Raw genomic sequence first — 57671 nt, 5'->3', positions numbered from 1 at the left:
ATTCCCGAGCTTAAACTTGGAGACAAAGGCCTGTTTGATGTGACAAAATTCGAATTTGTCGAGCTTTTTGCAGAGGAATAAGACAAAAAAACAGTCAGTAGAGATTTCCTCTGCACTTTTTTGATTTTTATCTAATCATCGTTTTAATATTAAACTGATTTTTCTATTGACTGTTTGATTATATTAATAAATGATGAGGTGCAATAATAAATTGGAGTGAATTATTATGTCTAAAAGCATTAAAGTAGCGGGTTTACTCTTAGCAATAGCAGGACTTGCTTATGCTGTGAAACAGATCAGGGAGAAAAAGATACAGCGTTCTGGTTGGCACAAAATAAAAGTCGAAGAAAAAGAAGAACGAGGAGAAGGAGAAGAAAGAACTGGTTCAAGATATGGTTCCAATCCGGTCAAATATTAAATCGAATTTATTTCTGTCCAGCCATTTCCATAAGCCTGGGTATGGTTCATAATGCATTTGATCTATGATTTTAGTTTTATCACTATGTTCTATGCATTAAGAACTTATCCGAGAAGTCAATAATGACATGCTGTAAGACTACAATTATTTATTCCTTGTGCACATGTCTATTGTAAAGACTGCATTCGGTCACAATATTTTTCGGATAACTCTAAGTTATAGAACAACAGAAACCAAAAACATCAGAAACACGATTTTCTTTCCTCTTTTTTTCTATCTTTTTCAGTCTTGTCTATCTTTTTCAGTCTTGTCTATCCTTTTCATTCTTGCTATCTTTTTCAGCCTCATCTATCCTTTTCTACGAGTTTCAAAACATCAAAATTCGATGCGGTTTGTACGATAACAAACTGCTTGCTCACGGAAGCTGTTTTCCTTGCTACGGTTTCCATACAGAGCATGAGGATTTTTACTGCATCCTGAAGTTTGCTCTTTTTTGTCCAGTTGTCCTTAAAACATTTGTTAGCTACCTGTTTTGTAAACTCGTTCCCGAAAGCTATGAAATTGCTGCCCTTTCCCTGTGAGGTGAGGGTAAGTTCCGAGTCCCTGAGTTCGGCAATTGCATAGGCGCCTGCTGAAGCGTACAGCCTTCTTTTCTTTACGACCCCTCCTTCAACTGAGGAGACTTCCCCTACCAGAATACCGTTTCTCTCCGAGACTTTGTTCTTGCAGTCCGTGACCGTTATTTTGACCCCTGCCTCTCTTGCTTTTTTTTCCAGTTCCTCGTCCGTAACTATTGCGCCGCTGTAAAGCTCTTTTTCGAGTTTTTCCCTGTCGGACTTCTCCCCTTCAAAAGTGATTTCCCTCATGTCTCCGACCATTACTGCACCGTTTTTTCCGATAAAAGCTATAACCAAGGTCATTTTGCTTGCTCCAGAACACGTTTTAAAGAAATCATCTGTCTTTAAAGTACCTATTTCTTATTGTTCAGGTATAGAGGGGCTTCAAGTGATGTAAATTTGTTTTTTCCGCAAATCTGTGTTCGAGTGATCATCTATTAATCAGATGCTCTCATCCAGCACTTCGGAAATTTTTTTCTGATTTTTTTCCTTTGCTGTACAGGGCTGTACCGACCCCAGGAAGGTAAAATATGACTGAAATAACCTGTTTTCCCGAAAAATACTGCCCTTTGTCCCCGATAATCGGCTTCGAATCCATTCATTGTGGGACGTTTTCGCCAGATCGTCTTGTGCCCCTGTAAAGGGGCAGAAAGGAAGTAAAAGAAGCTGCGCCCCTGTAAAGAAACAGAAAGGAAGTAAAAGAAGCGGCAAGTCAGCTTTTTACCCGGTAACTATTACAGGTTGGTTTCTTGAATGTGTCGTCAGTCGTTTTTACTTTCCGGCTTTTATTCTCTTTATTCTCTCTTTTTCTTTTATTTCTTTTAGTGGGAAAGACCGCTCTTCTGCGTCTCTCTACTTTATCATTGTTTTTAAGTCAGTCCTCTTGAGCGGACCTCACTACTACAATTATAAATTTGCCTTCTTGAGCGAAGCGAAAAGGGCAGCGTACTGCAGAGCCGCAACTCTGCCGAAACAGACCGCGTACTCCCGAGGCGCAATTCGGGCTGCAGAGCCGCAACTCTGCCGAAACGGACCTCGTACTGATGAGATTACATCGCAACTCCCATGAAATCTCCGATTTCCTGCAATCCCGAGGTGCAATTCGGGCTGCAGAACCTCAACTTTGCCGGGATAGGAACGACCCGGTATAGTGAATAAGATTGCACGGATCAGAAAAGTTGTAATTTAATCCACTTGAGTAAACTTCACTGCTAACCCGTAAATTTGCACGCTTGAGCGGTCAGCTTTTTAACTTTTACTCAAAAATAGCAACTGTGGGGAATTGACTCGACCAACCTGAATTCCATAAATCCTGAATAAATTGAAAAAAATAGATAAAAAAGGAATCATTTCGGACGTAGAAATTTCATCTTATAAGCCTGTAGGTATGGACAAAGTCTCCCCCGGCTTTTCCGTCGTTATCTCCATCCAGAGCAATTCCCCTTTCATCTATTATGAATCCGGATCCGGTTTCGTTTCCAAGTAAGGTAATTGTTATTTCAGCCCCTGCCTCGTCCATAGGATAGTCGCCATACGGACGGAACATCAGAATTCTGGACCCCGAATCCAGCAAACCCTCTACAGGCTCGTCTGATGCGGAACTTTTGACTATTACGGTCTCTTTCGTGATGCTTGCAGTATTCATGGGCATGTCGAATTCGATCCAGATCGGGGAATCATGCCTGAACGCAAATGTCTGCCTGTCAGGATAAATTGATTTTACCTTTGGAGGGACCTGTTCCTGTTTGAAGTGAAAAGGCAGAGATTTGAAAGCCTCTGGAAGGGACCTGTTACACATATACTTTTTTACGGTATATACAATTGCAGCTCCTGCAATTACCCCCAGCAGAAATTTACTCCAGCCATTCATTTTATGCAATATCGTTCCCCTCCATTCATTTCATTGGACTTCTATTTTATGACCACTCTTTTTAGCAGTGTATTTTTTAAGAGCGTAAATAGCTGTAGCTCCGACAATAACACCCATGATTACTTTACCAATTTTCATCGTTGAAGATCCCCCACCTGTTTCTTTTAATTGTACTTCTTTCAGTTCCATTTTAGGAATTTCTTCTTTTTCAGATTTTTCTGACTTAAGTTTTTCAAGCAGATATGCCCCAAGAAGTAATTTTCCATATTTATTTATTCCCTTACTCTTTTGAGACCCCCCCGGCTTAATTTTCTTCATGATATATGCGCTGAGCAATAGCTTACCATATCTTTTCATATTTAACAATCTTGCACCCCCTTGATTTTTTTCCTTGCCGGAAAGCCTCTTATTTTAATACCATCCGGAAAGGAGAGAAATTGAGTTTAATACTCCTATATTTATCCTATATCGCACCTAATATATAACGCCAACTATGTGATATATTAAAATTTTTATACTGAGTGGGAATTTATAGCGATTTATTTTCCCGGTGCTATGTAGAAAAGATCAGGTATAAGCCGAAGAATGAAAAGTGAACTGGAAAGAAAACTCAAAAAAGAAATGAAAAGGAAACTCAAAAAGGAAATGAGAAGAGAAATGAGAAGAGAAATGAGAAGAGAAATGAAAAGGAAATGAAGAGAGGAACTAAAAGAATTTCGAAGAATGTAAGAAAAAATTTAAAAGAATTTTTCAGAGAAAGAATTTTTCAGAGAAAGTTCCGTCACTTCATAATACTGAACTTGTATTCAAAATCACCACCGGCTTTTCCATCCATGTCCCCGTCAAGAGGAGCACCTTTTACGTCCGTGATAGCTCCCGAACCGGTATCGGTTCCTATCAAAGTAATGGAAACTTTCGCTCTGCCATTTTCTGCAGGATATTTTCCATGAGGTCGGAACATCAGAATTCTGCTGCCTGCATCAAGAAAACCATCCAGAGGCTCATCAGATACCGAGCTTTTGACTATGACAGTATCTTTAGTGACAGTAGAACTGTCTATAGGTGCATCGAATTCGACCCAGATAGGGGATTTCAGGTTATGGGAAAAAGTTTGGCGATCCGGATAAACGGCCTTCACTGTAGCAGGGGCCGGACCACGTCTAAGCACCCTCCTGGGAATGGATTTAAGTTTTTTGTGCATCTGCTGTTCCTGAATATATTTATCATAAGTGTACTTCAGCGTAACTCCGGCAACAAGACCACCTGCAATTCCAACGGCTGTCCCTGCGGCTGTCCCCATTAACAGTCCACCAAGTATATGTTTCTTTGTCAGTTCTATACCCCCTATATTTTCAGATTTAACCTCAATCGGATTAACCTAATTTCATACTATTTAGAGAACTATTTATAACTGTATTTCCTGGATGAAAAATCAATGTTTATTGAAGAATCGGTGTTACCAACTCCTGGAAGGACAGGAAATTCCCGATTGATTTCAAATTTAAACATCTGTTTTTCTTAGCGCGTCCTCTTCAGGCGTATGCCTTCGGTCATATTATGAGGCACTTATGTCTTTTAAAAGTCTTCATGGAAATTGACTTCGTAGAAATTGACTTGAGTTTTTTGTGCATTTGTTTCTCGTGAATAAGTTTATCATAAGCATACTTCAGTGTAATTCCGGCAATCAGACCCGCAAGAACTCCACTGGCCGACCCCACCAAAAGACCGCCAAATAGATGCTTTGTTGTCAGTTTCGTACCCCCTCAAATAGTTTTATTGATTCAGTAAATAGCCTGTTCTTTCAGCTATGTACCTCAGATTATATTATCAACAATATATATAATAATCGCCAAATAAACAGTTAAAATTAACTGGCTGTTACTTTTGGCTTTTATGGATAACAAAAAAGATCGAAAAATGCTACGGGAGAAAAGCAAATAGGAAGCCTGCCAGTCCGGCTCGAAAAACCTTTTTGTATTATCGAAAAGAAGATTAAGCCATGAAACAATCGATCGGAGCAAAACCTCTCTCGTTTCCGACACCTGCCTGGGTTGTCGGCACCTACGACATGAACGGAAAACCAAATGCGATGACTGTAGCCTGGGCCGGGATCTGCTGTTCGAACCCGCCATGTGTCAGCGTATCCTTAAGAAAGGCTACTTACAGCTATGCCGGGATCATGGAGAATAAGGCATTTACTGTAAATATCCCTTCTGAAGCTTATGTGAAAGAAACCGACTATTTCGGCATAGCAAGCGGAAAGGACGAAGATAAGTTTGAGGCAGCCTGCCTTACCCCGGTTAGAAGCGAACTTGTGCCTGCTCCTTATATAGCGGAATTTCCGATTGTCCTTGAGTGCAAACTTCTCCACAGCCTTGAGATAGGGCTTCATACCCTGTTTGTAGGAGAGATCATGGACATCAAGGCCGAAGAAGCCGTGCTCGATGAAAACGGAAATCCCGATATTGAGAAAATCCGACCTGTTGTATACGGGACGGGAAATAGAAGCTACTACGGCATCGGGTGTAGACTTGGAAAAGCCTTTTCGATAGGAAAGCAGACCTGAGAAAATCCATCCTGTGCTTAATTTGCCTGGTTGAGGGGTATGGTGAAAATGAATTTGCTGCCTTCTCCAAATTCGCTTTCAACCCAGATTTTGCCTGCATGCATCTCCACAAATTTCTTGACAAGAGAAAGGCCAAGGCCTGTCCCTTTCTGCTTTCCGTATTCGGAGTTCTCAAGCTGAGTAAAAGGTTGAAAGATTTTCCGGGTTTCGGCTTCGGAGATTCCGATCCCCGTATCTTTGACCATAATTTTTGCTCGATCTCCCTCGACCCCGGCATCAACAATAACGTATCCGTCTTCCGGGGTGAATTTAATAGCGTTATCCACCAGATTGTATAAGATCTGCTTGAATTTCGTTCTATCCGCCCTTATGGTCGTCAGTTCCTTATCAACCATGCTCAGGACCTGGATATCTTTCTTTGATGCCAGGGGGGTCAGTAAAGCCTTAACTTCAGAGATCGAATCGGATACGGAAAACTCCTCTGCCTTAAGTTCCATCTTCCCGGCTTCGACTTTGGATATGTCAAGAATATCATTTATCAGCTTCAGGAGATGATTTCCGCTTACGGAAATATTGCTGATATACCTCAGTTGCTTATCATTAAGCGTACCAAAATTCTGGGTAAGCAGCATATCCGAAAAACCTATGATCGAATTAAGGGGTGTCCTCAGTTCATGGCTCATGCTTGCCAGAAACTCGCTTTTTGCTTTATTGGCAATTTCAGCTTCCATTTTCGCCCTGACAAGCTCACTCTGCATTTTTCGATTATCCGTTATATCCGAAACAATCGCATACAGGAGTTTTCTTCCACCCATCAAAATGGGATAGCTGTATCTCTCAACATCCCTCAGCACTCCGTTTGATAAGCGGTGAGTAAAATAGAAATGGTTTATGTCCCTGGACTTTTCCTGTTCCAGTTCTTCCATGATCTGTTCTTTTGGAAGGATATTGATATCGGCAATGTTCAGGCTGAGCATTTTCTCTCTGGAGTACCCATAGTAATCACAAGCAGCCGAATTCGCATCAAGTATACTTCCGGTATCCGGATCAAGCAGCATTATTACCGCGCTGTTATTTTGAAACAGAGAGCGGTACCTGCCTTCACTCTCTTTTATCAGCTTTTCTGCTTTTTTGCGTTCGGTAATGTCTTCTACTATGTAAATTGTCTGGACATGGTACCCATTTTCGTCCATTAAACCCGAAGAATTGACATTGACATCTACAGGTCTCCCGTCTTTTCGAACCATCCTGTACTCTTTGTTGAAGGAAAAACCCCTGTACCCGACCTCTTCGGAAGACTCATTAATTTTTTTAAGGTAATCTGAGAAAATGAGGTTTTTTATGGGTTGCCCTAAGAGTTCGACCCGCCTGTAGCCGAGGAGCTCTCCTACGCGGGAATTGCAGTCAACGATAGTCCCTTTTTTGTCAACCAGCAGAATCAGGTTGGCAGCATTCTTAAACATGGACCTGTAGATTTCTTCCCCTTCGTGTATTGCTTTTTCAGCCCTTTTGCGCTGTATTCCCATCCCCATCAGATTAACAGCTATTCGAAGTATGGAAACGTCGTCTTTTCCCCAGCTCCCGGTATTGACCACATTGTCCAGTCCCATGAAGCCTGCAAGCTTTCCACTTACATACAGAGGTAACACAATCAGGGATTTGATCCCCTGTTTTCCGAGCACTTCTTTCTCTACTGCTGCTTCCGGAGGCAGGGCAAGAACATTTGGGATGTGGATGACTTCATCATTGGCAAGTTTTTCCATCCACCAGGGGCATTCGTCGCAGGAAACATTTTGAAGGTTGTTTTTCTGAGGCTCCACCCCTTCAGCACACCATTCATGCGTGTTGTCGAAGATGGTTCCGTTTTCTCGAAACAGGAAAATGTAACTCCTGCCAGCCCCGCAGAGCATACCAATCTTTTCGAGGGCAACGTTGATATCCCTCTCAAGGCTGGCAGGAGCTATAAACATGTTGGAAATTTCGAGCAATACCTCTTCGATTTCCAGTTTGCGCCTTATTGCGTCCTTTGAATTTATTCTTCTATTAATATCAAAAACTGCACCTGAATAGCTCATAATAGCCCCCTTATTTTCAGGCAGTATCGGAATTCCCTTTTTGATCCAGCGGATGTTCCCGGACTTTTTTAGCATCCCGTACTCAGAAGTAAGGTTTATATCTCCTTTTTTAAAAATTGGTAAAATTCAGATTATGTGCTTCCCGAATCCTCTTTGCATACAAGTTTGTTTTGTGAACCTTCTCCAACTTCCAGATATAATATATGAAATTTAAAGGATAAAATTTTATCTATAGATACATTTTCTATATTTTTTTATCATCATCAGCTGAAACTGTTATTTAAATTTAAAACTGATATATTAGCACAAAACGGAATTTAAAAACCGGAGATAACCAGGTGGCAAAGCAGCTTGAACAAAATAAAATCTTTGAATTTTAGCACCCAATTCAGGTGATTCAGGTGGAAAAAGGTCGTCAACGGAGAAGTCGTCGGCGAAGAAAAGTTGGCAGAGGAGAAGTCGTCGGCGAAGAAAAGTTGGCAGACCAGGAAGATCAGGGTTATGATCCCCGACCTTTACTCTTTCCCAAAAGCCTTTTTCGCCATAACTCGCCAGCCTTTGAAGTCTTTTCCCTCAAATTCTTTTTCAACGGCTTCAAGCAGCGCGGGTATATCCAGATGCTGCGGGCATTTTTCAACGCATTCTCCACACTGCACGCACTGGGAGGCATAACCCGGAACATCTCCTCTTATTATCCCTCCGGGTTTTGCCGCATACATGAGTTTTGCTTCTTTTTCATTTCCTGAGAGGTAAAAGTTATCGTAGATTTCAAAACAACTCGGGATGTCAACTCCTGACGGGCAGGGGGTGCAGTACCTGCAGCCTGTGCAGCCTGTTTTCATTAGTTCCCTGTACTTCTGTTCCACTTTCGTCACTAGCTGCAGTTCAGCTTCGGTCAGGGAATTCGGATAAGCTTCCCCGGCAATTTTCAGGTTCTCTTCGATATGGGACTCCTCGTTCATGCCTGAAAGCACAACCGTAACCTCGGGATGGTTCCAGATCCAGCGAAGCGCCCATTCTGCAGGCGTTCTTTTTACCGGGGCTTCATCCCAGATTTCCCGGACTGCAGACGGGATTGGATGCGTTAGCTTCCCCCCGCGCAGGGGTTCCATTATGATCACACCCAGCCCCTTTGAAACTGCGTATTTCAGCCCTTCGGTTCCTGCCTGGTTCTTTTCATCCAGAAAATTGTACTGGATCTGGCAGAAAACCCAGGGATAGGCATCCACGATTCGCTTAAAATCGTCAACTGACCCGTGGAAAGAAAAACCTGCATTTACAATTCGGCCGTCAGCTTTGGCTTTATCAAGAAAACCCAAAACATCGAGCTTTTCCATTTTGTCCCACAAAGCCCCCACAAGCCCGTGCACAAGGTAATAATCCATATGGTCCGTCCTGAGCCTCTCAAGCTGGGTATTCAGAATCCTGTCCATATCTTCAGGGCTTTTCACGGTCCAGGAAGGAAGCTTTGTTGCGAGCTTGACCTTTTCCCTGTACCCGTCAGCAAGAGCTCTCCCCACGAAAGGCTCACTTTCTCCCAGGTGGTACGGCCAGGCCGTGTCGACATAATTCACACCGTGATCGATTGCATAGCGCAGCTGTTCTCTGGCCCTTTCTTCGTCTATCTTTCCTTCTTTAAGAGGAAGGCGCATGCATCCGAACCCGAGTATCGAAAGCTGATCTCCGTTCCCTGGTATTTTTCTGTACAGCATTTCCATAACCTTCTGTCTTAAGTTGTTTCCTTTGATTATTTTTAAGGGTTTCCACCCTGAATTCCGGAAAAAGATTTCGTGGATTCAAAAATATTTGAAAGTTTAATACACAATACAGAAGCAGGAGAGTCAAAAAGTTAAACGTTGAGTAAATTCCAGCTATATTTTGAGACTGTAGAATTATATGTAAAATGAAACAAATTAGAAGTTGAAGCAAAATAGTGGGTCACTTGTATACGATATATAACTGTAATAAAATAAATTTAAAAAGTTAAACGATTTTGGAATGAAACAGATATGCTAACGTATCCCCCACCTGATCTATTACAACAAAAACGGCAAGTATATCTGTAAGAATGTTGTGATATTTTTAGACTTTTGAGTGATTTTTTTGCAAAGGGGTGTTTAGATATGGATTTCATAGACCAAATAAAAGTGTTAGCCACTAAAATTCCAAAGTTGTCTGAAAGTATAAAAACTGAGGAGGCAACAAAAAATGCTCTTGTTATGCCTCTTTTAAACATATTGGGATACAATGTTTTTGATCCTACTGAGGTTGTTCCTGAGTTTACAACTGATTATGGCACGAAAAAGGGTGAGAAGGTCGATTATGCTATAATGCAAGACGGCAAACCGATCATATTAATCGAGTGCAAAAATATTGATGCTGATTTGGATAAAGAGCAAGCATCTCAGCTATTTCGATACTTCAGTGTTAGTGCAGCAAAAATTGGAATCCTGACAAATGGAATTATATATCGTTTTTATACAGATATCGATGCTCCAAATAAAATGGATGAGAAATCTTTCTTGGAAATTAATTTACTGGATATTAAAGAGCCTTTGATAAACGAATTAAAACGATTCAAGAAAGAATCTTTCAACATCGATGATCTGGCGAATGTGGCATGTGAGTTAAAATACACTAAAGAAATAAAGTTAATTCTCGCTAACGAAATAAATTCTCCTTCTGAAGAATTTGTGAAATTTTTCGCTAAAAGAGTTAACGATGCACCATTTACCCAAAGTGTCCGTGAAAAGTTTACCGTGATTACAAAAAACGCCCTCAACCAGTTCATAAATGATAAAATCAATGAAAGATTGAAATTTGCCATGACTGAGGATACAATCCCTGCTACTTCAAACACAAATGAGAGTAATGAAAATTCATCCTCAGACATCGGTAATAACAATTCTGAGGAAATAATAACAACAGAAGAGGAAATCGAAGGATACCATATCGTAAAGGCAATTCTTCGAGAAAATGTTGACCTGACAAGAGTTGTTATGAGGGACAAAAAATCTTACTGTGGTATTCTCTTAGATAACAATAACAGAAAGCCAATTTGCCGCATGTATTTCAATACCAAACAGAAATATCTGGGGTTATTCACTGAAGGTAAAAATGAAGAAAAAGTTCCCATACAAAGCCTAAATGATATCTATAGTTATGCGGAGAAGCTAAAATGTACAATAAGCAACTATGACAACACTGAAAAATCTAAAGGCGTAGTTAGCGATTATGGAAGTGGAAAACAGAATCCAGAAGGTGTGATTTAAATAAACTTATAGAGCTTTATTTTTTAAACACAGCTCTTTAATCCTCTTATTTAATCAAAACCCAATTCTCTTTTTTCTAGGGCTACTTGCGAAGCCCTTCAAAGCCTATCACCAATAGATAGGCGGAGTACTAAAATAGAGAGCTTATTTAAACTCACTAGCAATGAGTCATCCATATTCTATCTGGTCTTTGATTTATTCTTTGCAATATTGGTCAAACTTTCCATGAGCAGCGTAATTGCCAACACATATCTCCGGAAATTCAAAGAACCTCTTTTAAGGGCTGGGATTCCGCAGCAGCAAGATGCAAAATCCCTGCCTTTCCAGCCACCGGATTATTTCTTCCATTAACCTTTCTTGAAGAGTTTTTTAGCCATAGCTATCCTCTGCTCCAGATCAGGCCCTTCCAGCTCCTCTGCCACGTCTTTGAGCAGCTCAGGTATTTTCAAACCCTGAGGGCACTTTTCCATACATTGACCGCATTCAATACATTGGGAAGCAAACCCGCCGGGCTCGGTGTTTGTGAATACCCCGCTCATATTAACCGCATACTTGAATCTGGCCCCCTCCACATTCCTGAACATATGCAGATCATTGTAAATGCTAAAGCATTCCGGGATGTCAACTCCTGACGGACAGGGCATGCAGTACTCACAGCCGGTACAGCCGACCTTCATGAGTTCACGGTATTTTTTCTCAACTCTGCTGACAAGCTGAAGCTCGGTTTCAGAAAGGGAATTCGGATAAGCTTCCCCGGCAATTTTCAGGTTCTCTTCGACCTGTGACTCTTCGTTCATGCCTGAGAGTGCAACCGTGACTTCGGGATGATTCCACACCCAGCGGAGGGCCCATTCTGGAGGAGTCCTTTCTACCGGTGATTCATCCCAGATCTCTTTTACTTCATCAGGCACAGGACCGGCCAGATTCCCTCCGAGGAGAGGTTCCATGACAATAATCCCCAGCCCCTTTGATGCGGCATATTTCAGCCCTTCGGTTCCTGCCTGGTGCTGCTCGTCCATGAAATTGTACTGGATCTGGCAGAAAATCCAGGGATAAGCGTCCACAATCCGTTTGAAATCCTCAATTGACCCGTGGAAGGAGAAACCTGCATTTACAATACGGCCATCAGCCTTTGCTTTGTTGAGGAAATCGACCACACCGAGAGCTTCCAGTTTGTCCCATATTTTTCCTGCAAGGCCGTGAACCAGATAATAATCAATGTGATCCGTTTTAAGCTTCTCCAGCTGGGCATTCAGGAATTTGTCCATATCCTCCCGGCTTTCAACAAGCCAGGATGGGAGTTTTGTAGCAAGTTTAACTTTTTCCCGGTACCCGTCGGCAAGTGTGCGTCCTAAAAACGGCTCACTCTCTCCCATATGATAAGGCCAGGCTGTGTCAACATAGTTTACACCGTGGTCGATTGCGTACCTGACCAGGCTCATTGCCCTTTTCTCATCTATTGCGCCGCTATCTGTCACCGGGAGGCGCATGCACCCAAATCCCAGTATTGAAAGTTCGTCTCCATTTTTAGGCATTTTTCTGTACATCATTCCTTTTTCTCCCGCTAATTTCTTCTATATTTTTATCCTTTGAGTTTCCAGTAAAGTCCTGCCTTTGTCGGATTGACTGATCACTCTTTTTTTCGAGATATTGTCTATTATCAGTATATTAACCGGTTAATCACTCATGCTTAATCACCCGATGGAAGGTGAAAATACATTATATCATTTTTTAGTTAGCCCGTTCCGGAGAATCCGGAATCCCCTGTTCGATGAAGTCGTCCATATACAGAACCACATTTATGTCCGGAATCAGACTCAAAACAGCTTTCGTGCCCTGAAAAAAACACCTTCATGGCCAATTCCGGGGAGTAATCCCTCAAAACCCCGCTATGACTCCTTCCCGAACGAGCTCATAAAGGAAAAATGTACTCCTTCATCACTTCTTCCCGGGTGACCTTTTTAATGTAAGGGGAAGAACAGAATTGCTCGACAAAAAGGTATTCTTCGGGATTATGCACACCCCAGAAAATGAAGTTTGACCACATCCTTCTGATTTTGTCCCGGATGGAAACTTCCTCATCAATGTCTGCTTTTTATACTGCAGCTAAACCTGCCCTTGACCTCAAAATAAAGGTCGTTTATAAGGGCCCCCTTGGTTGGGAAGTAGTTAAGAAGGGGACCTGTAGCCACACCGACATCTTTTAAGATCTGAGCTGTGGAAGTACCGTGGAAGCCTCTTTCCGTAAAGAGCTTCAGGGCTATTTTCATTATTGCTACTCTCTTTTATGGCTGCTCTCTTTATCACTGACCTGCTTTTCCGTGTTTAAGCCCACAAGATTGACTAATCAGTCAATAAGATGTTTCGATATTTAGAGTTACCGCTGAAGCTTAAAATTTCCGGAGACTTTACTTAATAGAAAATTAAATGAAAGCTTGAGGTAGTGCTGTCGACTTTATGTAAAAAGAAGAAGTCTTAGGGAGAATAGGGCATCTGGTTTTTCAGGTTGGGGATGGATGGAGTAGATTTTCTGGAGAAACATAGAGGAAGAAATTATCCAGATGCCCTATGTAATAATAATACTTTATAACATATAAAATTATGTTACTCTCGAAGAATTTCTGTTAACTCTTGCAGTACTGTGAATAAACAGGTATACACATTTTTATGACAGGAATACGGCCGGAGAATGACGTTAATAATGATATTTATATAATCAGCTTATGCAGTAATTTAACCGGATTATGTTAATATTATAACAGGATACTTCATGAAAATCAGTTACTTAACTCAGCTAGCGGAGCTTGAAGAAAGGAAAAATGCCTGTTTATATGATGAGCCTGTCCCAAAACCCAGTTTTAATCACGAGCTTGTTTTAAAACTAACTACACTCCGTCTGGATCAATATTTTTGAGTAGAGAAAACAGGGTCAATAGAACTAAATAGAATTATTGCTTTCGGGATTGGCTCGATAATTGTAATCTAAGTTATGAATCATGAGCTTTACGCCAGTTATGTCGATAAAATTCCCGAGATCGTAAAAAAGCATGGCGGCAGGTATCTGATTAGAGGAGGAGAAGTGATACCTATGTTTGAGGACTGGGACCCCGAGAGAATAATCCTGATCGAGTTCGATACTCTGGAAAAGTTAAGAAATTGTTTCAATTCTGATGAATATCTTGAGATTGCGCCCTTTAGAGAGAATTCGACCATCAAAAATCGATAGTAGTGAATGGATATCTTCCCCCAGAATAACTGTTACCGATAGGGTTTACCAATCGAAAAGCATAAGCTCAGGGAGTATTCTCTACCTGAGATCTGCCTGAAAATAGGATATTATAAGACGTCATTCAGGGCTCTTGCAGCCGTGTAAACGCTTCCAACTCCGAAAATATACTGGGCTATCCTTACTGCTTCCATAACCTCTTCTTTTGTAGCCCCGGCTTCCATTGCCTGGATCGCAAGGACTTTCACTCCGTCGACTGCACCGTTAGCTGCATCAAGAGCCATTGCAATAAGGAATTTGTATTTAAGAGGAATTCCTCCTGCTGAAAAAGAAAGTTCTCGCATGTCTTCAAGCAGGGAAAATAATTCAGGGTCCTTATCCATTATAACTTTAAGAGGGTGTTCTGGCATGTTGTAATCTCCATTTCACTTTATGTTTACAGGAATTTGAACTTAACAGGACTTTTACATTTAAGAAGTCTCACTTATAAAAACTTACTTAAGAGACCTTCCTGAGGAGATCCTGATAAAGGTATGTTACCTGTAAAACCTTATTTGATGCTTATTTTGTTTTGGTACTGATAAATTTTAAAACATTCGACGTTGAAGCCAGAAAACCTCCTGTACCCCAACTTAAGCAACCACTGGATTAAGACCTGAAGTACCTCAATGAAAATTCCACAATCTCTTTTGCTCCTTTTATTGACCAATAGCCAGGAAGGGAAAACGGGTGCGAGTGATCTCTCTTGACCCCGATTTTCATCATAACTGGTTCTAACTACGAGCCCTAAAATTTACAATGATGTCATAAGCTATTTTTAATTTTATAAATTTGTATATTCCAAAGATGCATTTTCGGTCATAAGTATTTTTTTACGTCCTTTAGAAATTACAATGTTGTCACTCGAAGTTTATGATTTTTTGAAAATTTGGAGCTAATTTTCTTCAAAGTTGGGTTGCTTTCATACAAAATAATTTTTCCAGCACATTTATTAGAAGCCTAAGTACTGTTTTGTTTCAAGGTTGCAGTCCCTTTGTATCAGATTTTTCCAGTCTCGTTCTATAGAGGCTGTAGTAGGGCTACGGTAGGTTTTGTCAGGATGGCAGGTTTTGTCAGGATGGCTGAGGACATCTACGGACAACCCTGGAAAACAAGCAGATAGATTGGTTAAATATGTTTGTTTTTTGATCTGGCGTTCTTATAGTATTGGTCTCAAATATTTACAATTAATTCCTATAAAGAGTCAAAAAAATAACGTCAAAAAGTGTTGGATAGATCCTCTCAATAGCGTTTTAAATATTGCTCTGGCAAACTGAATAAAAACATAACTCTTTGCTAATTTTGAAATTTTTAATCTGTGCATACTTTTTGATTTGAGACAATTTTTCATTTAAGTAATTTAATATAGTTAGAAAAAATATTAAATTTCAGTATCAGCTACATACTTATGAATTCAATTTCCGAATTGATGCTGGTAAACATTGAGTATCGATTTTTAACCGCAAGGAGAATACCCCCATGAAAGTATTGATTGTAGATGACGATCCCTTATTTTTAGAACTATCAAAGACATTCTTAGAAGTCTTTCACAATATACCCTCCGATACTGTGGATTCTGCAAGAGAAGCTCTCAAGATATTAGAGAAAGTTTCCTATGATGTGATAGTCTCGGACTATGATATGCCTGTTATGAATGGTATTACGTTCCTAAGGACTATCCGTGATAAGAGAATCAACATTCCTTTCATTCTATTTACGGGAGTCGGAGAAGAACTTATGCACCAAGCAATACAAAACGGTGCAAATTCTTTCATTCTCAAAACTAGTGACCCGAAAACCCAGTATTTAGAGTTATCAAAACAAATCTGGCAGGTTGTAAATCAGTACAACCATTGATCCAAATTCCTAAAATATTTTTCTTAACTTTTGTACATGTTTTAAGAATCAATATTCTTCTCTTTATACTGACTCATGCAAGTGGGGAGGGATATTCCGGACATTGTCACAAGGAACTAAACGAGGTCACCTTAAGACATTTCGAGTCATTTAGGGCTTTTGGCAAGTATTTAACTTTATATCAATTTAACTTCAAATCTAACAGGTTTTCAAACAGGGCACAAAATTCATATCGTGATAGGTGACCAAGGCGAAGCCGAGGGAGGCAGTCACCGTATGTTAATTCTGTGAATTTTGCGACCGTGTCCGAGACGATATTCTTGACAAGCTATCAAGTGCTGTGTCTATATACAGAAGACTTTGAAAATATGCAAGAAAAAGATTAGAGTAATACATCATTTAATGCAAGCTTAGAAATTTGAGTAGTATCTTTTCTGTAGTTATTTACCCATAATGCCCACTGTTCTCTTGTCTCTCCAAGCAACTTCAACTGGCAATCTTTTGATTTTACCTATTTTCAACATCATTTCTACGATATAATTTAATCCGGAATCCGAATAAGTTCCAGAATTAAGATACAATAAGCAATATAATTGGAATAAGTTCCGAAATTAACATTTTATTCAATCAAAACTTATCCGCTTATAGGAATAAAAAAAGAATAAGCCTGTGACTTTCCGTAGATGGAAAGCTTGAGGTAACAGTTGAAGGGATAAGGGCATCTGTTTTTCGATGAGGTGGGAATTGGGGATAGGAAAATGGGGAGTTTTAAAAAAGTTTCAGATGCCCAATATGAATTTAATACTTTCAAATAGATAAAATTCTATTTATATTGCTGTTTTCCAGCCTTTTCTGGAAGTACTCAAATTATTTCAATAATTTAACAGAACTTAACTTAACAGGGCTTAACTTAACAGGGCTTAACTTAACAGGACTTAACTTAACAGGACTTTTACACTTAAAAGGTCTCACTTATAAAAACTCACATAAGGGATCTTCATGAGGTGATCCTGATTAAAAGATTCTGATTAAGAGATTCTGATTAAGAGATTCTGATTAAGAGATTCTGATTAAGGGCATTACCTGTTAGATCTTACTGTGATGCTTATTTTGTTTTGGTACTGATTAATTTTAAAACATTCAACATTGAAGCCGGAAAGCCTCTTGTTTTGGACTTATCTGATGCCGTATCTCTTTTTTTATTCACATTAATTTATATTACTGCCTATGAGAATCTTTATTTATCATTAGCTAGTACATAGGATTCCTGTGTATTACTGAGTTTATTAGAAACTTATGTTCAAACTAGAGCAGGAAATTACGGTAATACATCTCCGGTAAGACATCTGAAAGGTGAATAGAAATGAACAAAACATGGGAAAAAGTTTTTGAATATGCCTCGTCCCCTCTGGAAGGAACGATGTCGAGGAAGCTGAGAGAAGGAGTCAGTATTCAGATCAACGAAGGAAAGATCTACAAAAAGGCTGTGCTTTTCATGGGGGAAGAATTCGTACGTATAACAGAAGAAGAGGAAGGACAAAAACTCAATACTTATTATGATTGGGCTTTGATCGGTTCAATCAGGACGTACAGTAAGAGTAAATAAGAACAGTTGTCTATGTTTGTATTCGGTTAAAGATGAAGAGGTAAAGTTTGCGCCATATGTTACCCTTCGTTCAAAGACAGACCTACAAAAAGTGTATTTTATACACGCTAATTAGCAGTGAAATCCTGCAAGAATTAACCGAATACAAACCGAATACAAAACAATAAGCGGTAGAATTACATTAAGTTTCGAAATTCAAATACGATAGAAGCAGAATTACATTAAGTTTCGAAATTCAGATACGGTAAGCGATGGAATAACAATAATTTCCGGAATTAATTTCTTATTCGATCAGAATTCATTCTCAGATGGAACCGGAGTAGAACAAGCCTTTGATTTTCCACAAATGGGAAGTTTAAGTAAGCATTTGAAGGGGTAGGGCATCTGTTTTTTCGGTGAGGTGGGAATGGGGGGATAGGAAAGTGGGAGGTTTGAAAAAAGTATTCAGATGCCCAATATGTATATAATACTTTTAAATATATAAAATTTAGTTGGTACTGCTATTTTTCAGCCTTTTCTGGAAGTACTCAAATTACTTTGATGACTTAACCTCAAACATGAATCGGAGAATTTCGCTTTCTCTTCGAAGTTCATAAGTTATTGTCCCTTCTTCGGGCCCCGTCCCTTTTAAAAGAAACCCATTCTTTTCCAGCACACGGATCGAAGCCTGCAAATGAGGATACGTATGGGCAATGATGCAGTCCTGTTTGAGGTTGGAAAAAGCCCACTTCAATATTGACCGGACAGCTTCGGTTGCATATCCCCGGTTCTGGTAATCGGAAAGCAGGGAGTAACCCAGCTCAAGGTTTCCGTTCTCATGAACAAGAAATCCCCCGCTTCCTATCAGGACCGGCAGTTCTGACCCCTTCTGACGCAGGACCCAATAGAAGGTCCAGATTTTTCGGTCTTTTGACTGCATCCGCCCTATAAACTCTTCGATGACTTCAGGAGTGATCTGGTCAGGAGGCCATTCCTGCGGGACATACGCCTTGAGGGCGGAGGCAAAGCCCGGGCGGTCATGCAGCTCCAGAAGATATAGTTTCAGAGTCGCAGGAACCAGGACCATCCTATCGGTATTAATAGGAAAAAGAATCAGGGGCATGTAAGGGATATTTGTGTTTTTTTGGAGATAATCTTTCTGGTAAGTTACCTGCAGGGTATGCAAGTAAGAAAAAGATGAAGGACGGCATCTGAGAGTTTGGAGTGGTCTGGGAATTGGAGAGTGTAAAAACTGTGGGTGTATGAAAAGAGTTTTTTCGGACGCTCTGAACACACATTAATCCCACAATTAAGAATTATATGTGTATTGATTTTTCCTTAAGCTCTCAGTATTTTCCTTAAACTCTTTATAAGTACTGTGAATCTTCCTCAGGAATCCTCAGTTCAGGTGAAACTTCATAATACTTTCCAGCCTGACAGGGGCATAATATTCAAAAACTGAAAAACACATTATCTTATAGATTGTAAATATTTCAAAGAGGATCTTTATGTTTTGCAAGCATGATCAAGAAGGCTACAGGGAGCTCCTTCCGGGCATCAGGATGAAGAGCGTTGTTTACGGGGAAAAGACTCTCATGACCGAGTTCCTTCTGGAAGAAGGAAGCTTCCTTCCTGCACACGACCATATCCACGAGCAGACCGGGTATCTGGTTTCAGGGAAAATCTTTCTGACAATAGAAGGAGAAAAGCTTGAAGTAAACCCGGGAGATTCCTGGAATATTCCTGATGGGGTTTCCCATAGTGCGGAAGCCGTGTTAGATTCCGTGGCAGTTGAGGTATTTTCCCCGAGAAGAGAAGAATACATTTCATAACTCCAAATCTTTTTTTTCATTTTCTCAATTAAACGTTCCAGAGTTAATAGCGGAATTGATTTTTCAACCGGCCTGACAGGATGATCAACCAGCCCCTGTACAGCCACCTTCCCTCCCTCAATGGACTCTTGCCTGCCTGTGGGTCTACAGAATGGAATTTTTCGGAGGCATGTAAGCAGGGAATTTAACATAACCGGTTGTACTTTTTTACCATGCCTCTGAACCGGTCCCAAACATAGAATTCTAAACCTCGTTTTTGCATGAAATTACCTTCAAGCCTAAGCGTCAGTTTTATGCCCTTTTCCTGTAATCTCTGTTATGGGGTATAGATTGTATGAGCAGGGATACAGGTAAAGAAAATCTTCCACCAGGTTTTGAAGATGTTCTTGGTTTTAAATTCACGGATGCACTTTTCGGAAGAAGAGCCCGCCGCTTCTTCCTGGGGGCTTCTATTCCGGATGGTTATTTCAAGTACACATCAAAGCATGCTCCCCTGCCTCTTACAGAATGGGAGCAGATGGCAGTCCTTTCGGCAGCTGCCGGAAACACTGGCTGGCACAACCTGATAATGCGCGGGGAAAGGTACGCGCCTGACCTGTCCAACTATGCTTGCAGTGCAGGAGGACGCACTTTTCCCTCGGCAGCTGGTTTCCATACAAGTGAGCTCTTTTTTACCGATGATACGGGAGTTTACTTTTTCGAGACCCGGGACGCGCCGGAACTCTCAGCCCGTTCGGAAAGCGGAACTTTTGATCCCGAGGAACTGATTAAAGCCCACAGGGCAAGAGTCCGTAAAATCTCAGAGGGCAGGCTGAAACTTCCTTCTGAGACGCCTTACGTCGAAGCCCACAATACCTGGGTGGTCAACCATCCCGGAACAACCCTGATTATTCCCGTAGCAGACCTTGCCCAGCATGTGCTTGCCGGGATCTGCTACTATACACAGAACGGGGTCTGTTTTTATGACGACGTACACGGGAAAAAGATAGAAGGGCTTGGGAAGTTCAGCAGGCTCGTTGATACGGAAAATCCTTTGCCCATAAGTTTTCTGGAGATGTGGTCTTTATCCGAAGTGACCGCAGAGCTGTCTATTGCCTGCTATGCCGGGATGCTCATGTTGCAGGCAATGGGGCTTGGCGGCTGGATGTTCAACGGGATTGACCCTTTTTCAATCCTGGGGGCAAGCGGAAATCCTGATGTTCCCGGGCTTGGCTTCCGGTACGATACGGACGCTCGCTGGGCTCTTCCCAACCCAACCGGGCTTCCGGGAGTGCTCGAAGGCCATACCCCGCCCCACTACAGGGATATGCGCCAGGCAGTTGATGCCCTCACTGAAAGAAAGTTCGGAAAAGGAGGACCTTTTAATCCTGATACCCCGGGTTATTATAAGGATACGAGGGCAGTCCGGAGCAGCGCCGTACCCCATAACGAGGAGTTCAGGGAATGTGTCGCCCTGCAGGCGCAGTATATTTATGACAGTTTTGGGAAGTTTCCCGGTACAGTCCCTAGCATTTTTGTCATGCCTTATCTTCAGGCCCATCACCTGGACCTCGAGTTCTATGACCATTTTTACGAAAAAGGAGCCTACTTGAAAACCCATTCGAAGCATATGGAACGCTGGCACCCTGAAGAGTAAAAACTTTGGGCAAACCCAGGTTTTCTATTATAAACTATGCGTCTGAATCAAGCCACCAGAGTTGCGATTCAGCAGCCCTAATTTCGCTTCGGGATCGCAGGAAATCGGAGATTTCCCGGGAATTGTGATGTAATCGCAACAGCACGAGGTCTGTTTTGCTTCGATCAAGCAGACTAATTTGGAGGTTAAAATCGGAAGCTTCGCTCAGGAGGGCTACAACTTTTAAAATTAATTTTAATGCATCGGGAACGTTTTTCTGTATCTTTTAACATTTTTTTAGTTATATGAACTAAAACGTATCGAATTCGGATAGTTACAGTTAAAAGATAAACATAACTAAGTAAACAAAAGTGTATCTAACTTCGCAACATATATAAATAATAATATTTATTCACAGTTGAAGTATTTACACCCATATAAATTAAGATTAATTAGAATTATCTTTTAATATCCAACTGCTTTTTAGAAGGTGGGTTGATGGATTCCCTGAAAAATGATTCGGATTGTTCCACTGGAGGGGGAGGGCTTTCTGAAAAGAACAATCTTTCTTTCAACCGTTTATGCGAAAATATGCTTGTTGGCGTAGCAATTGTAGATAATGACGGAAACTGCCTTCAAGTGAATTCAAAGCTGCGTGAGATGCTGGGTTATTCCGGACCAGAATTACTTGGTACCGGGTTTAGGAAATTGATTTGGCCTGGAGGAACCTGGGCAGATCCCCGGTTCCGGAATAAAAATTCTCTGGAAAATTTGAGAATCCAGGATGAAGAGAAGTGCTGCTTCAAAAAAGACGGGAGTGAAATAAGGGTTAGAATCTCAACCTTTTTCAGGATAGATCCTGAAAACAGGCCTATTTATATCGTTTTCTATATTGAGGATATAAACAGGCAAAAAGAGGCTGAGAATTCTTTCGCAGCCTCCGGAAGAGAATTCTTTCGCAGCCTCCGGAAGAGATTTTGATTCGGTTTTTGAAAACACAGGTGACGGTATAACTATCAGTGAGCAGGTAGGGAAATTTCTGGAAGTAAATCGGATAGTCTGTGAAAAGGTGGGATACAGCAAAGAGGAGCTGCTGGAAAAAACTGCAAGCGAATTTGTTACTTCTGAGGCTTCAAAACTTTTTGCCTGGCAGATCCGGGAGTTATACAGGAATGGGCAGGCTGCAGCACAGACTACGGTTGCCTGTAAAGCTGGGACTCTTTTGCCTGTAGAGCTAAGTATGCGGCTCATCGAGTACAGGGGTAAACATGCCGTATTTTCGATAATAAGAGAGATAAAGTGAAGAGAGACTCTTAAAATACGGAAGTCCTATAATCAAATTAAGAAGTGAATTGAAACTGACAGTGTGCAGCATAAACAAACAGGTTGCAGAAATAATCCGGATTCGATCGGTAATTTAATCTTGATTCGACTGTGATTTAATCTTGATTCGAATGGAGATTTAATCCGGATTAAATTCAGGATATCTCCATGATCGATTTTTTCTTTCGGTTAATTCCGGAATTTACTTCCACCTCTGATATCAAAATCCTTTATACAGATTTGGTTTTCAATTTACAGGTTTAATCTGTCCTTTCCTTTATCAGCCTGCCGGAGTATTTTCTGTATGACCATTCGGCAGCAAAGCAACAAAAAATCGTAAATCCGAGAAGTCCGAGTGTCGTCCTCGAATGCATGAATTCGTAGTACACAAGCACGCCAAAGAATGTCAGGCTGCTTAACAGTGAAGCCCATATCAGGTAGGATTTTGCTCCGGTTTCCTTTAACAGGCGGAGGTGGGAAACGTTAACTGCCACATAAACCATGAGAATGGAAGTACTGGCAAGCATACCTATTCCTTCAAGCTGAAGAAAGTTTGCGCAGAGGATAACCAGGCCTGAGGTGATAAAGAGCCCTTCGGGGCTTCGGTGCCAGACTTTCCTCTCAAAAATTTCGGGCAATTCTCCGTCTTTTGCCAGAATGTAGCTTACATTTGCGCCTCCGTAAAGGGAGGCATTGATTGCGGAAGAGGTCGAAAAAAGGGCAGCAAAAGCCATTATTTTAAAGCCTATATCTCCGAGGAAAGGCTTTGCAGCAGCTGCAAGGGCGTAATCCTGTGCATTTTGGATCTCAGGTATGGAAAGGTTTCCTATCACAGCAAGGCTGACGGATACATAGATGATAATGACGAGTACGACACTCAGATAAAGGGCTTCTGGAAGGTTTTTTTCCGGATCTTTCATGTCTTCTGCAGCATTGGTTATCAGCCCGAAGCCCTGGTATGCGAGGAAAACCATTCCAGCCCCGAAAAAGAGATTTTTGGGAGCCGGCCAGGCTGAAATTGAAAGGTTTCCTGGAGTAATATAAAAAATCCCGGCAGCAGCAAAAAGCAGGAGGATCCCAACTTTTATGGAAACAATAAAGAGCTCCGATTTACCCACGGTTTTTGCCCCTCTGAAATTGATAGCTGTAAAGGCAAGGATAATAGCCGTGGCAAAGAAACTGGTCCACACAGGAGCCGAACCTGCCGGGAGGAAGGTTACCGCATAGTACGAAAAACCTTTTGCATAAAGGGCAAGCCCGAAAACATAACCCACCCAGAGCAGGAGGTTCAGTCCTCCGCTTAAAATTCCGTCTCCGAATCCTTTCAGCAGGAACTCTACAGGTCCGCCTGCCGAAGGGTACCTGACCCCCATCTTTGCATAGGAATATGTATTTAAAAGTGCGATCAACCCTGCAATAATAAAAGAAACGTAGACCGCGTTTCCGGAAATCTGGACAGCCGTTCCGAAGATTGAAAAGATCCCGGCTCCAACCATTGCCCCAACTCCTATGGAAGCTGCAGCCCATAAACCCATTGATTTTGTCTCTGCCATCAAAAATCACAATTTTTATTTTTCTCGTCTCTCTTCTTTTTCTCCCTTCTCTCTTAATAATTAACCGAAAAGAAGGCAGTAAATTCGGTTTCACAATATATCTTATTCTGAGATAATGTTTTCTTAAAGAATCTCAGGAAATACTTTTTTTCCCTGAAAACCAGGCAGATTTTTCTAACCTTTTGTTCTGATTTTAACCGTGATGTTAGCTTTATTTCTGGTTTCTAAATCTGCTACTGATCTTCAACTTTTTGTTCTGATCAATGTTTCATATTTTGTTAAGAACCTATCCTGACAATTTATTTTATTTCATTTATAAGGAGGGAAAATATGGGCCTTTTTAGTGAATTCAAGGAATTCCTTTACGAATACAAGGTGATTCCCCTGGCAATTGCCTTTATCATGGGTATCGCATCCACAGCTTTAATAAAGTCATTTGTGGACAACATCGTCATGCCGATTATCACACCTTTTGTTCCCGGAGGGGGCTGGGAGACGGCAACGGTTGAACTGGGGCCGATAGTAATAAGCTGGGGAGCTTTTCTCGGGGAACTGGTAAACTTCATTATAATTGCATTTGCAGTTTTTATCGTTGCAAAAAAGGTGCTGAAGGAAGAAAAAGTTGAAAAGAAATAATTCCCGGAAGATATTCGGTAAAATAGGGGGTAAGGAGTGACTCGTAGATAGTCAATTTGTAATCGCTTGATAAGTTATCGTTGCCTGCCCGAACAAAGCCTGCGGGCTCTATGGGCTTACTGGTCAAGGGAATGTTGTCAGAAATGGAACTTATATAAGAATCCCAAGAATGAAAGATTATGAAGATGGTGTGCGTGGATATGGGCAGCTTTTGTATCGGGCTGCGGGCTAATACTTGACTTTGTAATAGGTCCAAAAAAAACAGAAAGTTGCAGACGAGTCGGTTGAGTTAGTTAACAAACATCTCTCTGATAAAAATAAGTAAAATGTATGAGTACCAGTATTTATTAAATGTAGGCAAGAAGATAACAGTAAAACAATGAGCCAACACAGCATAGCCGGGGCTTAGCTTATTATGAGATAAGCATCGGGGAGGTAAATTGATTGGATGAGGAATTATTATTTGGTCTAATAGTTGTACTATTTTTACTACTGATATCTATCAGCATCTCGTTTGTTATTTTATACGCGATCTTAAAAAATAAAAAACTGAGTATTGCAGGGTTGATCACCGGACTGCCAGCTGCTTTCGTGGTTGCATATGCTATCCCTATTAATGGCGGAGAAGGCATTATGTCGCACCTTGTGAATATGGATATAGTTGCGAAGTCAGCTTTTGATTCTTCTATAATAATGGTTACCTTTTTTGGCACGCTTACGGCGTTTATGGGACTGGTTGTCATTAAGATTAAGAATTATGTTTCAAACAAACGGATGCGAGCTTAACAGCAGAACCAGAAAAACATTCAGCCGATCATCCTGAAGTTTATTGCTCAGTAGTTCATATCGCTTATGCGATATGAATTTGAGATCCTGATATGTCACTATAGTTATTTATATAGACTGCTTATACAGAATGTCGCTGTCCTGATTATACTTAAAATGCCACCACTTTACTCATATCCATTTTGACCAGGCATAAATCCCCTGTATTCAGGTTCAGGGCATCGGCAAATTGTGCAGGCAGTTCCGCAGTCAGGAATTTTTCGTGCCTGGCAAGTTTAAGCACAATTCTTTTCTTTGGACCCTTGGTTGCGATGCTTTGTACATATGCGGAATAAGTATTTTCGTCCTTATCCTCGGAGCCGGAGTTCGGCTGGAGAAGTGTTATGTTCTCAGGATGGATCCCCCAGGAAACTTTATCCCCTTCTTTCAGGTTCAGGGGATTTACCGCAATCTGCATGCCCCCGCTCTTTAAAATTGTGCGTTTTGGGCTCGCATTATTCCCCTCAACCAGCTCCTCAACCCGTGAATCATCAAAAATATTTGACAAACCCGTGAGTTCTGCAACATGCAGGTTTTTGGGATGATAGAAGATCTCTTCAGGGGGCCCGAACTGCTGGACTTCCCCTCTATATAAAATGATAATCCTGTCAGCCAAAAGGAAAGCTTCGTCCAGGCTGTGCGTGATAAACAGCAGGGGTATTCCGATTTTTTTTTGCAAATTTTTTATTTTTTCTGCAAGTTCGGTCCTTATTACCCTATCAAGTGCAGAAAAAGGCTCGTCGAGCAGCAGCAGTTCGGGTTTGGGAGCAAGAGCCCTTGCGAGAGCTACTCTCTGCTTCTGCCCGCCTGAAAGCTGAGAGGGATAGCGGGTTTCCAGCTCTTCGATATGCAGGAGGTCAAGCATTTCCCGGACTCTTTTTTCCTTCTCACCTTTTTCCCATCCTTTAAGCCCGCACTCTATGTTTTTCCTGACACTCATGTGGGGAAAGAGGGTATAGTTCTGAAAAACATATCCGAGTTTGCGCTTCTGGATAGTCAGGTTAATTTTCCGGTTACTGTCAAAGTAGATTCTTTCGTCCACAGCGATATTTCCAGTATCAGGCTGCGTGATTCCTGAAATGCATTTCAAAAGCGTGGTCTTTCCTGACCCCGAAGGTCCGAAAAGCACCACAAGTTCGTTTTCCATTTCAAAATTGACATCAAGAGAAAAAACGTTTCTTTTTCCTTTCGTTTCACCACTTTCAGCTTCATAATAGCGTTTTTTGAGCTCTACTTTGATATTCAAGCCTATACCTCTAACTTATGCCTCAAATTTTTCTCGATCGATGAATTTCCCGGTCAGAGAAATGGACAGCAGGGACAAAATCACCAGAATCAGGACCAACACCTGGGCAAGTTCGTTATTTCCTGCCTGAAATGCGCTGTAAATTGAAATCGACATTGTGTTTGTTTTACCGGGGATATTTCCTGCCAGCATGAGAGTCGCTCCAAATTCTCCAACCGCCCTTGCAAAACTCAGCACAAGCCCTGCCACTATCCCTTTCTTTGCAAGGGGGAGGGTTATTAACAGAGCAGTCTCCAGTTCGCTTCTTCCAAGGATATAGGCAGCATATTCTATCTCTCTGTCCACCGCTTCTATGGATGCTTTTGCGGTTCTTACCATGAGAGGAAGGGAAACCGTATAAGCCGCAATAACTCCCGCCTGCCAAGTAAACATGATCCCGGTCCCCAGAATATTGAAAATCAATTGTCCGAGAAATCCGTTTTTTCCCACCAGGACGACAAGAAGATAACCAATTACGGTAGGAGGAAGGACAAGGGGCAGAGTCACTAATAACTCCGCAAGTCCTTTTCCCCGAAAATCACGCCTTGCAAACACATAAGCCAGGATTACACCACTGCACAATACGAAAAAAGACGATATGGCAGCTATCCAGAAAGTGATGAATATTGGAAACCATATCTTGTCAAGCATAGGGATCATTTCTTATGTTTTTATCTACCGCTTTTAACTTATGCTTTAACATACGCTTTTAACTTATGCTTTTATTCGGATTCGGGGGTAAACCCGTATTCTTCCAGTATTTCCTGCCCTTCCTGTCCGGTTACGAAATCGATGAATTCCTGTGCTTCTTCTTTGTTCTCAGAAGCCGAAACCACAGCTATCGGGTAGCTAACAGGGGTAGTTACAGGTACTGTTGCAACGACTTTGATCTTTCCGGGCTCTGCAGTCTTTGCGTCGGTCATATACACAAACCCAGCATCCACCTCTCCTCTTTCAACATATACAAGGACCTGTTTGACGTCTTCGGCAAGTACTGTCTTATCCTCTAGCTGATCCCAGATGCCTGCTTCGGTCAGAGACTGAGTTGTATATTTGCCTACGGGAGCTGTTTCAGGATTTCCAATTGCGATTCTCTCAACTTCGGGGGAAGTCAGGTCTTCTATTCCGGTTATGTTGAGGGTACTGCTTGATGGAACTATGAGCACAAGTGAATTCTGAGCAAAGTCTTTCCTTGAGCTGTTCTCAATTAACTCCTCTCCGGCAAGTATATTCATCTGGTTCTGGTCAGCCGAAGCAAAAACATCAACCGGAGCTCCTCCTTCTATTTGAGTACGCAGGCTTCCGGACCCTGCAAAGTTGAAATTAACATCTACGCCAGGGTTTTCGGCTTCAAACTGGGATTCCATATCCGTAAAAGCTTCGGTAAGGCTTGCAGCTGCAGAAACTAAAATAGTTTCAGACTCCTGCTCAGATACCGGAGTTTCCGCTATGGGAGTACCTGTTTCGTTTACAGCTTCGCTTCCGTTTTCAGCACATCCTATTGCAAGGAATACGCCTAATAACACCAACAGAACTATCAGTTCTTTTCTCATGATTACACCTGCTCAAATATTTTTGTTGTAATTTTATTATAATTATGTACTTACGCGGTTGAACTGAAAATCGAGAGCAACGAATGCAGAGGATATAAATTATTCTTAGATGCCAGTGCTCACAATGATCGATTTTGTACCTCAAGTGCATAAGTACTGGTATATTTGTTTCCTCTTAACTATTTGACACAATTTTGTGATAAAGAGTTTTTTGTGATAAAGAGTTGTGTTTGAAAAAACATAACGATCTTTCTGTATTTTAATAGTATAAGAAGGTTCCCGGTGTTGTTCGGAGAAGGTTTTACAGCCCGGAAAAATCTTTAGATTCAGTGACAGTCCGTGATTCTGAATAGACTTTGGTGAATTCCGCACCAACTGTAATCATAATCGAGATATAATAGATCAGAAGAAACACCCCAATGACTGACCCGATTGCTCCGTAGACGCTAACAGGGTTGCTATATGCAAAATAAAACCCGATGGCATACTTGCCTATGTTTATGAGAATTACCGTTACCAGCGACCCTACAAAAACAGGTTTAAGATCCAGCTTTGTATTGGGCAGTACCCTGTAGACAAGCATGAAAAACAGGACAAGGATCAGGAAACTGGCTATGGAACCAGCGTATCGGGCAAGAATCGGAGGGAAAGGAAAAATCTCCTGGAATACCTTTGAAGTTGCATAAAGGACCCCTTCAACAATTATACTGAGCGCAAGAAGCCCTCCAAAAACGATGACCACGAAAAATGAGACGATTGAATCTCTGATAAAGTCTTTAACCGTGTTGGACTCGGCAGGTTCGATATCCCAGGCCACCTCAAGGAATTTCTTCATTTGCCTGAAAACATTGCTTGCACTCCAGAGAAGGATCACAAAACCGATCAATGCGCCTATTGAGAGGGAATTTACTTCCGGGATATATTCAAAGAGAGAACTAATCATATTAATCACATTTTGATCAACGAAACCCTGCAGATTACTGATTATGGTATCCTGAATCTGTTTTGACCTCAAAAAAAGACTTCCTACGGATACCGAAAACAGCAGAAGGGCAGGAAGGCTTAACACAAAATAATATGCCAGTGCAGCACTGTAAGTTTTTGCATTGTCTTCCATCCACTCCTTTATTGTCCCGGTAATCAGCTTTCCTATATATTCCAGACTCATATTTTCCCCTTAATTCATAATATATGACTCTTTTATTAAACATCTCTTATCAAAATATTGCAGAATCTTTTTTTGCAGGCACACAGAAGCAAGTAAACAGAAGCAAGTAAACAGAAGCAAGTAAACAGAAGCAAGTAAACAGAAGCAAGTAAACAGAAGCAAGTAAACAGAAAAAAGAATCAGAATTCAAATGAGAAAACTTCCAGATTCAAATGGAAAAAACGCCAGATCAAAATATAAATTGCTTTATATAAAAGTTCATACTAAATATTACGGACTTAAACCGCATTTTTCCAGAAAAACCAGATATATCGACTTTAGGCGTTATTTTATGGGGGAGGTAGTACAATGGCAAATCTTAGACAGGTAAGAAAAGTAATGAAGAGTATGCCGACAATCGAAGGGGCAGGGGTACATCTGAAGAGGGCTTTTGGCTTCCGGCATGTGCCTGAGCTTGACCCTTTTTTGTTGCTTGATGACTTTCATTCGGGAAAACCGGAGGAGTACATTATGGGATTTCCCTGGCATCCGCACAGGGGAATTGAGACTATCACTTATGTCTTGCAGGGGGAGGTTCGGCATGAGGACAGCCTAGGAAATAAAGGTGTAATCTGGCCTGGAGAGCTGCAGTGGATGACTGCGGGGAGCGGGATTATCCATCAGGAAATGCCAGAAGGGGATAAAAACGGAACCCTCTGGGGTTTTCAGCTCTGGGCAAACCTTCCGGCTTCCCATAAAATGATGAATCCGCGCTATCAGGAGATAAAAAATAACCGGGTGCCTGAGCTTTTCATGGAAAAAGGGTTGAAGGTCAGGGTTATTTGCGGGGAAGTAAACGGGATTGAAGGGCCTGTGCGGGAAATAGTAACCAACCCCGAGTATCTGGACGTGACGGTCCCGCCGGGGGAGAAGTTCTTCCATCTGACAATTCCCGGATATACCGTCTTTGCGTATGTGATAGAGGGCAACGGACATTTCGACAGGGAAAAAGATCCGTGCACCTTTGAGGTCGAAGGAGAAAGATATCTTGACCCGGCAGTGGACTGCGTGATAGGGAAGGAGACCCTGGTTCTCTACGGGGACGGAGATTCCATCGAAGTGACTGCAGGAGAGCGAGGGGTAAGGTTCCTGCTTGTAGCAGGAAAGCCCATTGGAGAGCCTGTTGCCTGGTATGGGCCAATTGTTATGAACACACAAGAAGAATTAAAAACAGCTTTTGAAGAGTACAGAAAAGGTACATTTATCAAGCATCCATAAAACAGCAGGTTCCAGGCATTTACCGGTAAACACTGGAATATTTCTCCTTATTTTTTTCTTTAAGCTGTCTCTTCTTTTTCCTGAAACCTTCACTTCTTTCTCCTGAAACTTTCACTTCTTTTTCTTAAGTTGTCTTTTCTTTTTATCCTGAATATGGATAGAGAAAACCTGCCTCGAGCAGGAATCCTGATGAGTTTTGAGTTCTAATGAGTTTTGAGTTCTGATGAGTTTTGAGTTCTGATGAGTTTTGAGTTCGATGAGTTTTGCTATTCAGGTGATATTGGTTATATTTAAAGCACATTTTGTTGCATTTATCTCTCATTATGTTATTGATTTCTAACTTGAACCTCTGTTCCAGGCAAAAACTAGATATAATAGAATATGTTATTAATTTCTAACTTAATATTGAAAATATCTAACAATAGGTTATAAATAAAGAACATATATAATGGACAAATTTCGGTAATCCGCAAAAAACCATTGAAAAATTATCGAAGAAGGAGGGCAAAAGTGTGGAAAAAGTATACAGGTACAAACTGATCCTTGGAATAATCATTATGCTTGCCGGGATAATTTCGGCAGCTTTTCTTGAAGTTGAGGCATCGGTTTCAATTATTCTGATCAGCATGGGACTGGTTATTTTTGTTATAACAGCTTTCAGGCTCTTCAGGCGTGGGGACCTCCCTGACAGGGACGAAAGGACAAAGAAGCTTGCATCATACGGAATTACCTATTCCTGGCTCCTGACACTTGTGCTGATTACGGTACTCTACTGGGTCGAATTCTTCGAGGTGGCTGAACTGTCAGCTGAAACAGTTCTTGGCATATTGCTTTTTTTTATGATCATCTCGGCAAATGTTTTCAGGTGGTATTTCATGCAAAAGGGTGATGTTGAGTAAGGACACCCGGAGGATGTAGCATGAAAACAAGGATCAAAGAGTTTCGGGCAAGGCACGACCTGACCCAGGAGGCTCTTGCAAATATGGTAGGGATCAGGAGAGAAACCGTCGTTTTCCTTGAAAAAGGAAAATACAACCCTTCTCTCAAGCTTGCCTACAGGATAGCCAGAGCCCTGGACACCACGCTTGACGAACTGTTTATTTTTGAGGACTCCGATCTCGAATAAGAGAATAAATTCCTCAAAAACTGTAGCAGGCTTTGTTATATTTATAATTTCTGACCAGAGCCTCAAACAATCAAAGGTCGGGAAGAAGGACAGACTCGAAAAGAGCGTGGAATTAGCCAGTTTGAGAAAAGGGTTAGAAAGAAACATAAAAGGTTGATAAAAAGTAGTTTACTGTATTTGAATTTACCCTGGGAAATTCATTTGATTTCGGGGGTGTCGTAACACGAGATTGTCCCGATATTTCGAAATTTTGTATTATGAGTGAAACTCAGTTCATGAAAAACAATAAAGAATTGAACAAACTTTTTAAATATTACATTATATTTCCTAAGTAAGTCATTAAGGAGAAAACATGGAGAATACACTGATCGCCTTTCAGAACGTCTGGAAAACCTATCAGATGGGCGAAGTCCAGGTCAATGCTTTGAAAAATGTGAGTGTGAAACTTGGAAAAGGAGAATTTACCGCTATAATCGGGCCCTCAGGAAGCGGGAAGTCCACAATGATGAACCTGGTGGGCTGTCTTGACATACCCTCGAAGGGTAAAATTTTCCTTAAAGGCCGGGATATAGCCCGACTTCAGGAATCGGACCTTGCAGCCCTCAGAGGCAGGACAATCGGGTTCGTTTTCCAGCAGTACAATCTGATCCCCGGGATGACGGCTCTTGAGAATGTACTCTTACCCCTGGAAATCCAGGAGATTGAGGACAGGATTGCAGAAAAAAAGGCAAAGGAACTGCTTGACCTGGTAGGGCTTTCCGATAAGATACAGAACAAACCTTCCCAGCTCTCGGGAGGCCAGCAGCAGAGAGTCTCGATTGCAAGATCTCTTGCCTGTGACCCGGAAATCATCCTTGCGGACGAGCCGACCGGAGCTCTTGACAGCATCACCGGAAAAGAAGTTATTTCAATTCTTTACAGGCTCTGGAAGGAAAAAGGCAAAACGGTAGTTATGGTCACCCATGACATGCACCTTGCAGGCTTTGCCAGCCGGCATATCCAGCTCAAGGACGGGGAAATGATAAGTGACGGCCCGAATGAAGCGCAGATGAGTCCTGAAACCTGATCCGGGGATCCGGGTGACCTTAAGGAGAAAAATAGGGGTTTTCAGTCAAAAATGAACAAATTTCAGGCTTATTTTCTAAATAGGTTTCTGATAAAATTTTTCTGGAAAAAATAGGTGGCAAACTCAGGAATAAACGGATGAATAAGTAAATTGAGGTATCCAAAAATGGGACATAAATACTTTATAAGTTTTATTTGTTTGACTCTGATATGTCTGTCTTTATGCAGCGGAACTGCCCTTTCTGCAAGCACTCTTGATTTAAACAGGAGTCTTGACAAGGGTATAAGTGTTGACCTGCTCAATCAGGATCCTGACCCTGTAAAGCCCGGAGATGTGCTTGAGGTAAGGATCGCAATCGAGAATACGGGATATAATGACATAGAGGACTGTTATCTGAAAATCGAGCCCGAGTATCCTTTCCGGGCTCTTTCGGGAGAGGAACTTTCAGAGAATATCGGCACGCTGGGGAAACGTTCCGAAGATGACCGCAGAAAGGTCGTCAAGTTTAAAATAGGAGTTGAAAACGACGTCAATGAAGGAAAATATCCCCTCAAAGTCTACTTCTACTCAACAGATCGCAAAAATAAAGTCTCCCTCAACAGGGAACTTACAATCGATATTGACAGCGAATCAAATGCCGAAATCGAATATATCAGTGTCGAAAAACTGATCCCTGGAGAGAAAACCAGCCTTGTTTTCGGCATAAAAAATGTAGGGAACTCACCCCTGAAAAACTCGATGTTTTCCTGGGAATGCACAAACGACCTGATCCTGCCTGTCGGTTCCAGCAATGTAAAGCATATAAACCTGATTGATGTCGGAGAAACTGCCAATGTCAGTTTCGATGTCCTGACCAACGTAAACACAAAACCGGGCCTTTACAAGCTGGATATGGTGCTTACATATGACGATATCGAAGAGCTCCAGACAATTACGGAAGCAGGCACCGTAGAAAACCAGAAGCGAAAGACAATTGAAAGCAAAGCAGGGATATACATCGGAGGTACCACGGACTTCGATATTGCTTTCATGGAAAGGAGCCCAACGGGAGCTTACACGTTTTCGGTTTCCAATATAGGAAACAACGGCGCAAACTCGGTCAAGATCTCCATCCCCCTGCAGGAAAACTGGACCATAACGGACGGCGGTAATTCGGTAATCCTCGGAAACCTGCAAAAAGGGGACTACACGATTGCGGACTTCAACCTGGAACCAAAAAACATCGGCCAGGACCTTCCGATAAAATTTGAAATCAGTTATACTTCCAGCGACGGGATGAGGCAGGTTGAGGAAAACGTGCTCTCTCTTTATGCTTCTCCGGCTACCCTTCCGATAAGCTCCAACATGCCAGAGGAAAGTAATGAATCGAGTTTATTCTCATATAAGCTCGGGTTACTCATCCTTCTCGGCGCTGTAGGCTTTTTTATTTATAAAAAGCACCAGAAGAAGCTGAAAGAAAAGGATGCTGAAGAAAACTGGCAAGGCGAAAACCCTATGGAAGAAAAGAAGACGGACGAATAAATTAGAAGCCTGAGCCTGTGGTTTCCATGAAATTGGCAAAGATTTTGAAAATTGCCCTGAACATGGTCAGAGCCAATAAGCTGAGAAGCTGGCTGACCATTATAGGGGTTATCATAGGCATTGCCTCGGTGGTGGCAATCGTTACTACCGGGGAATATTTCCAGGAACAGGTGACCGAAACCCTGGAAGAGTTCGGAGGCGATACCATTACAATCGTGGCCTCGACTCCTTTTATAATCTCGTCTGAAGAAACTGTGGCATATGAAGAAGATACCGGAGAAGCCTCGGAAGAGAGTTCGGGGATAACTGCAGAAGGCGGAGAGGAAACTGAAAATGAAAACTCCGGGTCTCCGGTATACGAACCCATAGAAGAAGCCGAACTCACAAGAATGGATGTATTTGTCCTCCGGAGCATTCCGGATATAGAGTATGTGAATGTCAATGTTGAAGACGGGGCGGAATTGAAATTAGGAAGCGAGACGACCTATGTCTGGGTTAAAGGTGTGGACCCCGGGGTCTGGCCTGAGATCACTAATAAGAATGTGGGAGAAGGCAGAATGCTGAAGCCTGGAGACCGGGCAGTTGTGGTTATTTCAAACGAACTCGCAAAAAATACCTTCGAGAGGGAGATCCGGCTCAACCAGATGATCCTCCTCAACGGCAGATCTTACCGGGTAATCGGAATTCTGGAGAATGGCGGCGGGCTTCTAGGGGGAATGGGAGCGCTTTTCGGAAGCAGCATTTACATGCCCTATCAGGAGGTCTACTCACTTCCATACAGCGATGAGGATATGCCTGAAAGGGAAAGGGATGCCTATGACAGCATAGAAATAAAGCTCTATAGCGGGGCAGACTATGATTCCGCTCTTGAGGAGATCGAACGCAAATTGAGGCTTTCGAGAATGGTTACCGAAGATACGCAGGACTTCTATGTGAGCTCCTCAAAAGAGGCTATTGAAAGTACTCAAAAACTGATTAACGGCCTCACATCATTTCTAGCCTTCATCGCAGGCATTTCTCTTCTTGTAGGCTCCACAGGGATCGCAAACACGATGTTCACCTCGGTCCTTGAGAAAACAAAAGAAATCGGAATAATGAAGGCAATAGGGGCAAGGAATAGCGATATCATGCTGATTTTCCTCTTCAACGCCGCAATGATCAGCCTTGTGGGAGGAATAATAGGCATCCTCCTGGGTACGGTTGCAGTGCAGCTGGTTTTGCTCCTGATTTCCGTTAAAATGAACGTGCCCTTCGAGTTTGCCCTCAGCCTGAAAGGCACAGTTGTTGCAACCTTTGTCTCCGTAATCGTTGGGCTTATAGCAGGCCTTGTGCCGGCAAAGAATGCATCCGAACTGAAACCTGTTGATGCCCTGAGGTATGAGTGAGGAAATTTAAAAGAACTTCATACGGACTAAAAATCGTTGAATTTCAATAAAACAAAAGTGGAAAATGGCTCTGTAGTGATCCCTGCAGAGCCACCGGACCCTGCAGAGCCACCGGAAAATTAAGGAGCACTTCAAAGCTTTAAGGAGCTATTTTCTGTAGCTCTTTATACTTCGATGATGTTCATCACATCAAGCCGCATCGTCGGAGGGACCTCTTTTTCCGGTACTCCCACCCTTATGAGCATCTGGATGGTTTCGTTTTCCCCTGCATATGTCTCGTGGACTTCCGTATATATTTCAGCCATTTCAGGGTACTCCTCAAGAGCCTGGCTCATTGGCTGCATTGCATACCCCATATCCGTAGCTGTGAGCAGGAAACGGCTGTATAGGATTCCGGACTCAACCTGCTCTGTGCGGCTATTACCCTTCGTAATTATCAAAGCATATGCCGGCGTATTTTCAACTGCAGATTCTGTCTGGCTGAGAAAGGATTGCCCTGATACTTCTGGAGAATTCAAAAAAGGAAAGAGACTGATCAGGCCCTGCATTAAATGAACATTAAAAGTGCGGAGTCCCTGCCCGTCCAGGCTGAAGCCGAATCTATACTCATTTTTTTTCCATTCATTGGGCCTGAATAGCTCAAAGCCTTCCTGCTGTATCCCGTCGTTTCCAGCTTCGACTTCTGCTGCCCTCAAAACAACGTTTCCGAGCGATTCAAGGCTTTCAGGGTCCTGGAAAATAAGGATGGTGACATTTTCTGTGCTCAGGGCTTCAAGTGTCTCAATATCTTCTGCGGAAAGCTGCGTTTCTCTGTAAGGAACCCTGTATGTATCAGACACAAACATTGATTTATAGAGAGGAGAAGACTCAGGCTTGTTTTACCCGGTAGTTTCCTTAAGAATCACTCTTGCAACCGGTTTGCTTCCCAGGTTTGTGGCAGTGCCCTCCGGCCCGTACTCCCCTTCCGGGAAAAGCTCCATTTCGGCTTCGTACCCCAGATTTCCCGCTGCAACTCTGACATATTCCAGGAAAGTCCCCTGGCTGATTGTAACCTGCCGGCCCGGAGGGTCAGCTTTGGGGCTGAGTCTGCTATGGTCAACATAAAGGAGGAAGCTATCCTCTCCTTCAAGTACCACTCTCCAGGACTGCAGGTTGTGAGAATTAGGAGCAAGCACTCCATGCGCCAGGACCTGAACCCTTGGGTCTTCAAACTGTTTGTAGTACGTTTCAGACCAGGGTTCAAGGTAGTCTTTTGGAAGAAAAAAACCGTCTACCAAAACCAGTGCGACGACAAAGACCAGGAAAAGTCCGATAACGGCGATTGTGACATTCTTCGGTGTGATCAGAGTCATAATACTATTTCAGAGTTAGCTTTTATATTTAGATCGGTGAATTCCATTTTAGAAGTTGGCTTTTCAGAAGTTGTCTTTTCATAAGTTGTCTTTCATAAATCGTCTTTTCATAAGTTGTCTTTCATAAATCGTCTTTTCATAAGATGCCATTATTTTTTCAAGCTATTTTTAAGGCAACTGCTGCCCCCGGGAATTTCTTTATTTTGAGTTTCATCTTCTCTTTGTTATCCGATTTAAGTTCCCAATTTTAGAATTAATGATTCTACCATGAAGTAACTTACTTGAGAAATTTTTATTGGTTCAAAAGATATTCGTGTGTTTATCATTCCGTGTATCTTTCTATATATTTTTATTATTTCTATGTTTTTTATTGTGAAAAAATACATATACACTGAAAAGTATGAAGGTCTCAATTTATCAGGGAGGATAAAATGGATAGTATAAAATTATTTAAGCAGGTTACGGATGTTATTACCACAATCATCCTTTACATCCTGCTACTGGCTTTAATTGTGGGGATGGCAAAAACCTTACTTGAGGTTCGCTTCATTATCTTTGAGTCACTTGAAAGCGGTTTCAACCACATGGTAACAAGTGTGCTGACAGTTTTCATTGTTATAGACCTTTTCAAAGCTTTTGTTGATTACCACGAACATGACAGGATCAAGCTTACGGATATAACGGATGCTACAATTCTGATAGTCCTGCGGGAGATCGCTGTAGGTCTTTATTCCCAGAAGTTCGGGTACGAATTCGTTTTGAGCCTGGCCGTACTGTTGCTTGTACTGGGCATAATAAGAGTGCTTGCGGTCAAATATTCCCCGGCAAAAATCCAGGTGCCTTCTGCCCCTGTAAAAGAAGAAGCGCAGCCTTCAAAAACAGGCCTGAGTGCCCTTCTTGACCGGTGTACTCCCGAGCCTGAACGCAATTAATCTTTTACCGCATGCGGTTCAATATTTTTTCACCTCAACATGTTCTCACCTGCCTCCAGACAGGCAAGCCGAGAAACCTTTCCTTTTTTCGGATTCGATCTTCCCCGCCAAAAGAATATTTGGCTTGACCTCGGAAACCTTATTAAAATTCACAGATAAATATAGTGCGCATCCGCCAGCTTGTCTGGCGGCCCTTCACAAAAAGCAGAAAAAGAAGAATAAACGAAAGAGAAATAAAGACCGAAGTTTCATCTTGTTTGGTCTTTTTGTTGTCGTTCTTACTTGCAAGCGTCTACAGAGACTTTACATTCTGGCTTTTATTTTCTTTTCCTTTTTCTTTTCTTCTTTTTTTCGTGGAAAGACCGCTCTCCTGCGTCGAGCGGGACAAGAATGACAATAGCAGGATTGAAATAAAAAATCTGGATATGAAAGGATTGAAATGGAATTCTCTGATACGGATGTGTTGAAATGAAGAAGAGTATTCAGAACAGCAGTTCCGAAAGAACTTTTAATGAACCTGTTATCCGGACAATCTACAACTTCCTCCTTGATTCATACGGCCCTCAGGGCTGGTGGCCCCTGATAGAACTGCACGACAGTAACGGGACAAATCCTACAAAAACAGGGTCCATACGGGGGTATCATCCCGGAGACTACACCTACCCGCATACCGGGAATCAGCAGTTTGAGATTATCTGCGGAGCTCTGCTTACACAGAATACGAACTGGCAGCAGGTTGAAAAAGCCCTCATTAACCTCAGGCAAATGGACTCCCTTTCTCCGGAAGGAATCCTTTCTCTTGATCCGGAAACCTTAAAGGTAGCCATAAAGCCTGCAGGTTATTATAACCAGAAAGCAGCACGTCTCAAAATCCTTACAGAGTGGTTTCTGGATTTGAAAAGCCGAAAGCCCGAAAGGGAAGAACTGCTCTCTTTAAAAGGTATTGGGCCCGAGACTGCCGATTCGATCCTGCTTTATGCCTTTAATCGGCCCTCATTTGTGGTTGATGCATACACCAGAAGAGTGCTAAGCAACCTTGGCCTGACTGAGGAGAAAGCAAAATACTCTGAAATCAAGGCCCTGTTTGAAGAAAATTTGCCGGAAGACCTGGCCATCTATCAGGAATATCATGCCCTTCTTGTGGAACATGCAAAGAGGTATTATCAAAAGAAGATTAATTATTCTCAGTGTCCGCTTCTAAGGCTCATTTCGGACTGAAAATCTATAGCTTAAAAGATTTACTTAAAAGATTTTTAAGGGGAAGAACTGGCTACTGGCAAAACTTCGGTTGAAGTTTCCGCTGTATTATGTTTCTTAACCCTGCTTAAATACTGGTTTAAATGACCAGATTCTGAGAAGGCAGTTTAAAGCCTGTTTGAATACTTGATCTAATCCAGAGTTTCGTTACGCGTTGATCTGTGTTTTCCTTTCTTTTTTCACGTGGGCAGTTTGTTCTTATAAGAGCTTTATTCCGTACCAGTCGGAAATTTCAACGTCAAGAACCCCTTCATGAACCATCTTCTCGATCTCATTTTCTACCTGTCCGTAAGTGAACTTGTAGTCGTATGAGATCGCGGAGATTACATCAGGGCTATGGCAGAACCTGTCAGGGAATGCCTTATTGAACATTGCCACGTTCTCGATAATTAAGTTCCTGAGTTTTTCCATTTTGATATCACCTTTTTTGTTTTTAATGCATATTTTTCTTAGTTACGTCTAGTTTCTGGCTCCTCTTCGACACAGTATAGTTGCCTGACACGTATAAATAGATTTTCCAAGTAGTAAATATATGTCATAGTAATCTATATATTTCCATGCCTTGATCGAAGTATATTTTTACGAATATAAAATTACCCACGTTGAATATTTACTCAGTAAACAGATATAACTTTTGTGTAAATTGGAGAAAAAAACATGGGAGAACACGGAGGAAACAATTATTAGAGTAGAAGGATATACAACGCAATGGGGACAAGAAACGAACAATACTATTCTAACTTTTGTGCACTGATTCTTACGAAAGCGAATATGCCGGGCTGGAGAAATATAACTTTCAGTTAATCTGGTGGCAATGAATTTTCCGGATTGCAGGGGCTGACTTTCGGGCTAAGGTAAGAGGGGGGAGACCTGAAGGTAAGAGGAGAAAAAATGGATCCGTTAATATCTAAGAACCCGAATCCCGTGCTTCGAGTAGGGACTGACGGGAGAGTTTTTTACTCAAATAAGGCAGCTGAGCCTTTGTTACATATCTGGGATATTGGAGGAGAAGGAAAATTACCTCATTCTGTGGAAACCCTTATTAAAAGAGTTGTTTCCAGGAACGATCCGGAAAAAATAGAAGTTAAAGTGGGCAAAAAATTGTATCTTATAGACTTCCAGCCAGTTTCAGGTAAGGAATATGTAAACATTTACGGGTTTGACATAAGCGAACAGAAAAAGCTGGGAAAAAAACTCAGTATCAAGGAAAAGCAATATGATGCCCTCTATACCCTTGGGAAAATGGCTCTTAAATGCGAAAACCTCCAGGCTTTCATGGATAAAAGTGTAAAACTGATTGCAAGAACCCTGGACCTTGAGTTCTGCAAAATCCTCGAGCTCACCCCCGATGGAAATTTCCTGCTCAAAGCGGGCATCGGCTGGAAACCCGGACTTGTGGGAAAAGCCGTTTTGGAAGGAGGAAAATACTCTCAGGCAGGATACACTATTTTTTCAAGGATGCCTGTAATCGTAAGGGACTTTGCAGAAGAAAGCCGCTTTGAACCCCCGGAAATCCTGAGAGACCACAACATTACAAGCGGGATGAGCGTCATTATAGGAGATGTGGAAAAACCCTTCGGAGTACTGGGAGCCCATTCCACAAAGAAAAGGAAGTTTACTGTAGCTGAGACCTATTTCCTGAACTCGGTTGCTTATGTGATTGCAGAGGTTATCGAGCGCAGGCAAGCTGTAGAAGAATTAAATAATTACAGGGAACACCTGGAGGAGCTCGTTAAAGAAAGGACTTCTGAGCTTACAAAAACAAATGAACAGCTGTTCAGTGAAATCTCGGTCCGCAAACAGGTGGAAAAAGACCTTCAAAACAACATATACTTCCTTGAGACTTTCCTTGACACCATACCCTCTCCTGTTTTCTATAGAAACCTTGAAGGCGTCTACCAGGGCTGCAACGAAATGTTTGCAGGGTATGTCCTTGGCCTCCCTAAAGAAAAAGTGATAGGGCACTCCATTTATGAGTTTAGGGATCGATATTCAGAAGAAACGCTCAGGGACTCCATTTATTATGACGGGATACTCCTGAGGGAAGGCAAAAGCCTGTCTCATGAATTGAAAATTAAGTGCGCAGACGGAAAAGTACGGGATTTCCTTTCTCACAAAGCTACTTACAGCAATATATCCGGGGAAATAATCGGAATCGTAGGCGTAATGCTTGATATCTCGGAACGGAAAAAGGCAGAGGAGGCCCTTTTAAAAACTGAGGAAGTCAGGAAAAAAGAAATCCATCATAGAATTAAAAACAATCTTCAGGTAATCTCCTCCCTGCTCAGCCTGCAGGCCGAGTACTTCAGTGATAAAAAAGTAAAAGAATCCTTCCGTGACAGCCAGAACCGGGTCATCTCAATGTCCCTTATTCATGAGGAACTTTATAGAACCAGAGAAATGGCGGATGTTGAAACCTTTGATTTTAAAGCATATATCCAGAAACTGGCGAATGAACTTTTCAGATCATACCTGGTAGGAAGTGAGGATATTCACTTAAAACTGGACCTGGAAAACGTGTTTCTCGGAATGGATACCGGAATCCCCCTGGGAATCATTGTTAATGAACTTGTATCCAACTCTTTAAAACATGCTTTTCCCGAAGGAAGAAGTGGAGAAATCCAGATTAAGCTCCACCGCACAGGCAGCAGTCAGAGGAAGGGCTGTAACAGGCACCCCGGCAGCTGTGAAATCTCGGAGTTCTTGCTGACAGTTTCGGATAATGGAATCGGCTTTCCTGAAGATATCGATTTAAAACAAACCTCTTCTCTCGGTCTTCAACTTGTAAATATCCTTGTAGAACAGATTGAAGGCAGCATCGAACTTGAAAGGGGGAAAGGGACAGAATTCAGGATAAAATTCAGGGAAGAAAAATGTTTCAAGAGAAAAAGTAAATGAAAAACGACGCTGGTAAGGATCAAGAAGTAAATTTAAACAAAAAAGCCCTTTAAAGCATCAGAAGTCGCAAACAGCAACAAAACTTATGGAAATATTGTAATCTCAGGCATTATGCTGAGACATATTTTGACGAACAATATTGCAAAAATCAGTAAGAATATATTGGCCGCAGCTTCCACCAACCGTCCCATAAACTAAGATAGAAACTCATAATACATAATTTTTCTTATGAAGTTTTTCCCATTTATATGATTTCGGCTTTTCTTTCTTACTCCCGGATTCTAAAAGCTTACTCCCGGATTCTAAAGGCTTTTTCCAGCTTAAACTTCGTATATGCCACCTCCGGTTTACCTGTTATGCCGGTCACGGAATACGGGGACAACTTAAGGGATAACTTAGTAAAAATATTTTTATGAAGGAAAAGGCAGTTCTTGAAGAAGGATCGTAAACGTTAATCCTGCCAGGGACCATAATATAATTGTAAAAATATATATGTAACAAGAAGAATTTAGAAACACCCGGTCAGAGAGACGACTAAATTAAGAATAACTAAATCATTAAAAAAATATTAATTTCTTCACATTGATTATTACCAGCTGGTTTCTAAAAAGAATATTTCTGTTTAGTCAACTGCTGTTTTCAGGGACTTCCTGTTTCTTTGTTTGAGATGTCAGCCCCGAGGCTACAAGGGCTATAAAAAGCGAAAAGCCTGAAGAGGAAAAACGAAAATAACATATCTTTTTAAAGAGGAGCAGTTTGTCTTTGATCCCTTTAACTTTTGATTTGAATTGGCTCTGAATCGGTTAATGGGCGCAACACCCGAAGCTTTTCCGAAACTCCACAGAACCCAATTTGGGAAGCTTGATCCGAAACCGCTTACCCGTACGAAACCGCTTACTTAATTAACTTCGCAGCCTCTGCAAGATCTTCGGCTATCATCATTCTTTTCGATTTCTCAATCAGGTAATTCTGCCCGGTCTGCACATAAGAAGGAAAAACCCTTTTCCCATTGTAAAAGAACTCTTCCTTCCTGATCTTATACGTAGAACCCGAAGGAATCGTGTTTTTTCCGGTGAGCCTCTTACTGATGTAGTTAAAAGCCTTTATTGCAACATCTCCCATCAGCATATACACCTCAACATTGGGGAACAGAGAAAGTTCTTTTTCGAGCATCAGAGAGCAGTTTTTTACCGTTTCTGCCGAAATCCCGTACCGGGTCTTTGCACATTTGACTGCTGTTGTCAGGTAGAACCCGCGATCCAGGATTTCCTGAATGCTGTTTACGGGAATTCCTGCGTCGTTGAATGCCTGAAGAGTCGTTTTTAGATAAAATGGCTCTCCTGAAGCATAAAAATAGTCCAGGGGATTCTCCGGGGGGGCTTCGGAAATCATAACCACTTTAACTTTTTCGGGGTCGACTTCTACAGCAGGTACAAGATAGCCACCTGTATTGATATCGGGACAGGGAAAGGCTTTACATTTAACGTATTCAACAGGTTCCATTTCCGGTTCACTTCGGGTATATTGATATCACAGGCTTTGCTTTGCAAGAATTGCAGGTTGTCTTTAAGGGACCGTAAAAGATAGATTTGCAGCATAGAAAACTATGGCAAGTACCGATATAAAGTTTCAGGACTCCTCCTCGACAAAAAGCAACAGGAAAACTGAGTTCAATAGTTCGCTAATTTTCACTTTCTCATGGTCAACTGATCCTTCGGACGGGATTATATTCAGTAAAACACAGCTTAACAACTCTTTATCTCCGTTTATGAAAAAGTCGTCATCGTTCATAAGAACACGGATATTTTGGATAAGAAAGCATATGTATTAAAAATGATTAAACAGATTTTTATGATTGCTTGCATTTTCTGTCACAGACAGTAAAATCAAAAAACATTTGGAGCAATCTTATTAGCTTTGGCTGTCAAAACTGGTTTCAATTAAAAAACAGGAATAGGGCCGTGGCAGTTGAAATCTGGAGGAAAAATGATTCTTAATTATAAGTACAAACCCGGGGTCTATTTTGCTGCGACCTTTATAGCGACCTATGTTCTCTGGTTTGCAGGGGCGTATTTAAGTTTTCAGGATGATGAAAGCGGGCTGTATATGCTACTTATGCTTCCCGGACTGATGGCACCTTTTCTGATCTCACTTATTATGATCTTTACATCAAAAAATCCAGATTTAAAAAAGGATTTTATTAACCGGCTCACCAACCTCAGGCTGATTCAACCAAAAATACTGCCGGCATTTTTCTTAATAATGCCGTTCTCTGTCCTGGCTTCCATCCTGCTTTCGCTTCCTTTCGGGGGTTCGGTCTCGCAGTTCCAGCTTGCCGAAGCTTTCTCTTTTTCAACAGGCTTTGTCCCCGTACTGTTTCTTCTTATGCTTGCCGCAGGTTTTGAAGAACTTGGGTGGAGAGGATATGCCTTTGACAGCCTTCAGAGCCGATACACCTACTTTACGGCATCTCTTATTTTCAGTATACTCTGGTCGCTCTGGCACTTCCCGCTGATCTTTGTCAATAACTCTTACCAGTATGAGATTTTCCACGAAAACATCTTGTATGGGGTGAATTTTTTTGTAAGCATCATCCCCCTGGGAGTGATTATCAGCTGGATATGCATAAAAAATGGGAAAAGTGTTATCGCGGCGATCCTCTTTCACTTTATTGTCAATATCTCCCAGGAGATACTGAATATATCTCAGACGACGAAGTGTATCGAGACTCTGGTTCTCGCTGTTGTTGCCGTTGCTATCATTGCACTGGACAAAGAGCTGTTTTTTTCCGAAGGGTACCAAGCTACCGGGCTAAGTAAATGACAGATGAATTATCACATGAAAATGTAGCAGATAGCCTTGTTTTCGAGAGGATGCAAATTAAAGAAGCACTGGAGAATGCGTAATTAAACTGAAAAACGGAATTAAAACAGGAGGAAACAGAAGTAGAGATATCAAAAGGGTCTTGATGTGACCCATAAGGTCTGATCCACAATTTAATGTAGTTCTTTACTCAGTTAAGTTATGCCTATTTAAGTTATGCTTATTTAAGTCATTACTCAGTTAAGTTACTACTTAGTCAAGTCATTACCTATTTAAGTTACATACTTTCTTCGTACGTCTTCTTCATAGATCTGGGACTGACCTTATGGATCAATATATATTATGTTGTTAAAGGTATAAAAGGACAGCGATAAAATATTTCTTTCTTTAACAAGTGAGAATTCAGGATAAATGATTATCCTGGGTTGTACGATTTCACCTGAAAAGGATTGGCTAACCTGAAGAGGCTAGCCAGGCTTTTTGCGGTGTTAACACATCCCAAGACCCTTAAGGATCTTCTCTATATCTGCCTTTGATTTCTCTACAAAAACTCCCCTTGTACCCGAAATCATAACTACCCAATCGCCGCCGCTGTACATCCAGTTGTTCTGGGGTACCCAGTTCATTTTGTAGAGCTCCGTGTAAGCACTGGCCAGAGCATCGAACATCATGTTCACGGCTCCGCAGAACTTTGCAGTCATCACAGCCATCACTTTTGGCATCTCAGTCTTTGATTTGTACTCCACAAGCTTTCCATCCGGGCTGAAAATCCCGGCTGCCATTACTCCATCAAACTTCAGAAGTTCGTCTAAAGAAAGGTTACATTCCTTTTCGCTCATACATTTACCCCCACTAAATTCAGTATCCCACTAAATCAGGTATTGTACTGGAGATCTACCCGTGACTGAAATCACGTGCATTGTTCAGTACAAAAATGGTTCCCTTGTTCCTGATTTATACATAAATAAACACAAAAAGATTGATGTAATATTATATAAATATATCAAATTGAAAATGAAAAAAAGAAAGTTAAAAACTTAAATTTTGGTAAAGAAAAGCTTTTCAATCTTACAGTGTACAGAAGATCAATGAAAAAATGGCCATTATCCCTGAGAAACCCTGAGAAAACAGACTCTGAAAAAAGAGCCGATGTAATGGCAGCCCTTGAAAGTATCCCGCAAAAGGGAGAAGCCGGCTCTTTCTGGGAGGACAGAGGAGACAGATACCACTGCGGAGTCGACCTTTATGCCCCCGTAAATACGGGAGTCCTTTCGATTGAAGAAGGGATCGTTTCGGAAACCGGCCTTATGACTTCTCCCGAGGTTCTGCCTTACTGGAACCCCACTTATTACGTGATAATCAAAAACACCTCAGGGAAATTCTGCAAATATGGGGAACTTGCAGAGTGCACCGTGCAAAAAGGAGATCAAACCGGCTCAGGACAGCTGATAGGATTTGTGGGAATGGTCCTCAACTGCGCGAAAATAGATGAATACTCTCCGTCCTATATCCGGAAATTAAAGAACAAAAACCCCAGTATGCTGCATTTTGAACTCTGGAAGGATAAACCCATTACCTCACATAAAGACTATCTCGGAGGAAACTGGTTTTCAGAAGAAAAGCCAGAAAACCTCATAGACCCTGCGGAATATCTGACATCAATAAGGGACTGAATGAAGCACCCTGCCTGAAGTTCACGGTTTCTGCTACGGATTTTTGTGACGGGTTATGCTGTTTTCGTTATAAGGTCAGGAACGAAGCTTAAGAGGATAATAAGTTCCCGGAAGAAAGGCATTTAACTTAAAGATAAATAATCAAGTCTGACTTTAATTAGGAAGTTTAATTAATATTTTTTCAATGTTGTGCTATGTGTTTTAGACCATTTATAACATAAAAGTCTATGCAAAATCGCTGCAAAAATTAATAAATAAACATAGTAACATAATAAAAATATAACTATATTAAAGAATACCTCAAATAAAAATTGACATAATAAATGCACAGTAAGAAATATATTAGTTTATAATCAGGATTTGAACATTGTAACAAAAAATCAAACCTGGTATGGAGATTCATTGCTGCCCCTTTTATATAAAAGAAAGGCAGATTTTTCCGTATGCATGGAGAAGAGGAAAAAGAACTTACAGCTTATTGCGGGCTTTATTGCCCTGACTGTATCCATTTTCAGAATAAACACAGTAAAATCGCGAGGCAACTTAAAGAGGAACTTGAGAATATAGACTTTCAGAGCTATGCCAGCGTAAAAAGTCCTTTTGGTTCGGAGTTTCAGCAGTATGATGCGTTTCTTGCCGTGCTTGAAGCCCTCATGAGCCACTCCTGTTCCGAAGGCTGCAGAACCTCAGGAGGGTGCAGTGCGACTCCCTGCAAGATAATTCAGTGCTGCATGGAAAAAAGCTACGAGGGATGCTGGGAATGCGGGACTTTTGAAACCTGTGATAAATTCGATTCCTTAAAACCTCGCTGTGAAGCTTCGGTAATGCATAATCTTAAAGAAATCAGGGAAAATGGTTTTGAAGGATGGAGCAAGCGCCGCAGGCCTATTTATAACTGGCAGCAGGCATGATGAAGAGAGACCGAAGAAGCAGTCCGAAGAAAGAATGGGGATTTAAAATAATCCTCTGAGACGTAACTACACTTAATGTCTCATCGAATTTACTCGATAAACGAATTTGATGTCTGAAGAATATTTTTGAGGGGTTCGAATGGTAGCTCAAGCCGATAAAACTGCACCGATTCATATAAAAATGGAGGCATTCAAAAATCTTCAAGTAATCAAAGACTATTACCTCGTCCTGGGCGGTGGAAAAATCGGCACCGATTTTCTTAGATACGCCCTGAAAAACAGGTTTCCCTTCGTGCTTATTATCGACAGGGACAAAAACGCACCTGCATCAAGAGAAGCACGGGTTCTTAAAACCAGGAGCGAACTTGTAAATCTCCTGAGGGAAAAAGCTAAAATTCCCCTTCGGGAAAAAGTGACCGAACAACTTCCCGAAATAGAATACGAAAGTATAAAAGAAGATAAAAGAGAAAGTAAAAAAGAAGATAAAAGAGAAAATAAGGAGTCTGAAGCCTACTTTTACGCAATGGACATGCACAGCATCCCTTTTCTCCTAGGCCTAGGTATCCCTGAAAATATCATCCCTGCCGTGCCATGTCATGCAATTGCTTATATGCTTGCAGACATCCTTCAGTTCCCGGTGCGGGAAGCGAAGAATAGAGGTAGCCAGGCAGGTCTTCCTGAAATAGAGATCCCTGAAAAAAATAGTTCAGGGGAGAACAGACCTGTAAATGAACTCCTTATCCTGCCTGAAGATTCAGGGCTCATGTCCTTTTTCAAAACCCTTGAAGCAGTTTTTCCCGAAGATGTAATCGCAGGAAGTTACCCTGAATACGGAATGTTGTTTTTCTCATATGCAAGGGAAGGGGAAATCTGTCCGGATAACTGTCCCGGGCCGCGAGATCGATGCCTGACCTTCGGTAGAGATAAAACGAAAACCATCACCGAATATGCGAGGGAACTCAATAATACCATACCTGGCTGGGTCTTTGAAAGCCACCAGATGAAGCCGGGAATAGGCGGGCTTAAGGGAGTGGAGTTCAAACGGAATATACTGGAAGTCCTGGAATTCGTAAACATGTTTCAGGAAGGCAGAATTAAAAAACCTGAAAAATCCGAAGAAAGAGCTTTTTTCATAGCCACTACCTGCACGTGCCATGGGGTTTTGAACATCTTCTACGTTACCTGAGTTTACTTTTCCGAACCGTCTCACTCCTTCATAATCCGGGTTTTTCAGAAACAAAAGCTACATCTATCAGCATGCCCGATACCTGTAGGGGGATTAAATGGATGCATTTGTGGGCACAAGCGGCTGGTACTATGAGTGGAACAAAAAGAAAAATCTGGACTGGTTTGTGGAAAACTCAGGGCTTAATTCCGTAGAGCTCAACGCAAGTTTTTACAGGTTTCCTTCTCCAAACAACATACTGAACTGGAGCACGAAGGGGGCAGGACTCAGGTGGAGCGTAAAAGTTCACAGGTCCGTAACCCACTGGCGCCGGTTCGGGGAAAGTGCTCTTGGGACCTGGGGAAATTTCAGGGAACTTTTTGAACCTCTGGACCACCTTATTGATTTCTACCTTTTTCAGGCGCCACCGAAGTTCGATGATGCTGAAAAAGTGCTCGGGTTTGCGGAAGAAACAGGACTTGGGGAAAGGTTTGCTCTGGAAATAAGAAATAAAGAATTGCTCGGAAACAATGAGCTGTGTGCGGAACTTCTGGAAAAGGTGACCCTGGTATCCGTAGACTCGCCGGATTACAGGAACCGGATATTTCCAGGAAAAATCATTTATATGAGAATGCACGGAAGAGAAGGCTGGTACAGTTACAATTACACAAAGGAAGAAATTAAAGAAATTGCCCGGAAAATCAATGTATTTGAGCCTGAAAAAGTCTACATTTATTTTAATAACAATCATAACATGCTTGAAAACGCAAGAAAGGCGTTAGAAGTCTTTTCCGAAATGTAAACCCGGCAATTCTGCCTCCAATTTTCAAAAATTACTCGTTTTGAGGGCCGGAAATTCACAGCTTGATGGCTACAGTTTTGATTTCCGTGCCAGGAAGGGAAAAAAATGGACCCTAATTGTTAACCGGCTTCATGAATAAATTATTATATAACGAGATGTATTTAAAGTTTTGATCCAGATATCCCATACAGTCAAAAGTTAAAGGTCTCAAAATAAAATATTAGCTCTTTCTGAGATTGAAGCTGATGGCAAAAAGAGAATTACCTGGAACTCCCTATATATAAAACCAAAGTTGAAAAACAAAGTGGAATATATGTTCTGGAGTAAAGATGATATTGTCGAAAGGTTGAGCAAAATACCTAGAACCCTTGAAGACATTTCAATAGAAGTTTTTGAAGGTGTACCCCCGGCAAACGATTTTTTATGCGAAACAAGCCTTTCGAGAGAATTTTGCACCGATGCGTCCAACAGTTGTGGAAACCCGCAAACAAATATAAGCGTAGCACAGGTAAGTATTGAAAAAGAACTCATGTATCCTTACGTGGATGGTTCTTCTTTGAATGAATTTGCCGTTCATCCCTCGCAGCACCGATTTATACTGCCATATGAGATCCTGGGCTATGAAATAAGAAAGGAATACAGAATCTTTCAACCGGAAGAATTGAAAACAAAGTTTCCTGCAGCTTATGAACAGCTAATGGAAGTAAAACAAAAAACAGGAACCGGAAAGCAGGAACTGGACTCTGTAGAATGTTACCGGCTGGAAAACGAAAGTTTTCTGCAGTATATTAAAACGCCCAAAATAATTATTACCAACCACGACCAGCTTCATGCTTCATACGATGCGACCGGAAGCCATGTTTTTGCAGATGGCATAGGAGTTGTGCTTGGGGATATAACACTCTACCATTATGTCACAGCTGTCCTTAACTCTGCTATAGCAAGGGCTCTACCTGAGATATGGCACCGTGAAAAAATGCAGAAAAATAACCATCTGAACGCAAGAATGCTAAAAAGATTCCCGATTGAGTTCCCCAAAAAAGAAATCACTGAGACTCTTATAAGCACAATCTGCAGGTATCTGATTTATCTCAACAGGCAAAAACAGGCATCAAAGGCTTATCCGATATCTGAGTACCAGAACCTGATTGATTTTTACAAAAGAATTTCAGATCTTCTGATTCTGGATACCTATATCACAGATGACCTTGATCCGAAACTCCTTGCAATCCTTGCGGAAAATATCACAGCACCCAGAGAGGAATTTGAATACAGTAACGACATAAATCTTTTGATAGGACTGCAGGCAATAAAGCAAAATATCCTGGGCTCTGCGGATTTCCGTAAGTGCAGGTTCAACAATGAATTCACCAACATTCTGGCTACCCTGAAAAATAACGGCGTCTGGTAGAAAGAGATAAGGCCTTTTTTCCGGTTCTTAACTTAAAGGATTTTGTTTTTATTCCTTTTCTTTTTCAAACAATTTTTCCTCAAGCAATCATTTCCAGCAGGTTTTTCTTCCAGCAGCTTTTATCCGAAAAATACTCTTTCAGATCCCTTCATCTATTCGGGTCATTTCAGCCGTTTGGATAGATTCAGCCACCCGGAACAATTCAGCTATTTGGATAGATTCAGCCACCGGAACAATTCAGCTATTTGGATAGATTCAGCCATCCGGGCCAATTCAACTATTTGGATAGATTCAACTATCAGGGTCAATTCAGCCATTTATTTCTTTCAGGATTATTCTTTAGTTTTGCAGGAACTTTGGTCTTCCCGAGGCGCCGGAAGGATACATGTCCTGCAACCCTTTTCCCTTGATTCAAGGCTCCTGATTAGCTGCATAAGTATTTGTTTATTTAAGTCCTCTTTTTGTATCACAACCGAAACATTGCTGTTCAACAACTCCATTTCTTCGGCACTCAGGTCTTTTGCAGTGCAGACGATGATGGGGATGTCCACGGTCTCAGGGTCTTTCTTTAGGGTCCTTATAACCTCAAAACCCGATGTTTCCGGCATCATCAGGTCCAGAATTATTGCATCCGGAAGCTCGGTCGAAGCCCTTTCAATTGCTTCCCTTCCTCCATATGCCCGGATGATAATGTAATCTTCTTCTTTAACCTGGGAGACCATGAGTTCAACCATAGCCTCCTGGTCATCCACAATCAGAATTTTTGGCGCCTCTTTTTTCATTTTTTCGTTTAAACGTTCCAGAGTTGAAAGCAGGACTGATTTTTCAACAGGCTTGACAAGATGGTCGAATGCGCCCCAGAGCATGTTACACTCACTCAGGTCGTCTATTGAGAGGACAAGTACAGGAATTCCGGCAGTCTGACTGTTTTTTTTCAGATTTTTAAGCACATCCCATCCATTCATCTCAGGTAGCATGAGGTCAAGAGTTATTACAAAAGGCTTTAATTTCTGAGCAAGGAACAGGGCCTGCTTTCCGCTTGAAGCCTGAACTACTCTGTAGCCGGCTTCCTTTAACGTGAAGATGAGTAGTTCCCGCGACAGCTTATCATCTTCGACAACTATCACAAGAGGCTCGGAACCGTCCGAACCTTCGGGTTCAAAAATCTCGATGAGCTTCTTTTCTTCGTGATTTTCTTTCTGGCCTCCGGTTTCGGGTTTATCTGCTTCCCCTGTTCTGGAAGGGATTTCTGGAACATTTGCTCCATTTATCGCATAGATTTTGGGGCTTTCCACCTTTTCCCCGGCGTTCAGGATTTCTACAGGCACTTCGAAAGCAAAGGTTGACCCCTTCCCGGGTTCGCTCTCAACCCAGATCCTGCCCCCGTGCATCTCTACGAATTTTTTGGATAGAACAAGGCCAAGGCCCGTACCTTCGTATTTGCGGCTCATGACCGAATCAATCTGTTTGAAGGGCTTGAAAAGATGTTTTATCTCATCCTTTGAAATCCCTATGCCCGTATCAGATACGGTAACCCTGATCCCATTTTCGGATCTTGCCCCTGCGACCTCAACCGAGCCGCCTGCGGGAGTGAACTTTATTGCATTGCTCACAAGATTGTACATTATCTGCTTGAAGCGGGTTCTGTCCGCATAGATAAAGAAACCTGATTCCACATTGAAATTCATTGAAATATTTTTCTTTAAAGCAAGAGGGGAGCTTATACTCATGGTATCGGCAAAAATATCGTGAAGAGAGAAAAAGTCAAGTTCAAGATCCATTTTCCCGGCTTCTATCTTGGAAAGGTCAAGGACACTGTTTATGAGCAAAAGCAAGTGTTTTCCGCTATTATAGATATTTCCAAGAAATTTTTTATTAAGTTCGTTAAATTCGCCCGTTTTCCCTCCAAGCATTAACTCCGAAAAACCAATTATGGAAGTAAGAGGGGTACGTAATTCATGACTCATAGTCGCAAGGAATTCACTCATTGCACGGTTTGCCCCTTCAGCTGCGAGCTTTGCCTGCAAAAGTTCTTCCTCAGCCTTTTTACGTTCGGAGAGGTCGATGAAACTTTCAACAAAATACCCTTTTCCTCCAATTGAAACAGGCACAACGTTTCTGAGGATCGGTATGGGTTCCCCTCTGGCTTTGAAAAGCAAACTCTCAGAGAGTTCTCCGGCCGAGTCCAGTGAAGGCGCAGTACAACTTTCTTCCCCTGTCTGGCAGATTAACCGGCTGCAGATCATTCCTATAAGTTCCTTTTCGGAATAATCCGTAGTTTTCAGGGCAACCGGATTTGCATCCACAATTTTTCTGGAGGAAGCTTCGATCAACAGGATACCGCAAAGGGTGTTATCAAGGATGGTTTTGAGCCTTTCCCGATTTTCCTGCTCCAACCTTTCTGCATTTTTCAAGCCTGTAATGTCCTGAGCTACAATCTGAATAATATTATCATTCTTGTCGATAAGGGACAGGCTAACCTCAATATCAACAATTTCCCCTTCAGCTTTCTGGTACCTCATTTCAAAACGAGAAGAAGCCTGTTTGAAGGTTTCCTTAATTGCCTGCCGAAGCTCAGAAAGATACTCAGGAGGAATAAAGGAGATTAGAGAAATGTTAAGTGGCCGCCTCTCCGTGAAACCGAAAATTTCGCAGCCTTTTTTATTTATGTCCAGGACCTTTTTTCCATCCGAAATAATAACAGCATCACTGGACTTCTCAAATAAAGCTCTGTACATCTTATTTTTTTCCCTGAGATCTTCTTCTGTTTCCCTGTAAAGTGTAAGGGTATTTTCAAGTTCCATCCATCTCCTGAGCGAAAATATTCCCATTCCAAAAGAGGTATATATCGAAAGAACAAGCATGAGTCCCAGCCCCTCACGATTGTAATCTTCGACAAACAATACGATAGATTCAAAAAGATTATAATTAGAAGCTACCAGTGTAAATATAAAGCCCAGGAGTAGAAGTAGCATGAGTTCATTAGATTTTTTCACGAACGGCGACTTTGAAATATTTTCCATCCCTTATCCCCCTTAAAGGACCAGAACCTGTGTAAACTCCTCACAATACCTGGCATCCACCCGTGCATGTACATAAAATTGATTTGAATTTGCCGATATCAATGGGCTTTGAGATATAACCGCTGCATCCTGCTCTTAAGAACCTTTCCTCATCTCCCTGCATGACATAATCTGTAATGGCAATTACAGGCGTCTCATGGATTTCAGGAATCTTTTTGATTTTTTTCAGGACCTCAAGCCCGTCAAATCCCTGCAGCTGTATGTCAAGAAGTATGAGATCGAACCTGTTTTCCTTAGCAATTTTGAGAGCTTCAAACCCGTCACTGGCTTCTCTGCTCTCATAGCCAAGAGTAGTAAGAAGGAACCTGATAAGTTCCATAATTACAGGACTATCCTCAACTACAAGTATGCTTTTCATTTCCATGACCTCTCAATCTGCATATATCAAGAGACCTGGCAAAATACAAATGCCCCTGGCAAATTGATGTTTTTTCCGAACCCTGGAATAATATATAGCAGGCTTCTACAGCTCCATGAGCATCTACATGTCCATAAAATGGACTGCGTACTCCTTAACGCGCCAGAGCTAGCAAAGAGTATCTTAGGCAGACTCTTTAAGACGACCGCATAAAGTACCCCGTCGTCTTCCCCAATTCGAAAAACCTACCGGATGGTAAGTTAACTATTTTACTCGTTTTCCCCAGATAATATAGAATTTAATAAAGTTTAAAAGTTAAACAGTAATTGAATTCAATGCATATAAAAACTTTGTTTGTTGCCAAGAAAAAGCCGGATCAGCAGGTAAATGGAACTGGTTTTGTTAAAAAAGAAATGATGTTTCCCAGAAAGCAGGAGAATAATCGGAGAATAACTGGAGAATAACTGGAGAATAGCTGGAGAATAATTGGAGAATAATCAGAGGAAAAAATCCTCTGCCTGATCTGAAGAATGAAGATGTGGAGAGCGGTTGAACTGTTAAACCCATTATAAGATATGAAAATAATCTGAAGAATATATAAATAAAAATTAAGAAGTAAAAGAGAAAATGAAGGAAAAAAGAGAGGGAACAATGGAGGAAAAATGAAAGAGAAATTTAAAAAATAAAGTAAAAATAAAGTAAAAATAAAAGAGAAATTAAAAAAAGAGAAAAAAATGAAAGAGAAATGAGAAAAGGAAGAAAAAAAGAAGAAAAAAGGAAAAGAAAAGGAATTTGAAGCAATATTTGGCCCTCGGAAGTTTTGTTCCTCTGACATTTCCCTTATACTTTTCTGCTATCCTCTCCGTGACCTGCGCAAAATTCTGCATACACAGGATAATGGTCCGAAACGGCGTCCGTTTCTTCAGGTGTCAGGTTATACGCCATGTCGTACCTGAATACCCCTGCATCTCCTGCAAAATGGGACTCGGTATTGTCCGTAACTATAATCCTGTCATAGGTGTAAGTCGTCTTTCCGGTTGTTGTATCCATGCTGTTGCCTATGAGCCAGTGGTATTCTTCCCCACTCATGGAACTTGCCGTATCTTCATCGAAGTAAGAGCCGTCAGCATTCAAGTCACCCATTATTATGAAGTCATCCTCATCCGGAAAGGCATCCCTGGCATAGTCAAGGACTGAGGGCAGGGAATTGATTTCTTCGGTAGCTTCGTCCGGGTCGGTATGAACAACGATTAATGTGAAGCTAAAAGTCCCGTTCAGGTCCTCAAAAGATGCAATGTAAGGCTCTCTTTGGAAAGGGTCCGTACCTTCAGGTTCGGAGTAGGTCAGAGGCTCCCCTACCGGTTTCATTTTTGCAGTGTCATACAGATAAGCATACTGCTCCTTACTCGAAGTCCTTCCAAGCCTTTCGCTGACAACAAAAGAATAGCATTTTCCTTCACTGTTTACAGCCGCGACCAGAGCGGGAAGGGCAGTTTGTGAACTGTCCCTGATTTCCTGTACGGCAACAACATCATAAGTGCAAATAATTTTGGCAAGGATATTCATTACCTCGGGGTTCGAAGCTTTTTTAGTTCCAAAGACCTGGATATTGAAAGCTCCGATCCGTAAAGGTTCGCCGGAAATGTTTCCTGAAGCTGCTGCAGAGGCACTGCCAGTGCCCTCCATATAAGATAGGAAAGAAGAATCTGGCTCACCAGCTGAGATTTCTTCATAGCCATTCTGAACGTCTTCCTCAGGGGAGAGACAAACTGAAAAAAGAACAAAAATTATTGCAGGATATACAAGATAGGATATTATTTTCAAAGAAGTCTTTAAAGCCATGGTCTACCTCTTTCCCGACCGGAGAGCCTGCAGTTTTTCAGAAGTGAAGGGAAAGCTTCCATGCGGATTACGGAGGTAGTTCCATGAGGATTATGGAAGGTCTCCAGGCACATATGGGAAATGCCTTACAGGTTCCGGACAAAGTTGGGCAAAAAGAATTTAAGTTTTCGATAAGAATATTAAAATTTTAAAATTATTTTTTAGATTTGGACATTTGAATACAAAATATTTCTATATTAATCAAATGTATAATATGACAGATAAGAATATATAACCTTGCTAAATCTGGATAGCTCGGATCATTTTTGGTTGTCCCGGCATCCAGAAGGGAAACTTTCAGTTCTCCTATCCACACCGCACAGGATCGGAGCCAGCCTGCCCAAAAAATGAAAAGCCCTTGAGAAAACGACACTGCGATTAAGAGGACTATAACCAAGAAATTCCCCCAGTTGGGGAGAATACGTTCTTAACCCAAAAACCGTTTTTGAACTCAGTTAAAAACAAACGCCTCCGCCATATACTAGCTCTTCGGCCAGCCTGTCTGGCAGCTCTGCAAAAGACAGAAATCCCCTTGAGCGAAGCTTATTGTTAAAATCCGCAAATTATCTGCTCGAGCGCAACTCACTATTATAACCCAAAATTGGCCCTCTTGAGTGAAGTTTCCGATTTTAAGCTGCAAATTAGTCTGCTTGAGCGCAGCGAAACAGACCGCGCACTGCAGAGCCGCAACTCTGCCGAAACAGACCGCGCACTGCAGAGCCGCAACTCTGCCGAAACAGACCTCGTGCTCCAGAGGCGCAATTCGGGCTGCAGAGCCGCAACTCTGCTGGCACAACCAGAAGCAATTGTACTACACTTTTATGCATGTTGTGATGCTAATGTCTATGATGCCTGATGTCTATGATATCCTAATATATCTTGGAGTATCCTATATAGGATCAATCAGGAATATTTCCGGTTCGAAGCTCCGTTAAAAATCTTAATTATTCCACTTTTCATTCAGGAGGGGTAAGTTACGGCTAATTCCAGGAAAGGTTCGGCAAAAGAGGAGATTTTTACTGAAAGCGGCTTTATTGAGAAAGAAGAAAGCAAAGAGAAAAAGAAAGAAGAAAACCACAGGATTCTGCTTGAAGGATATGATAAGAGGCTAAAGAATCTGGATCCTGAACTGCTCACACAGGAAGATGAAATCATCTTAAAAGAAGCCTTCAGGCACGCAAAGGAGGTGCTGGAACCTGAGGAACTGATAAGCTGGTTTATAGGCGCAGCCGAGCCATTCTACAGGTCTGCAACCTGGGAAGTGCTTTTACCCATGTACGAAGAGCTGCTTGGTAGTGCGGAAAGGGAACTCGGCCCGGAAGCCCCCGGGACTGCGGCTGTATTGAACGGGCTTGCAGGGCTTTATCGGTATACCGGAAAACTCGAAGAAGCCCTGAAGTTATACTCACGAGCCCTTACCATCCGGGAAAAAACTTTGAGCTCTGACCGGCCTGA

At 41.7% G+C, this 57671-nt stretch carries 55 protein-coding genes and 1 pseudogene (2 of these 56 running past the window's edge); 33 read left to right on the top strand and 23 right to left on the bottom strand.

What is annotated here, in order from left to right:
• From ade to ACSAZL_RS09425, 3 genes are all read left to right on the top strand, one after another.
• Positions 1-81 carry the 3' portion of an adenine deaminase gene (ade, locus tag ACSAZL_RS09435; RefSeq protein WP_440948420.1) on the top strand. Its footprint begins 1581 nt before the window's first position, so 81 of the gene's 1662 nt are visible here — the last part of the coding sequence; its start codon lies beyond the left edge, outside the window; the stop codon is at positions 79-81.
• A gap of 145 nt (positions 82-226) precedes the next feature.
• Entirely contained in the window at positions 227-418 is a 192-nt protein-coding gene (locus tag ACSAZL_RS09430; RefSeq protein ID WP_048065363.1) for a hypothetical protein, read from the top strand.
• Positions 419-568: 150 nt separating this feature from the next.
• A complete protein-coding gene (locus ACSAZL_RS09425) occupies positions 569-640 on the top strand; it encodes a hypothetical protein (RefSeq protein ID WP_440948827.1) in 72 nt (23 codons plus the stop codon).
• A gap of 122 nt (positions 641-762) precedes the next feature.
• On the opposite strand, the gene ACSAZL_RS09420 is transcribed toward ACSAZL_RS09425, so the two are convergent.
• The 4 genes from ACSAZL_RS09420 to ACSAZL_RS09405 form a co-directional block, all read right to left on the bottom strand.
• Positions 763-1338 carry an MJ0548 connectase family domain-containing protein gene (locus ACSAZL_RS09420; RefSeq protein WP_440948419.1) on the bottom strand — a complete coding sequence of 192 codons (576 nt, stop codon included), beginning with the start codon at positions 1336-1338 and terminating at the stop codon, positions 763-765.
• 1063 nt (positions 1339-2401) lie between these two features.
• Positions 2402-2905 carry an Ig-like domain-containing protein gene (locus ACSAZL_RS09415; RefSeq protein ID WP_440948826.1) on the bottom strand — a complete coding sequence of 168 codons (504 nt, stop codon included), beginning with the start codon at positions 2903-2905 and terminating at the stop codon, positions 2402-2404.
• Positions 2906-2935: 30 nt separating this feature from the next.
• Positions 2936-3262 (bottom strand): hypothetical protein, encoded by a 327-nt coding sequence (locus ACSAZL_RS09410; RefSeq protein WP_440948825.1) that lies wholly within the window; start codon positions 3260-3262, stop codon positions 2936-2938.
• Between the two features lie 424 nt (positions 3263-3686).
• Positions 3687-4205, bottom strand: coding sequence for an Ig-like domain-containing protein (locus ACSAZL_RS09405; protein WP_440948418.1), 519 nt, complete (start codon positions 4203-4205; stop codon positions 3687-3689).
• A gap of 699 nt (positions 4206-4904) precedes the next feature.
• Here ACSAZL_RS09405 and ACSAZL_RS09400 point away from each other — a divergent pair.
• Positions 4905-5471, top strand: a complete 567-nt coding sequence (locus tag ACSAZL_RS09400; RefSeq protein WP_440948417.1) for a flavin reductase family protein — start codon at positions 4905-4907, stop codon at positions 5469-5471.
• A 17-nt stretch (positions 5472-5488) separates the two neighbouring features.
• On the opposite strand, the gene ACSAZL_RS09395 is transcribed toward ACSAZL_RS09400, so the two are convergent.
• Together ACSAZL_RS09395 and ACSAZL_RS09390 are read right to left on the bottom strand one after the other, a co-directional pair.
• Entirely contained in the window at positions 5489-7621 is a 2133-nt protein-coding gene (locus ACSAZL_RS09395; RefSeq protein WP_440948416.1) for a sensor histidine kinase, read from the bottom strand.
• 440 nt (positions 7622-8061) lie between these two features.
• Entirely contained in the window at positions 8062-9258 is a 1197-nt protein-coding gene (locus tag ACSAZL_RS09390; protein WP_440948415.1) for an aldo/keto reductase, read from the bottom strand.
• 411 nt (positions 9259-9669) lie between these two features.
• On the opposite strand from ACSAZL_RS09390, the gene ACSAZL_RS09385 reads away from it, so the two are divergent.
• Positions 9670-10818 carry a type I restriction endonuclease gene (locus tag ACSAZL_RS09385; protein ID WP_440948414.1) on the top strand — a complete coding sequence of 383 codons (1149 nt, stop codon included), beginning with the start codon at positions 9670-9672 and terminating at the stop codon, positions 10816-10818.
• Positions 10819-11165: 347 nt separating this feature from the next.
• On the opposite strand, the gene ACSAZL_RS09380 is transcribed toward ACSAZL_RS09385, so the two are convergent.
• Together ACSAZL_RS09380 and ACSAZL_RS09375 are read right to left on the bottom strand one after the other, a co-directional pair.
• The gene (locus ACSAZL_RS09380; protein ID WP_440948413.1) at positions 11166-12368 is read right to left on the bottom strand and encodes an aldo/keto reductase; all 1203 of its coding nucleotides are present in this window, start codon (positions 12366-12368) and stop codon (positions 11166-11168) included.
• A 531-nt stretch (positions 12369-12899) separates the two neighbouring features.
• Entirely contained in the window at positions 12900-13088 is a 189-nt protein-coding gene (locus ACSAZL_RS09375) for a TetR/AcrR family transcriptional regulator (protein WP_440948412.1), read from the bottom strand.
• 719 nt (positions 13089-13807) lie between these two features.
• Here ACSAZL_RS09375 and ACSAZL_RS09370 point away from each other — a divergent pair.
• Complete coding sequence (locus ACSAZL_RS09370) at positions 13808-14044, top strand: DUF1330 domain-containing protein (protein WP_440948411.1); 237 nt, start codon at positions 13808-13810, stop codon at positions 14042-14044.
• Between the two features lie 110 nt (positions 14045-14154).
• Here the strand turns inward: ACSAZL_RS09370 and ACSAZL_RS09365 are convergent, their stop codons facing one another.
• The gene (locus ACSAZL_RS09365) at positions 14155-14454 is read right to left on the bottom strand and encodes a carboxymuconolactone decarboxylase family protein (protein WP_440948410.1); all 300 of its coding nucleotides are present in this window, start codon (positions 14452-14454) and stop codon (positions 14155-14157) included.
• A 1108-nt stretch (positions 14455-15562) separates the two neighbouring features.
• Here ACSAZL_RS09365 and ACSAZL_RS09360 point away from each other — a divergent pair.
• Together ACSAZL_RS09360 and ACSAZL_RS09355 are read left to right on the top strand one after the other, a co-directional pair.
• On the top strand, positions 15563-15940 hold the full coding sequence (locus ACSAZL_RS09360) for a response regulator (protein ID WP_440948409.1): 378 nt from the start codon (positions 15563-15565) through the stop codon (positions 15938-15940).
• Positions 15941-17303: 1363 nt separating this feature from the next.
• Positions 17304-17546, top strand: coding sequence for a hypothetical protein (locus ACSAZL_RS09355; RefSeq protein WP_440948408.1), 243 nt, complete (start codon positions 17304-17306; stop codon positions 17544-17546).
• Between the two features lie 532 nt (positions 17547-18078).
• On the opposite strand, the gene ACSAZL_RS09350 is transcribed toward ACSAZL_RS09355, so the two are convergent.
• Entirely contained in the window at positions 18079-18648 is a 570-nt protein-coding gene (locus tag ACSAZL_RS09350) for a GNAT family N-acetyltransferase (RefSeq protein WP_440948407.1), read from the bottom strand.
• A 385-nt stretch (positions 18649-19033) separates the two neighbouring features.
• Between ACSAZL_RS09350 and ACSAZL_RS09345 the strand changes: the two genes are divergently transcribed.
• The 4 genes from ACSAZL_RS09345 (at position 19034) to ACSAZL_RS09330 (ending at position 22275) form a co-directional block, all read left to right on the top strand.
• The gene (locus ACSAZL_RS09345; protein WP_440948406.1) at positions 19034-19357 is read left to right on the top strand and encodes a cupin domain-containing protein; all 324 of its coding nucleotides are present in this window, start codon (positions 19034-19036) and stop codon (positions 19355-19357) included.
• 334 nt (positions 19358-19691) lie between these two features.
• Complete coding sequence (locus ACSAZL_RS09340) at positions 19692-20993, top strand: hypothetical protein (protein ID WP_440948405.1); 1302 nt, start codon at positions 19692-19694, stop codon at positions 20991-20993.
• A 477-nt stretch (positions 20994-21470) separates the two neighbouring features.
• Positions 21471-21953 carry a PAS domain-containing protein gene (locus ACSAZL_RS09335; protein WP_440948404.1) on the top strand — a complete coding sequence of 161 codons (483 nt, stop codon included), beginning with the start codon at positions 21471-21473 and terminating at the stop codon, positions 21951-21953.
• Positions 21892-22275 carry a PAS domain S-box protein gene (locus tag ACSAZL_RS09330; RefSeq protein ID WP_440948824.1) on the top strand — a complete coding sequence of 128 codons (384 nt, stop codon included), beginning with the start codon at positions 21892-21894 and terminating at the stop codon, positions 22273-22275. The genes ACSAZL_RS09335 and ACSAZL_RS09330 overlap by 62 nt, the downstream gene beginning before the upstream one ends.
• A 280-nt stretch (positions 22276-22555) precedes the next feature.
• On the opposite strand, the gene ACSAZL_RS09325 is transcribed toward ACSAZL_RS09330, so the two are convergent.
• Positions 22556-23848, bottom strand: coding sequence for an APC family permease (locus ACSAZL_RS09325; RefSeq protein WP_440948403.1), 1293 nt, complete (start codon positions 23846-23848; stop codon positions 22556-22558).
• Between the two features lie 330 nt (positions 23849-24178).
• Between ACSAZL_RS09325 and ACSAZL_RS09320 the strand changes: the two genes are divergently transcribed.
• The 3 genes and pseudogenes from ACSAZL_RS09320 (at position 24179) to ACSAZL_RS09310 (ending at position 25270) form a co-directional block, all read left to right on the top strand.
• Complete coding sequence (locus ACSAZL_RS09320; protein WP_440948402.1) at positions 24179-24484, top strand: large conductance mechanosensitive channel protein MscL; 306 nt, start codon at positions 24179-24181, stop codon at positions 24482-24484.
• A gap of 76 nt (positions 24485-24560) precedes the next feature.
• Positions 24561-24800: pseudogene (locus ACSAZL_RS09315) on the top strand (hypothetical protein); the annotation flags it as partial.
• Positions 24801-24928: 128 nt separating this feature from the next.
• Complete coding sequence (locus ACSAZL_RS09310; RefSeq protein WP_440948401.1) at positions 24929-25270, top strand: hypothetical protein; 342 nt, start codon at positions 24929-24931, stop codon at positions 25268-25270.
• 151 nt (positions 25271-25421) lie between these two features.
• On the opposite strand, the gene ACSAZL_RS09305 is transcribed toward ACSAZL_RS09310, so the two are convergent.
• From ACSAZL_RS09305 to ACSAZL_RS09290, 4 genes are all read right to left on the bottom strand, one after another.
• Positions 25422-26555 (bottom strand): ABC transporter ATP-binding protein, encoded by a 1134-nt coding sequence (locus ACSAZL_RS09305; RefSeq protein ID WP_440948400.1) that lies wholly within the window; start codon positions 26553-26555, stop codon positions 25422-25424.
• 15 nt (positions 26556-26570) lie between these two features.
• Entirely contained in the window at positions 26571-27254 is a 684-nt protein-coding gene (gene modB, locus ACSAZL_RS09300) for a molybdate ABC transporter permease subunit (protein ID WP_440948399.1), read from the bottom strand.
• 62 nt (positions 27255-27316) lie between these two features.
• The gene (gene modA, locus ACSAZL_RS09295; RefSeq protein WP_440948398.1) at positions 27317-28147 is read right to left on the bottom strand and encodes a molybdate ABC transporter substrate-binding protein; all 831 of its coding nucleotides are present in this window, start codon (positions 28145-28147) and stop codon (positions 27317-27319) included.
• Between the two features lie 301 nt (positions 28148-28448).
• Positions 28449-29315, bottom strand: coding sequence for a YihY/virulence factor BrkB family protein (locus ACSAZL_RS09290; RefSeq protein ID WP_440948397.1), 867 nt, complete (start codon positions 29313-29315; stop codon positions 28449-28451).
• Positions 29316-29663: 348 nt separating this feature from the next.
• On the opposite strand from ACSAZL_RS09290, the gene ACSAZL_RS09285 reads away from it, so the two are divergent.
• The 6 genes from ACSAZL_RS09285 (at position 29664) to ACSAZL_RS09260 (ending at position 35670) form a co-directional block, all read left to right on the top strand.
• Positions 29664-30572 (top strand): pirin family protein, encoded by a 909-nt coding sequence (locus ACSAZL_RS09285; RefSeq protein ID WP_440948396.1) that lies wholly within the window; start codon positions 29664-29666, stop codon positions 30570-30572.
• Positions 30573-31084: 512 nt separating this feature from the next.
• Complete coding sequence (locus ACSAZL_RS09280; protein ID WP_440948395.1) at positions 31085-31471, top strand: hypothetical protein; 387 nt, start codon at positions 31085-31087, stop codon at positions 31469-31471.
• 20 nt (positions 31472-31491) lie between these two features.
• A complete protein-coding gene (locus tag ACSAZL_RS09275) occupies positions 31492-31698 on the top strand; it encodes a helix-turn-helix transcriptional regulator (RefSeq protein WP_440948394.1) in 207 nt (68 codons plus the stop codon).
• A gap of 352 nt (positions 31699-32050) precedes the next feature.
• Positions 32051-32764 carry an ABC transporter ATP-binding protein gene (locus tag ACSAZL_RS09270; RefSeq protein WP_440948393.1) on the top strand — a complete coding sequence of 238 codons (714 nt, stop codon included), beginning with the start codon at positions 32051-32053 and terminating at the stop codon, positions 32762-32764.
• Positions 32765-32962: 198 nt separating this feature from the next.
• Positions 32963-34285 (top strand): COG1361 S-layer family protein, encoded by a 1323-nt coding sequence (locus ACSAZL_RS09265; protein ID WP_440948392.1) that lies wholly within the window; start codon positions 32963-32965, stop codon positions 34283-34285.
• 26 nt (positions 34286-34311) lie between these two features.
• The gene (locus ACSAZL_RS09260; RefSeq protein WP_440948391.1) at positions 34312-35670 is read left to right on the top strand and encodes an ABC transporter permease; all 1359 of its coding nucleotides are present in this window, start codon (positions 34312-34314) and stop codon (positions 35668-35670) included.
• A 164-nt stretch (positions 35671-35834) separates the two neighbouring features.
• On the opposite strand, the gene ACSAZL_RS09255 is transcribed toward ACSAZL_RS09260, so the two are convergent.
• Positions 35835-36509: a hypothetical protein gene (locus tag ACSAZL_RS09255; protein ID WP_440948390.1), complete on the bottom strand. Its 675-nt coding sequence runs from the start codon at positions 36507-36509 to the stop codon at positions 35835-35837.
• A gap of 39 nt (positions 36510-36548) precedes the next feature.
• Complete coding sequence (locus ACSAZL_RS09250) at positions 36549-37022, bottom strand: hypothetical protein (protein ID WP_440948389.1); 474 nt, start codon at positions 37020-37022, stop codon at positions 36549-36551.
• Positions 37023-37453: 431 nt separating this feature from the next.
• Between ACSAZL_RS09250 and ACSAZL_RS09245 the strand changes: the two genes are divergently transcribed.
• Complete coding sequence (locus ACSAZL_RS09245; protein WP_440948388.1) at positions 37454-37954, top strand: phosphate-starvation-inducible PsiE family protein; 501 nt, start codon at positions 37454-37456, stop codon at positions 37952-37954.
• A gap of 468 nt (positions 37955-38422) precedes the next feature.
• Positions 38423-39172, top strand: a complete 750-nt coding sequence (locus tag ACSAZL_RS09240; RefSeq protein ID WP_440948387.1) for an endonuclease III domain-containing protein — start codon at positions 38423-38425, stop codon at positions 39170-39172.
• A gap of 237 nt (positions 39173-39409) precedes the next feature.
• On the opposite strand, the gene ACSAZL_RS09235 is transcribed toward ACSAZL_RS09240, so the two are convergent.
• A complete protein-coding gene (locus ACSAZL_RS09235) occupies positions 39410-39622 on the bottom strand; it encodes a hypothetical protein (protein ID WP_440948386.1) in 213 nt (70 codons plus the stop codon).
• Positions 39623-40102: 480 nt separating this feature from the next.
• On the opposite strand from ACSAZL_RS09235, the gene ACSAZL_RS09230 reads away from it, so the two are divergent.
• The gene (locus tag ACSAZL_RS09230) at positions 40103-42109 is read left to right on the top strand and encodes a histidine kinase dimerization/phosphoacceptor domain -containing protein (protein ID WP_440948385.1); all 2007 of its coding nucleotides are present in this window, start codon (positions 40103-40105) and stop codon (positions 42107-42109) included.
• Positions 42110-43003: 894 nt separating this feature from the next.
• Here the strand turns inward: ACSAZL_RS09230 and ACSAZL_RS09225 are convergent.
• Positions 43004-43612, bottom strand: coding sequence for a uracil-DNA glycosylase family protein (locus ACSAZL_RS09225; RefSeq protein WP_440948384.1), 609 nt, complete (start codon positions 43610-43612; stop codon positions 43004-43006).
• Positions 43613-44095: 483 nt separating this feature from the next.
• On the opposite strand from ACSAZL_RS09225, the gene mmrce1 reads away from it, so the two are divergent.
• Entirely contained in the window at positions 44096-44932 is an 837-nt protein-coding gene (gene mmrce1, locus ACSAZL_RS09220; protein ID WP_440948383.1) for an MmRce1 family CPBP family CAAX prenyl protease, read from the top strand.
• 488 nt (positions 44933-45420) lie between these two features.
• Here mmrce1 and ACSAZL_RS09215 read toward each other — a convergent pair whose 3' ends face one another.
• Positions 45421-45771: a DUF2173 family protein gene (locus ACSAZL_RS09215; RefSeq protein ID WP_440948382.1), complete on the bottom strand. Its 351-nt coding sequence runs from the start codon at positions 45769-45771 to the stop codon at positions 45421-45423.
• Positions 45772-46020: 249 nt separating this feature from the next.
• Between ACSAZL_RS09215 and ACSAZL_RS09210 the strand changes: the two genes are divergently transcribed.
• From ACSAZL_RS09210 to ACSAZL_RS09190, 5 genes are all read left to right on the top strand, one after another.
• Complete coding sequence (locus ACSAZL_RS09210; RefSeq protein WP_440948381.1) at positions 46021-46605, top strand: M23 family metallopeptidase; 585 nt, start codon at positions 46021-46023, stop codon at positions 46603-46605.
• 443 nt (positions 46606-47048) lie between these two features.
• Positions 47049-47516, top strand: a complete 468-nt coding sequence (locus tag ACSAZL_RS09205; RefSeq protein ID WP_440948380.1) for a DUF3795 domain-containing protein — start codon at positions 47049-47051, stop codon at positions 47514-47516.
• Positions 47517-47655: 139 nt separating this feature from the next.
• Positions 47656-48702 carry a hypothetical protein gene (locus ACSAZL_RS09200; RefSeq protein ID WP_440948379.1) on the top strand — a complete coding sequence of 349 codons (1047 nt, stop codon included), beginning with the start codon at positions 47656-47658 and terminating at the stop codon, positions 48700-48702.
• A 97-nt stretch (positions 48703-48799) separates the two neighbouring features.
• Positions 48800-49483, top strand: a complete 684-nt coding sequence (locus tag ACSAZL_RS09195) for a DUF72 domain-containing protein (protein ID WP_440948378.1) — start codon at positions 48800-48802, stop codon at positions 49481-49483.
• Between the two features lie 346 nt (positions 49484-49829).
• Complete coding sequence (locus ACSAZL_RS09190; protein WP_440948377.1) at positions 49830-50894, top strand: hypothetical protein; 1065 nt, start codon at positions 49830-49832, stop codon at positions 50892-50894.
• 332 nt (positions 50895-51226) lie between these two features.
• On the opposite strand, the gene ACSAZL_RS09185 is transcribed toward ACSAZL_RS09190, so the two are convergent.
• Both ACSAZL_RS09185 and ACSAZL_RS09180 read right to left on the bottom strand, forming a co-directional pair.
• A complete protein-coding gene (locus tag ACSAZL_RS09185) occupies positions 51227-53917 on the bottom strand; it encodes a response regulator (RefSeq protein ID WP_440948376.1) in 2691 nt (896 codons plus the stop codon).
• A 40-nt stretch (positions 53918-53957) separates the two neighbouring features.
• On the bottom strand, positions 53958-54335 hold the full coding sequence (locus ACSAZL_RS09180) for a response regulator (RefSeq protein WP_440948375.1): 378 nt from the start codon (positions 54333-54335) through the stop codon (positions 53958-53960).
• A 335-nt stretch (positions 54336-54670) separates the two neighbouring features.
• On the opposite strand from ACSAZL_RS09180, the gene ACSAZL_RS09175 reads away from it, so the two are divergent.
• On the top strand, positions 54671-54799 hold the full coding sequence (locus ACSAZL_RS09175; RefSeq protein ID WP_440948374.1) for a hypothetical protein: 129 nt from the start codon (positions 54671-54673) through the stop codon (positions 54797-54799).
• A gap of 376 nt (positions 54800-55175) precedes the next feature.
• On the opposite strand, the gene ACSAZL_RS09170 is transcribed toward ACSAZL_RS09175, so the two are convergent.
• Positions 55176-56177, bottom strand: a complete 1002-nt coding sequence (locus tag ACSAZL_RS09170; protein WP_440948373.1) for an endonuclease/exonuclease/phosphatase family protein — start codon at positions 56175-56177, stop codon at positions 55176-55178.
• Positions 56178-56826: 649 nt separating this feature from the next.
• On the opposite strand from ACSAZL_RS09170, the gene ACSAZL_RS09165 reads away from it, so the two are divergent.
• Both ACSAZL_RS09165 and ACSAZL_RS09160 read left to right on the top strand, forming a co-directional pair.
• Complete coding sequence (locus ACSAZL_RS09165; RefSeq protein WP_440948372.1) at positions 56827-57072, top strand: hypothetical protein; 246 nt, start codon at positions 56827-56829, stop codon at positions 57070-57072.
• A gap of 330 nt (positions 57073-57402) precedes the next feature.
• A protein-coding gene (locus ACSAZL_RS09160; protein ID WP_440948371.1) for a tetratricopeptide repeat protein crosses the window boundary here: on the top strand, positions 57403-57671 show its 5' end (the start). Its footprint extends 967 nt past the window's final position; 269 of the gene's 1236 nt are visible here — the first part of the coding sequence; the start codon lies at positions 57403-57405; its stop codon lies off the right edge, out of view.

Origin of the sequence: Methanosarcina mangrovi, assembly GCF_052057765.1 — an archaeon.
Lineage (GTDB): Archaea > Halobacteriota > Methanosarcinia > Methanosarcinales > Methanosarcinaceae > Methanosarcina.
The sequence above is the reverse complement of the archived record's forward strand: the minus strand, read 5'-3'. Positions and strand labels throughout refer to the sequence as shown.

Coding starts and splice junctions, on each gene's coding strand:
- ACSAZL_RS09430 (WP_048065363.1), top strand. CDS start 227: ATGTCTAAAAGCATTAAAGTAGCGGGTTTACTCTTAGCAATAGCAGGA.
- ACSAZL_RS09420 (WP_440948419.1), bottom strand. CDS start 1,338: ATGACCTTGGTTATAGCTTTTATCGGAAAAAACGGTGCAGTAATGGTC.
- ACSAZL_RS09415 (WP_440948826.1), bottom strand. CDS start 2,905: ATGAATGGCTGGAGTAAATTTCTGCTGGGGGTAATTGCAGGAGCTGCA.
- ACSAZL_RS09410 (WP_440948825.1), bottom strand. CDS start 3,262: ATGAAAAGATATGGTAAGCTATTGCTCAGCGCATATATCATGAAGAAA.
- ACSAZL_RS09405 (WP_440948418.1), bottom strand. CDS start 4,205: ATGGGGACAGCCGCAGGGACAGCCGTTGGAATTGCAGGTGGTCTTGTT.
- ACSAZL_RS09400 (WP_440948417.1), top strand. CDS start 4,905: ATGAAACAATCGATCGGAGCAAAACCTCTCTCGTTTCCGACACCTGCC.
- ACSAZL_RS09395 (WP_440948416.1), bottom strand. CDS start 7,621: ATGCTAAAAAAGTCCGGGAACATCCGCTGGATCAAAAAGGGAATTCCG.
- ACSAZL_RS09390 (WP_440948415.1), bottom strand. CDS start 9,258: ATGCTGTACAGAAAAATACCAGGGAACGGAGATCAGCTTTCGATACTC.
- ACSAZL_RS09385 (WP_440948414.1), top strand. CDS start 9,670: ATGGATTTCATAGACCAAATAAAAGTGTTAGCCACTAAAATTCCAAAG.
- ACSAZL_RS09380 (WP_440948413.1), bottom strand. CDS start 12,368: ATGATGTACAGAAAAATGCCTAAAAATGGAGACGAACTTTCAATACTG.
- ACSAZL_RS09375 (WP_440948412.1), bottom strand. CDS start 13,088: ATGAAAATAGCCCTGAAGCTCTTTACGGAAAGAGGCTTCCACGGTACT.
- ACSAZL_RS09370 (WP_440948411.1), top strand. CDS start 13,808: ATGAATCATGAGCTTTACGCCAGTTATGTCGATAAAATTCCCGAGATC.
- ACSAZL_RS09365 (WP_440948410.1), bottom strand. CDS start 14,454: ATGCCAGAACACCCTCTTAAAGTTATAATGGATAAGGACCCTGAATTA.
- ACSAZL_RS09360 (WP_440948409.1), top strand. CDS start 15,563: ATGAAAGTATTGATTGTAGATGACGATCCCTTATTTTTAGAACTATCA.
- ACSAZL_RS09355 (WP_440948408.1), top strand. CDS start 17,304: ATGAACAAAACATGGGAAAAAGTTTTTGAATATGCCTCGTCCCCTCTG.
- ACSAZL_RS09350 (WP_440948407.1), bottom strand. CDS start 18,648: ATGCCCCTGATTCTTTTTCCTATTAATACCGATAGGATGGTCCTGGTT.
- ACSAZL_RS09345 (WP_440948406.1), top strand. CDS start 19,034: ATGTTTTGCAAGCATGATCAAGAAGGCTACAGGGAGCTCCTTCCGGGC.
- ACSAZL_RS09340 (WP_440948405.1), top strand. CDS start 19,692: ATGAGCAGGGATACAGGTAAAGAAAATCTTCCACCAGGTTTTGAAGAT.
- ACSAZL_RS09335 (WP_440948404.1), top strand. CDS start 21,471: ATGGATTCCCTGAAAAATGATTCGGATTGTTCCACTGGAGGGGGAGGG.
- ACSAZL_RS09325 (WP_440948403.1), bottom strand. CDS start 23,848: ATGGCAGAGACAAAATCAATGGGTTTATGGGCTGCAGCTTCCATAGGA.
- ACSAZL_RS09320 (WP_440948402.1), top strand. CDS start 24,179: ATGGGCCTTTTTAGTGAATTCAAGGAATTCCTTTACGAATACAAGGTG.
- modB (WP_440948399.1), bottom strand. CDS start 27,254: ATGATCCCTATGCTTGACAAGATATGGTTTCCAATATTCATCACTTTC.
- modA (WP_440948398.1), bottom strand. CDS start 28,147: ATGAGAAAAGAACTGATAGTTCTGTTGGTGTTATTAGGCGTATTCCTT.
- ACSAZL_RS09290 (WP_440948397.1), bottom strand. CDS start 29,315: ATGAGTCTGGAATATATAGGAAAGCTGATTACCGGGACAATAAAGGAG.
- ACSAZL_RS09285 (WP_440948396.1), top strand. CDS start 29,664: ATGGCAAATCTTAGACAGGTAAGAAAAGTAATGAAGAGTATGCCGACA.
- ACSAZL_RS09275 (WP_440948394.1), top strand. CDS start 31,492: ATGAAAACAAGGATCAAAGAGTTTCGGGCAAGGCACGACCTGACCCAG.
- ACSAZL_RS09270 (WP_440948393.1), top strand. CDS start 32,051: ATGGAGAATACACTGATCGCCTTTCAGAACGTCTGGAAAACCTATCAG.
- ACSAZL_RS09260 (WP_440948391.1), top strand. CDS start 34,312: ATGAAATTGGCAAAGATTTTGAAAATTGCCCTGAACATGGTCAGAGCC.
- ACSAZL_RS09250 (WP_440948389.1), bottom strand. CDS start 37,022: ATGACTCTGATCACACCGAAGAATGTCACAATCGCCGTTATCGGACTT.
- ACSAZL_RS09245 (WP_440948388.1), top strand. CDS start 37,454: ATGGATAGTATAAAATTATTTAAGCAGGTTACGGATGTTATTACCACA.
- ACSAZL_RS09240 (WP_440948387.1), top strand. CDS start 38,423: ATGAAGAAGAGTATTCAGAACAGCAGTTCCGAAAGAACTTTTAATGAA.
- ACSAZL_RS09235 (WP_440948386.1), bottom strand. CDS start 39,622: ATGGAAAAACTCAGGAACTTAATTATCGAGAACGTGGCAATGTTCAAT.
- ACSAZL_RS09230 (WP_440948385.1), top strand. CDS start 40,103: ATGGATCCGTTAATATCTAAGAACCCGAATCCCGTGCTTCGAGTAGGG.
- ACSAZL_RS09225 (WP_440948384.1), bottom strand. CDS start 43,612: ATGGAACCTGTTGAATACGTTAAATGTAAAGCCTTTCCCTGTCCCGAT.
- mmrce1 (WP_440948383.1), top strand. CDS start 44,096: ATGATTCTTAATTATAAGTACAAACCCGGGGTCTATTTTGCTGCGACC.
- ACSAZL_RS09215 (WP_440948382.1), bottom strand. CDS start 45,771: ATGAGCGAAAAGGAATGTAACCTTTCTTTAGACGAACTTCTGAAGTTT.
- ACSAZL_RS09210 (WP_440948381.1), top strand. CDS start 46,021: ATGAAAAAATGGCCATTATCCCTGAGAAACCCTGAGAAAACAGACTCT.
- ACSAZL_RS09205 (WP_440948380.1), top strand. CDS start 47,049: ATGCATGGAGAAGAGGAAAAAGAACTTACAGCTTATTGCGGGCTTTAT.
- ACSAZL_RS09200 (WP_440948379.1), top strand. CDS start 47,656: ATGGTAGCTCAAGCCGATAAAACTGCACCGATTCATATAAAAATGGAG.
- ACSAZL_RS09195 (WP_440948378.1), top strand. CDS start 48,800: ATGGATGCATTTGTGGGCACAAGCGGCTGGTACTATGAGTGGAACAAA.
- ACSAZL_RS09185 (WP_440948376.1), bottom strand. CDS start 53,917: ATGGAAAATATTTCAAAGTCGCCGTTCGTGAAAAAATCTAATGAACTC.
- ACSAZL_RS09180 (WP_440948375.1), bottom strand. CDS start 54,335: ATGAAAAGCATACTTGTAGTTGAGGATAGTCCTGTAATTATGGAACTT.
- ACSAZL_RS09175 (WP_440948374.1), top strand. CDS start 54,671: ATGCATATAAAAACTTTGTTTGTTGCCAAGAAAAAGCCGGATCAGCAG.
- ACSAZL_RS09170 (WP_440948373.1), bottom strand. CDS start 56,177: ATGGCTTTAAAGACTTCTTTGAAAATAATATCCTATCTTGTATATCCT.